Annotated in this window: 64 protein-coding genes and 2 pseudogenes (1 of these 66 cut by a window edge); 32 read left to right on the plus strand and 34 right to left on the minus strand. The window is 63.9% G+C overall.

What is annotated here, in order from left to right:
- Nucleotides 1-140: 140 nt before the first annotated feature.
- Together D2T30_RS13185 and D2T30_RS13190 are read right to left on the minus strand one after the other, a co-directional pair.
- Nucleotides 141-362, minus strand: coding sequence for a hypothetical protein (locus D2T30_RS13185; RefSeq protein ID WP_128187708.1), 222 nt, complete (start codon nt 360-362; stop codon nt 141-143).
- Between the two features lie 138 nt (nt 363-500).
- A pseudogene (locus tag D2T30_RS13190) lies at nt 501-658 on the minus strand (IS5/IS1182 family transposase); the annotation flags it as partial.
- Between the two features lie 295 nt (nt 659-953).
- Here D2T30_RS13190 and D2T30_RS13195 point away from each other — a divergent pair.
- The gene (locus D2T30_RS13195; protein ID WP_164884302.1) at nt 954-3,344 is read left to right on the plus strand and encodes a glucose/quinate/shikimate family membrane-bound PQQ-dependent dehydrogenase; all 2,391 of its coding nucleotides are present in this window, start codon (nt 954-956) and stop codon (nt 3,342-3,344) included.
- A gap of 287 nt (nt 3,345-3,631) precedes the next feature.
- On the opposite strand, the gene D2T30_RS13200 is transcribed toward D2T30_RS13195, so the two are convergent.
- The 8 genes from D2T30_RS13200 to D2T30_RS13235 form a co-directional block, all read right to left on the minus strand.
- Nucleotides 3,632-4,648: an ABC transporter ATP-binding protein gene (locus tag D2T30_RS13200; protein ID WP_128209237.1), complete on the minus strand. Its 1,017-nt coding sequence runs from the start codon at nt 4,646-4,648 to the stop codon at nt 3,632-3,634.
- A gap of 7 nt (nt 4,649-4,655) precedes the next feature.
- Nucleotides 4,656-6,245: an ABC transporter permease gene (locus D2T30_RS13205; protein WP_241651269.1), complete on the minus strand. Its 1,590-nt coding sequence runs from the start codon at nt 6,243-6,245 to the stop codon at nt 4,656-4,658.
- Between the two features lie 7 nt (nt 6,246-6,252).
- Nucleotides 6,253-7,236: an iron ABC transporter substrate-binding protein gene (locus D2T30_RS13210; RefSeq protein ID WP_128209238.1), complete on the minus strand. Its 984-nt coding sequence runs from the start codon at nt 7,234-7,236 to the stop codon at nt 6,253-6,255.
- A 284-nt stretch (nt 7,237-7,520) separates the two neighbouring features.
- The gene (locus D2T30_RS13215) at nt 7,521-8,189 is read right to left on the minus strand and encodes a response regulator (protein ID WP_128209239.1); all 669 of its coding nucleotides are present in this window, start codon (nt 8,187-8,189) and stop codon (nt 7,521-7,523) included.
- Nucleotides 8,186-9,559, minus strand: coding sequence for a sensor histidine kinase (locus D2T30_RS13220; RefSeq protein ID WP_128209240.1), 1,374 nt, complete (start codon nt 9,557-9,559; stop codon nt 8,186-8,188). The genes D2T30_RS13215 and D2T30_RS13220 overlap by 4 nt, the downstream gene beginning before the upstream one ends.
- A 75-nt stretch (nt 9,560-9,634) precedes the next feature.
- Nucleotides 9,635-9,847, minus strand: a complete 213-nt coding sequence (locus D2T30_RS13225; RefSeq protein ID WP_128209241.1) for a hypothetical protein — start codon at nt 9,845-9,847, stop codon at nt 9,635-9,637.
- Nucleotides 9,848-9,877: 30 nt separating this feature from the next.
- Nucleotides 9,878-10,399 (minus strand): hypothetical protein, encoded by a 522-nt coding sequence (locus D2T30_RS13230; protein ID WP_128209242.1) that lies wholly within the window; start codon nt 10,397-10,399, stop codon nt 9,878-9,880.
- Nucleotides 10,400-10,471: 72 nt separating this feature from the next.
- A complete protein-coding gene (locus tag D2T30_RS13235) occupies nt 10,472-11,395 on the minus strand; it encodes a carbon-nitrogen hydrolase family protein (RefSeq protein ID WP_128209243.1) in 924 nt (307 codons plus the stop codon).
- Nucleotides 11,396-11,599: 204 nt separating this feature from the next.
- Between D2T30_RS13235 and D2T30_RS13240 the strand changes: the two genes are divergently transcribed.
- A complete protein-coding gene (locus D2T30_RS13240; protein ID WP_128209244.1) occupies nt 11,600-11,920 on the plus strand; it encodes a type II toxin-antitoxin system RelE/ParE family toxin in 321 nt (106 codons plus the stop codon).
- Between the two features lie 17 nt (nt 11,921-11,937).
- Here D2T30_RS13240 and D2T30_RS13245 read toward each other — a convergent pair whose 3' ends face one another.
- Nucleotides 11,938-13,671: a recombinase family protein gene (locus D2T30_RS13245; protein WP_128209245.1), complete on the minus strand. Its 1,734-nt coding sequence runs from the start codon at nt 13,669-13,671 to the stop codon at nt 11,938-11,940.
- A 112-nt stretch (nt 13,672-13,783) separates the two neighbouring features.
- Entirely contained in the window at nt 13,784-13,987 is a 204-nt protein-coding gene (locus tag D2T30_RS13250; RefSeq protein ID WP_128209246.1) for a hypothetical protein, read from the minus strand.
- A 398-nt stretch (nt 13,988-14,385) separates the two neighbouring features.
- Between D2T30_RS13250 and D2T30_RS13255 the strand changes: the two genes are divergently transcribed.
- Together D2T30_RS13255 and D2T30_RS13260 are read left to right on the plus strand one after the other, a co-directional pair.
- Nucleotides 14,386-14,745: a helix-turn-helix domain-containing protein gene (locus D2T30_RS13255; protein ID WP_128209247.1), complete on the plus strand. Its 360-nt coding sequence runs from the start codon at nt 14,386-14,388 to the stop codon at nt 14,743-14,745.
- Nucleotides 14,742-15,281 (plus strand): ImmA/IrrE family metallo-endopeptidase, encoded by a 540-nt coding sequence (locus D2T30_RS13260; RefSeq protein ID WP_128209248.1) that lies wholly within the window; start codon nt 14,742-14,744, stop codon nt 15,279-15,281. Before D2T30_RS13255 ends, D2T30_RS13260 begins: the two co-directional genes overlap by 4 nt.
- A 587-nt stretch (nt 15,282-15,868) precedes the next feature.
- Here D2T30_RS13260 and D2T30_RS13265 read toward each other — a convergent pair.
- From D2T30_RS13265 to D2T30_RS13275, 3 genes are all read right to left on the minus strand, one after another.
- Entirely contained in the window at nt 15,869-16,933 is a 1,065-nt protein-coding gene (locus D2T30_RS13265; protein WP_128209249.1) for a 3-deoxy-7-phosphoheptulonate synthase, read from the minus strand.
- A gap of 254 nt (nt 16,934-17,187) precedes the next feature.
- A complete protein-coding gene (locus tag D2T30_RS13270) occupies nt 17,188-17,487 on the minus strand; it encodes a DNA -binding domain-containing protein (protein ID WP_128209250.1) in 300 nt (99 codons plus the stop codon).
- A gap of 88 nt (nt 17,488-17,575) precedes the next feature.
- Nucleotides 17,576-18,559: an IS110 family RNA-guided transposase gene (locus D2T30_RS13275; RefSeq protein WP_164884303.1), complete on the minus strand. Its 984-nt coding sequence runs from the start codon at nt 18,557-18,559 to the stop codon at nt 17,576-17,578.
- A gap of 1,449 nt (nt 18,560-20,008) precedes the next feature.
- On the opposite strand from D2T30_RS13275, the gene D2T30_RS13280 reads away from it, so the two are divergent.
- The 4 genes from D2T30_RS13280 to D2T30_RS13295 all read left to right on the plus strand — a co-directional run bounded on the left by D2T30_RS13280 (nt 20,009) and on the right by D2T30_RS13295 (nt 22,154).
- Nucleotides 20,009-20,752 (plus strand): DNA methyltransferase, encoded by a 744-nt coding sequence (locus D2T30_RS13280; protein WP_128209252.1) that lies wholly within the window; start codon nt 20,009-20,011, stop codon nt 20,750-20,752.
- 79 nt (nt 20,753-20,831) lie between these two features.
- Nucleotides 20,832-21,122: a hypothetical protein gene (locus D2T30_RS13285; protein WP_128209253.1), complete on the plus strand. Its 291-nt coding sequence runs from the start codon at nt 20,832-20,834 to the stop codon at nt 21,120-21,122.
- Nucleotides 21,123-21,364: 242 nt separating this feature from the next.
- Complete coding sequence (locus D2T30_RS24135) at nt 21,365-21,586, plus strand: transcriptional regulator domain-containing protein (protein WP_128209254.1); 222 nt, start codon at nt 21,365-21,367, stop codon at nt 21,584-21,586.
- Nucleotides 21,543-22,154, plus strand: coding sequence for a DUF2285 domain-containing protein (locus D2T30_RS13295; protein ID WP_241651270.1), 612 nt, complete (start codon nt 21,543-21,545; stop codon nt 22,152-22,154). Before D2T30_RS24135 ends, D2T30_RS13295 begins: the two co-directional genes overlap by 44 nt.
- A 417-nt stretch (nt 22,155-22,571) precedes the next feature.
- Here D2T30_RS13295 and D2T30_RS23640 read toward each other — a convergent pair whose 3' ends face one another.
- Genes D2T30_RS23640 through D2T30_RS13310 form a run of 3 tightly spaced genes read right to left on the minus strand, consistent with a single transcriptional unit; the run spans nt 22,572 to nt 24,808 of the window.
- Nucleotides 22,572-23,045, minus strand: coding sequence for a hypothetical protein (locus D2T30_RS23640; protein WP_241651271.1), 474 nt, complete (start codon nt 23,043-23,045; stop codon nt 22,572-22,574).
- Entirely contained in the window at nt 23,045-23,428 is a 384-nt protein-coding gene (locus D2T30_RS13305; protein WP_128209255.1) for a hypothetical protein, read from the minus strand. Before D2T30_RS13305 ends, D2T30_RS23640 begins: the two co-directional genes overlap by 1 nt.
- A 9-nt stretch (nt 23,429-23,437) precedes the next feature.
- A complete protein-coding gene (locus D2T30_RS13310; protein ID WP_241651272.1) occupies nt 23,438-24,808 on the minus strand; it encodes a hypothetical protein in 1,371 nt (456 codons plus the stop codon).
- Nucleotides 24,809-25,222: 414 nt separating this feature from the next.
- Here D2T30_RS13310 and D2T30_RS13315 point away from each other — a divergent pair, with 414 nt between their 5' ends.
- From D2T30_RS13315 to D2T30_RS23105, 10 genes are all read left to right on the plus strand, one after another.
- On the plus strand, nt 25,223-25,492 hold the full coding sequence (locus tag D2T30_RS13315; RefSeq protein ID WP_128209256.1) for a helix-turn-helix transcriptional regulator: 270 nt from the start codon (nt 25,223-25,225) through the stop codon (nt 25,490-25,492).
- Nucleotides 25,492-26,514, plus strand: coding sequence for a replication initiator protein A (locus tag D2T30_RS13320; RefSeq protein ID WP_128209257.1), 1,023 nt, complete (start codon nt 25,492-25,494; stop codon nt 26,512-26,514). Before D2T30_RS13315 ends, D2T30_RS13320 begins: the two co-directional genes overlap by 1 nt.
- Complete coding sequence (locus D2T30_RS13325; RefSeq protein WP_241651283.1) at nt 26,514-27,737, plus strand: DNA cytosine methyltransferase; 1,224 nt, start codon at nt 26,514-26,516, stop codon at nt 27,735-27,737. Before D2T30_RS13320 ends, D2T30_RS13325 begins: the two co-directional genes overlap by 1 nt.
- Nucleotides 27,738-27,793: 56 nt before the next feature.
- Nucleotides 27,794-28,303: a DUF2840 domain-containing protein gene (locus D2T30_RS13330; protein WP_241651273.1), complete on the plus strand. Its 510-nt coding sequence runs from the start codon at nt 27,794-27,796 to the stop codon at nt 28,301-28,303.
- On the plus strand, nt 28,300-28,845 hold the full coding sequence (locus tag D2T30_RS13335) for a S26 family signal peptidase (RefSeq protein WP_128209260.1): 546 nt from the start codon (nt 28,300-28,302) through the stop codon (nt 28,843-28,845). The genes D2T30_RS13330 and D2T30_RS13335 overlap by 4 nt, the downstream gene beginning before the upstream one ends.
- Nucleotides 28,824-29,261 carry a DUF736 domain-containing protein gene (locus tag D2T30_RS13340; RefSeq protein WP_449295454.1) on the plus strand — a complete coding sequence of 146 codons (438 nt, stop codon included), beginning with the start codon at nt 28,824-28,826 and terminating at the stop codon, nt 29,259-29,261. The genes D2T30_RS13335 and D2T30_RS13340 overlap by 22 nt, the downstream gene beginning before the upstream one ends.
- The gene (locus D2T30_RS13345) at nt 29,258-29,923 is read left to right on the plus strand and encodes a lytic transglycosylase domain-containing protein (RefSeq protein WP_206612954.1); all 666 of its coding nucleotides are present in this window, start codon (nt 29,258-29,260) and stop codon (nt 29,921-29,923) included. The genes D2T30_RS13340 and D2T30_RS13345 overlap by 4 nt, the downstream gene beginning before the upstream one ends.
- Complete coding sequence (locus D2T30_RS13350; RefSeq protein ID WP_241651274.1) at nt 29,920-30,501, plus strand: hypothetical protein; 582 nt, start codon at nt 29,920-29,922, stop codon at nt 30,499-30,501. The genes D2T30_RS13345 and D2T30_RS13350 overlap by 4 nt, the downstream gene beginning before the upstream one ends.
- Entirely contained in the window at nt 30,498-30,953 is a 456-nt protein-coding gene (locus D2T30_RS13355) for a hypothetical protein (protein WP_128209261.1), read from the plus strand. Before D2T30_RS13350 ends, D2T30_RS13355 begins: the two co-directional genes overlap by 4 nt.
- An 821-nt stretch (nt 30,954-31,774) precedes the next feature.
- Nucleotides 31,775-33,007: a DUF3363 domain-containing protein gene (locus D2T30_RS23105; RefSeq protein WP_164884308.1), complete on the plus strand. Its 1,233-nt coding sequence runs from the start codon at nt 31,775-31,777 to the stop codon at nt 33,005-33,007.
- A 160-nt stretch (nt 33,008-33,167) separates the two neighbouring features.
- Here the strand turns inward: D2T30_RS23105 and D2T30_RS13365 are convergent, their stop codons facing one another.
- From D2T30_RS13365 to D2T30_RS13375, 3 genes are all read right to left on the minus strand, one after another.
- On the minus strand, nt 33,168-33,599 hold the full coding sequence (locus D2T30_RS13365; protein ID WP_128209263.1) for a Fur family transcriptional regulator: 432 nt from the start codon (nt 33,597-33,599) through the stop codon (nt 33,168-33,170).
- Between the two features lie 179 nt (nt 33,600-33,778).
- Nucleotides 33,779-34,315, minus strand: a complete 537-nt coding sequence (locus D2T30_RS13370) for a M24 family metallopeptidase (protein ID WP_241651275.1) — start codon at nt 34,313-34,315, stop codon at nt 33,779-33,781.
- Between the two features lie 485 nt (nt 34,316-34,800).
- Nucleotides 34,801-35,265 (minus strand): hypothetical protein, encoded by a 465-nt coding sequence (locus D2T30_RS13375; protein WP_128209264.1) that lies wholly within the window; start codon nt 35,263-35,265, stop codon nt 34,801-34,803.
- 101 nt (nt 35,266-35,366) lie between these two features.
- Here D2T30_RS13375 and D2T30_RS13380 point away from each other — a divergent pair, with 101 nt between their 5' ends.
- From D2T30_RS13380 to D2T30_RS13390, 3 genes are read left to right on the plus strand one after another with little or no spacing between them, the layout of a single operon-like run.
- Nucleotides 35,367-35,957, plus strand: a complete 591-nt coding sequence (locus D2T30_RS13380; RefSeq protein ID WP_128209265.1) for an NADPH-dependent FMN reductase — start codon at nt 35,367-35,369, stop codon at nt 35,955-35,957.
- Nucleotides 35,954-36,595 carry a TetR/AcrR family transcriptional regulator gene (locus tag D2T30_RS13385; protein ID WP_128209266.1) on the plus strand — a complete coding sequence of 214 codons (642 nt, stop codon included), beginning with the start codon at nt 35,954-35,956 and terminating at the stop codon, nt 36,593-36,595. Before D2T30_RS13380 ends, D2T30_RS13385 begins: the two co-directional genes overlap by 4 nt.
- Complete coding sequence (locus D2T30_RS13390) at nt 36,588-36,941, plus strand: DoxX family protein (RefSeq protein WP_128209267.1); 354 nt, start codon at nt 36,588-36,590, stop codon at nt 36,939-36,941. The genes D2T30_RS13385 and D2T30_RS13390 overlap by 8 nt, the downstream gene beginning before the upstream one ends.
- 17 nt (nt 36,942-36,958) lie before the next feature.
- Here the strand turns inward: D2T30_RS13390 and D2T30_RS13395 are convergent, their stop codons facing one another.
- Nucleotides 36,959-37,357, minus strand: a complete 399-nt coding sequence (locus D2T30_RS13395; RefSeq protein ID WP_128209268.1) for a winged helix-turn-helix transcriptional regulator — start codon at nt 37,355-37,357, stop codon at nt 36,959-36,961.
- 110 nt (nt 37,358-37,467) lie between these two features.
- Between D2T30_RS13395 and D2T30_RS13400 the strand changes: the two genes are divergently transcribed.
- Genes D2T30_RS13400 through D2T30_RS13410 form a run of 3 tightly spaced genes read left to right on the plus strand, consistent with a single transcriptional unit; the run spans nt 37,468 to nt 40,258 of the window.
- Nucleotides 37,468-38,175 (plus strand): DsbA family oxidoreductase, encoded by a 708-nt coding sequence (locus D2T30_RS13400; protein WP_128209269.1) that lies wholly within the window; start codon nt 37,468-37,470, stop codon nt 38,173-38,175.
- 26 nt (nt 38,176-38,201) lie between these two features.
- The gene (locus D2T30_RS13405) at nt 38,202-39,125 is read left to right on the plus strand and encodes an NAD(P)H-binding protein (RefSeq protein ID WP_128209270.1); all 924 of its coding nucleotides are present in this window, start codon (nt 38,202-38,204) and stop codon (nt 39,123-39,125) included.
- Between the two features lie 35 nt (nt 39,126-39,160).
- Complete coding sequence (locus tag D2T30_RS13410) at nt 39,161-40,258, plus strand: alkene reductase (RefSeq protein ID WP_128209271.1); 1,098 nt, start codon at nt 39,161-39,163, stop codon at nt 40,256-40,258.
- A 200-nt stretch (nt 40,259-40,458) separates the two neighbouring features.
- Here the strand turns inward: D2T30_RS13410 and D2T30_RS13415 are convergent, their stop codons facing one another.
- From D2T30_RS13415 to D2T30_RS13430, 4 genes and pseudogenes are all read right to left on the minus strand, one after another.
- A complete protein-coding gene (locus tag D2T30_RS13415) occupies nt 40,459-40,674 on the minus strand; it encodes a hypothetical protein (RefSeq protein WP_380730390.1) in 216 nt (71 codons plus the stop codon).
- Nucleotides 40,662-40,945: pseudogene (locus D2T30_RS13420) on the minus strand (hypothetical protein); the annotation flags it as partial. The gene D2T30_RS13415 and the pseudogene D2T30_RS13420, both read right to left, overlap by 13 nt.
- Before the next feature lie 310 nt (nt 40,946-41,255).
- The gene (locus tag D2T30_RS13425) at nt 41,256-41,783 is read right to left on the minus strand and encodes a Fur family transcriptional regulator (protein ID WP_338325443.1); all 528 of its coding nucleotides are present in this window, start codon (nt 41,781-41,783) and stop codon (nt 41,256-41,258) included.
- A gap of 44 nt (nt 41,784-41,827) precedes the next feature.
- On the minus strand, nt 41,828-42,460 hold the full coding sequence (locus D2T30_RS13430; RefSeq protein WP_241651276.1) for a 2,3-bisphosphoglycerate-dependent phosphoglycerate mutase: 633 nt from the start codon (nt 42,458-42,460) through the stop codon (nt 41,828-41,830).
- A 155-nt stretch (nt 42,461-42,615) separates the two neighbouring features.
- Here D2T30_RS13430 and ahpF point away from each other — a divergent pair, with 155 nt between their 5' ends.
- From ahpF to D2T30_RS13470, 8 genes are read left to right on the plus strand one after another with little or no spacing between them, the layout of a single operon-like run.
- Nucleotides 42,616-44,181 (plus strand): alkyl hydroperoxide reductase subunit F, encoded by a 1,566-nt coding sequence (ahpF, locus tag D2T30_RS13435; RefSeq protein WP_128209273.1) that lies wholly within the window; start codon nt 42,616-42,618, stop codon nt 44,179-44,181.
- A gap of 21 nt (nt 44,182-44,202) precedes the next feature.
- A complete protein-coding gene (gene def / locus D2T30_RS13440) occupies nt 44,203-44,748 on the plus strand; it encodes a peptide deformylase (protein ID WP_128209274.1) in 546 nt (181 codons plus the stop codon).
- A complete protein-coding gene (gene map / locus D2T30_RS13445) occupies nt 44,745-45,521 on the plus strand; it encodes a type I methionyl aminopeptidase (protein WP_128209275.1) in 777 nt (258 codons plus the stop codon). The genes def and map overlap by 4 nt, the downstream gene beginning before the upstream one ends.
- Nucleotides 45,518-45,841 (plus strand): cation transporter, encoded by a 324-nt coding sequence (locus D2T30_RS13450; protein ID WP_128209276.1) that lies wholly within the window; start codon nt 45,518-45,520, stop codon nt 45,839-45,841. The genes map and D2T30_RS13450 overlap by 4 nt, the downstream gene beginning before the upstream one ends.
- Before the next feature lie 22 nt (nt 45,842-45,863).
- Nucleotides 45,864-46,199, plus strand: coding sequence for a hypothetical protein (locus tag D2T30_RS13455; RefSeq protein ID WP_128209277.1), 336 nt, complete (start codon nt 45,864-45,866; stop codon nt 46,197-46,199).
- Nucleotides 46,196-46,519, plus strand: coding sequence for a hypothetical protein (locus D2T30_RS13460; protein WP_206612955.1), 324 nt, complete (start codon nt 46,196-46,198; stop codon nt 46,517-46,519). The genes D2T30_RS13455 and D2T30_RS13460 overlap by 4 nt, the downstream gene beginning before the upstream one ends.
- Nucleotides 46,497-46,811, plus strand: coding sequence for a YtxH domain-containing protein (locus tag D2T30_RS13465; protein ID WP_128209279.1), 315 nt, complete (start codon nt 46,497-46,499; stop codon nt 46,809-46,811). The genes D2T30_RS13460 and D2T30_RS13465 overlap by 23 nt, the downstream gene beginning before the upstream one ends.
- On the plus strand, nt 46,808-48,928 hold the full coding sequence (locus D2T30_RS13470; RefSeq protein ID WP_128209280.1) for a heavy metal translocating P-type ATPase: 2,121 nt from the start codon (nt 46,808-46,810) through the stop codon (nt 48,926-48,928). The genes D2T30_RS13465 and D2T30_RS13470 overlap by 4 nt, the downstream gene beginning before the upstream one ends.
- Before the next feature lie 5 nt (nt 48,929-48,933).
- Here D2T30_RS13470 and D2T30_RS13475 read toward each other — a convergent pair whose 3' ends face one another.
- The 8 genes from D2T30_RS13475 to D2T30_RS13510 all read right to left on the minus strand — a co-directional run.
- Nucleotides 48,934-49,857 carry a manganese-dependent inorganic pyrophosphatase gene (locus D2T30_RS13475; protein ID WP_128209281.1) on the minus strand — a complete coding sequence of 308 codons (924 nt, stop codon included), beginning with the start codon at nt 49,855-49,857 and terminating at the stop codon, nt 48,934-48,936.
- Nucleotides 49,858-49,931: 74 nt separating this feature from the next.
- Nucleotides 49,932-51,068: a 3-dehydroquinate synthase gene (gene aroB / locus D2T30_RS13480; protein WP_128209282.1), complete on the minus strand. Its 1,137-nt coding sequence runs from the start codon at nt 51,066-51,068 to the stop codon at nt 49,932-49,934.
- Nucleotides 51,065-51,604, minus strand: coding sequence for an NAD(P)H-dependent oxidoreductase (locus D2T30_RS13485; protein ID WP_164884304.1), 540 nt, complete (start codon nt 51,602-51,604; stop codon nt 51,065-51,067). The genes aroB and D2T30_RS13485 overlap by 4 nt, the downstream gene beginning before the upstream one ends.
- Nucleotides 51,605-51,713: 109 nt before the next feature.
- Nucleotides 51,714-52,277, minus strand: coding sequence for an alkyl hydroperoxide reductase subunit C (gene ahpC / locus D2T30_RS13490; RefSeq protein ID WP_128209284.1), 564 nt, complete (start codon nt 52,275-52,277; stop codon nt 51,714-51,716).
- Between the two features lie 90 nt (nt 52,278-52,367).
- Nucleotides 52,368-52,601, minus strand: a complete 234-nt coding sequence (locus tag D2T30_RS13495) for a hypothetical protein (protein WP_128209285.1) — start codon at nt 52,599-52,601, stop codon at nt 52,368-52,370.
- A gap of 62 nt (nt 52,602-52,663) precedes the next feature.
- Nucleotides 52,664-53,074, minus strand: a complete 411-nt coding sequence (locus D2T30_RS13500; RefSeq protein WP_128209286.1) for a pyridoxamine 5'-phosphate oxidase family protein — start codon at nt 53,072-53,074, stop codon at nt 52,664-52,666.
- Nucleotides 53,075-53,146: 72 nt separating this feature from the next.
- A complete protein-coding gene (locus tag D2T30_RS13505) occupies nt 53,147-53,701 on the minus strand; it encodes a hypothetical protein (protein WP_128209287.1) in 555 nt (184 codons plus the stop codon).
- Nucleotides 53,702-53,844: 143 nt separating this feature from the next.
- Nucleotides 53,845-53,959, minus strand: the end of a protein-coding gene (locus tag D2T30_RS13510) for a hypothetical protein (protein WP_128209288.1). It continues 494 nt past the right edge of the window; 115 of the gene's 609 nt are visible here — the last part of the coding sequence; the start codon falls outside the window, past its right edge; it ends in the stop codon at nt 53,845-53,847.

Consider the following 53,959-nt stretch of genomic DNA (forward strand, 5'->3'; position numbering starts at 1 on the left):
GGTCGTCGTGATCTTGGCGGCAGTGATGGTCTCTGTCGTCGGCATGGCAATGATCTCCATAGAGAAAGTGGGCGTCTCGACTCTTCCAGAGCCAGAGGCGCAAGTCTCCTCCTCATGGGATCTTGACATGAATCGGTGGATCAGGCGGACGTCATGACCGAGCGCCTGCAACTCTCGCGCCCAGTGTGCGACGTGGCACAGGCCTCCATGGCAACAATGCATGGCGGAACCGCAGACATGAAGGCCAGAAGGCGCGTGCGCGGCAGCCGCTTCCTGGTGATCGCGCGACCTTTTGCATTGGCGGCATGGACCTGGAAAACGCTCTTGGCCAGATCAACCCCGACTATGGTAATATCTTCCATGGACACCCTTCCTCTGTGGCGATTTCGACATCACCACCTTGGCACATAGCGATGCCGTCGGCCGGTGGTGTCCACTCCATCAGAACTGGATGGCATTCGTCGGGAAAACAGTCCCTGAACTGTTTTCCGATTCTTCTCATCGCTGAATACCAGCGATCGCCCGTTGCCCCGGTTCTGGGGCTGTGCCGCGCCATGTCCCTGTCCAGCCAGATCAGCAGAGATCCGCGCCGCTTCAGCGCATCATTGTAGGACTTCCAGTTCGTCGTCCGGTAGCTGGCAGGCTCGGGCTTAGTCATGCCGGAAGACTAACCACATGGATTCGCCGTGAGAATCCTGCTTGATGGCGACTTCTGCGACAATGCCAACGCCATCCCAACGGACAAAAAGTCGCACCATGCGGTTGCGCTAACATCACAGGCAAGTTACTTATGCCCGCAAGAGCAGTCGGCGAAATGCCAACAACCCGGACCGATCCTCGCGCGAAAATGGGGATGCGTTTTCGATGCCGCGTTCTTTGTCACGGCAACCCATATCCGGCCCTGGCGCCACGCGGCCTGCGCCGCAAACACAACGACACAAGGAATATCCATTATGGTGATCTTTATTGCCGCTTTGTTTGTCCTGACCGGGGCGATCCTCGGAGCGGGTGGCATCTGGCTGATCGTTCTGGGTGGAAGCCCCTATTACGCGGCCGTGGCTGTCGGTTTTCTGGCAACGGGCTGGCTGTTGTACCGGCGGCGCGCCTGCGCACTGGTCGTCTACGCGATCACCCTGTCCGCGACGCTTGTCTGGGCGATATGGGAAGTCGGCTTCGACTGGTGGCAGCTTGCGCCGCGCGGCGGGCTTCCGGTGCTGCTGGGCCTTGCGCTTCTGCTTCCGGCCGTGCGCCGGCGGCTGACCGGCGACAGCCTTGTCGGCCCGGCGAACGGGGTTCCGTTCCTGGCGCTGGCCGGTGCCGTGGCGGCGACGATCGTCGTCGCGGGCTATTCTATGCTGCAGGTGCCCTCGACCATCCGGGGACAGCTTACGCGCGACGTGGCCTTCCAGATGCGCGACGGACAGGCCAATACCGGCAACGAGGCGGGGGCCGGGGAATGGCATCAATATGGCCGCACCGGATTCGGCCAGCGGTGGTCGCCGCTCGACCAGATCACGCCCGCGAATGTGAAGGATCTGCAAACGGCGTGGGAATACCGCACCGGCGACGTGAAGCGGCCCGACGATATCGGTGAAACGACCTATCAGGTCACCCCGATCAAGATCGGCGACAGCCTATATGTCTGCACGCCGCACAACATCGCGATCTCGATCGACGCGCGCACCGGCGGGGAAAACTGGCGTTTCGACGCGAATTCCGGCCTGAACCCGGACCGCCAGCACCAGACCTGCCGCGGCGTGACCTGGTGGGAGGCGCCCGCCGCCGCGCCAGCGGGTGCGACGCCCGAACAGGTGGCGCTGCATGCCCGCGCGCTGGCCGAATGTCCCCGCAGGGTCTACCTGCCCACGGCGGATGCGCGGCTCATCGCGCTCAATGCCGATACGGGCGCGGTCTGCGGCTTCTTCGCCGACAATGGCACGCTGCACCTTGAGCAGGGGATGGAGTTCAATCCGGCGGGTTACTACTATTCGACCTCGCCGCCCGTCGCGACGCAGGGCAAGCTGATCATCGGCGGCGCCGTCAACGACAACTTCTCGACCGAAGAGCAATCGGGCGTGATCCGCGCCTTCGACGTGGACAGCGGCGCGCTGATCTGGAACTGGGACAGCGCCAATCCCGACAGCACCACCCCGATCGACATCGCGGGCGGCGAGACCTATACGACCAATTCGCCCAACAGCTGGTCGGTCTTCAGCTATGACGAAACGCTTGGCCTGATCTACATCCCGATGGGCAACCGCGTTCCGGACCAGCTCGGCATGGGACGCACCCCGGCGGTGGAGGAACATTCGTCCTCGATCGTCGCGCTGGACATCGAAATCGGCCGCAAGCGTTGGGTGCGCCAGACGGTGCATCATGACCTGTGGGACATGGACGTGCCCGCGCAGCCGGTGCTGATCGACCTGACCCGCGACGGCGTGGTGGTGCCCGCGCTCGTCGGGCCGACGAAACAGGGTGACCTGTGGGTACTCGACCGACGCACCGGCCTGCCGCTTTCCCCGCGCGAGGAACTGCCCGCGCCGGGCGGCGCGATCCCCGAGGATTTCTCCTCCCCCACGCAACCGATCAGCAAGCTGACCTTCCGGCCCGACATGCTGCGGGATGAGAACATGTGGGGCATCACGGTTTTCGATCAACTCTGGTGCCGCATCCGGTTCGAGCAACTGAACTACGACGGGCAATATACGCCGCCTTCGCTGAGCGGCACGCTGGTCTATCCGGGCAATTTCGGGGTGTTCAACTGGGGTTCCGTCGCGGTCGACCCGGAACGGCAGATCATGTTCGGCATGCCGACCTACCTGCCGTTCATCTCGCAACTGGTGCCCCGCGCGCAGATCCCCGAACGCGCCCCCGGCGAAACGGCGAGTGAACTGGGCATCAACCGCAACGAAGGCGCGCCCTATGGTGTCAAGATGGGGCCGTTCCTCAGCCCGCTTGGCGTGCCCTGCCTCGCGCCGCCATGGGGCTTCGTCGCGGGGGCCGATCTGCGCAGCGAAAGCGTGGTGTATCGCCAGAAGAACGGCACCACCCGGGACATGACGCCGCTTCCGCTGAAGGTGAAGCTCGGGGTTCCGGGCATCGGCGGGCCGATCGTCACGCGCGGCGGGGTCGCCTTCCTTGCGGCTGCGGTCGATGATTATCTGCGTGCCTATGACGTGACGACCGGCGATCAACTGTGGGAAGCCCGCCTGCCCGCAGGCGGCCAGTCCACCCCGATGACATATGAGGTGGACGGCGCGCAGTATGTGGTGATCGTCGCGGGCGGGCATGGCTCCGTCGGGACGAGACCGGGCGATTACATCATCGCCTACAAGCTGCCCTGAATCCGCAAGTGGTGGCCCGCCGGGGTCGCCACTGCCTTCAAGGCGGGTGCGGCGGCCTGCCTCCTGCAATGTCCATTGGTGGCATGCCTGTCGATCACGGAGGCAACTCGGTTTCTCTGACAAGCGTAGCGAGGGAGGTGAGTGTCAGCACGCGGAGTGCTGGCCCCAGCCATCGGGGAGAGCCTGCCGAGTTACCGGCAGGGACTGGGTGGCTGCACGTCGGTATGGGATTTCGCGATCGCTCCTGACGATCTGGCGGCGCGCTTACAGCGGACGAATTTGCTGATTCAAGAGCGGGCGATACAATGAATATCTCCGGCAATTCCGATCACGACAGGGGTTCCCTCTTCCAGCCGGGGGCCACGCATGACGTCGACCTGCACATTGGTTCCGGCGCAATTGATCCAATAGGTGGAGTCATGCCCCTTGAACTCTACCGTCGAAACCCGCCCCGTTGCCGCTTCGCCCGCTTGTGGCAGCCATAGCTGCAGATGTTCCGGACGGATCGACAGGGTAGCTGGACCATCCGGTGCAGCGATCTGCAATGTGCCGAGCGGCGTGTCGCAGACCCCGCCCATGACCATCCCCGTGAGCAGGTTTGCACGCCCCAGAAAGGTTGCAACGAAAGTATCGGCCGGACAATCGTAAACCTGCTGCGGCGTCCCGGTCTGAAGCAGGCGCCCCTCGCGCATTACCGCGACACGATCGGCGAAGCTCAGAGCCTCTTCCTGATCATGGGTCACGAAGACGATACCCATTCCCGCCGCCTTCAGCAGGTGCCGGATCTCGCGCCGGGTTGCCCCGCGCAAGGCGGCATCAAGGTTGGAAAAAGGCTCGTCCAGCAGAATGAGCCGCGGGCCCGCCGCAAAGCTGCGCGCCAGCGCCACGCGCTGCTGCTGGCCCCCCGACAGTTCGTCAGGATAACGGCCTCCGAACCCCGTCATTCCCACCATGTCCAGATAGCGGTCCGTGGCATCGGGGCCGCCCTCGCGAACGCCGAACAGGATGTTCTGCGCCACGGTCATGTGGGGAAACAGCGCATAGTCCTGAAACACCATGCCGATGCCGCGCAGCTCGGGTGGCAGCCCGCTGATGTCGCGCCCTGCAAGAAGAACCTGCCCGGCATCCTGCGCCTCGAACCCGGCGATCATCCGCAGCGTCGTGGTCTTGCCACAGCCCGAAGGACCGATGAGGGCAAGGATCTCGCCCTGCGCAAGGTCGAAGGACACTCCGTCGACCGCTGCCGGGCCTTGCGCGGCGTAACGCCGGGTCAGATTGCGAACGGAAAGCAGGGAATGGGTCATGGAAACCTCATCTGGCCGTGGCCCCTTCATATTTCAGGATGAGACAGACGAAAAACGCCGCGAACAGGATGATGGCCAGGGCGAAGGGGGCTGCCTCGGCCATCATCCCTTCGCTGGTGCGGCCAAAGACATTCATCGCCAGCGTGCGCCAGCCGGTCGGGGCCAGAAGATGCGCGATCGGCAGTTCCTTGACGACCATGATGAAGACCAGCAGGCCCGAGGCCACCGCCGGCCGGCGCAGCCGTGGCCACACGACCTTGGCGAAGGCCCGCGCGGGGGAAATGCCCAGAGAACGGGCTGTCTCTTCCTGTCGGGATCCTATCTGCATCAGCGCCAGCCGAAGCGGCACAAGGGCCAGCGCCAGGAAATGGATCGCATAGGCAAGAATGAGCAGCGCAAGGCTCTGATACAGGAACGGGGCCGTTCGCAGGGCGAAGAACACCAGAGCCAGCGCGAAGGCCAGCCCGGGGGTCGCATAGCCCAGATACGCCAGCCGGTCGATCATGGTTGCCAGCGGCCCCGGATGACGCAAGGTCAGCAGCGCCACCGGCAGGGCGAGCGCAACGGCGAGAACCGCCGCCGGAACCGCCGTCGCCAGCGAACCGAGGGCGGTGCGGCCAAGATGGAGAAGGTTCATATCCGGCAGCCCAAGCCGCATCCAATGACCCAGCACCATGAGCGGCAGGCCCAGAGAGGCCAGCGCCACCAGCGCGACAAAGCCCCCCGCCGCGTGGCGCCAGCGCCCCAGCGGCACCGGCCGTGACCGCCGCGCCGTGCCGGTGCCGGTCCTGGCAAAACGGCGATTGCGTGACAGGACATGCTGCGCCAGCAGCGCGGCCCCGGTCAGTGCCATCAGCATCAGCGACAGCCAGGCGGCATAGACCCGGTCGAACGCCCCGGCATACTGGGTGAAGATCGCGGAACTGAACACATCGTAGCGCATCAGCGAGACCGCGCCGAAATCGCCGATCACATAGAGACCCACCACGATCCAGGCTCCCAGCAACGCCGGCCAGAGCTGGGGCAACAGGATCTGCCGGAAGATCGCGGCGCGTGTACGGCCGAGGCTCTGTGCCGTTTCCTCGAGCGCCGGATCCATGCCGAGAAAGGCCGTCCGAAGGTTCAGGAACAGGTAGGGAAAGGTGTAAAGCGCCAGCGCCAGTCCCGCGCCCCAGAGCCCGTGCAGAGACGGCAGCGAAAGGCCGAACCAGTGTCGCGCGAAGCCGTAGTAGCCCGACAGACCCAGCAGCGCATAGGCCATTACATAGCCCGGAACCGCCAGCGGCAGCGCCATCAGGAACGTGACGAGGCCCTTGTGACGCAGATCGCTGCGCGTCACCAGCCAGGCCATCGGGAGCGCAACCAGCGTGGCAAGGCCCAGCACCACGACCACCAGCTTCAGCGTATTGCCCAGCAATGTCAGGTTGCGCGGCCGGATCAGGATCGCGGCCAGTTGCGCGGGATCTGCCTCCAGCGCGTGCAGGATCAGATAGACGACAGGCAGACAGGCGGCCAGCCCCACCGCGAGGGCCGGCAGGATCAGCACCAGCGGGGCGCGGGATCGCCGCGCCCCCTGTCGGGAAATCGAAGCGCTCACCTGCGCCTCAAAGCAGCCCGACTTCGCGCAGCAGCGCAAGCGTGCCCTCCAGATCTCCGATCCGGTTCACATCGACCTTCGGGCTGATCGTGTTGATCGTGTCGAGGCTTTCCAGCGTCACGGCCGGAATGATGCCGCTGCGCACCGGATATTCGTTGCCTTGCAGCGAGATATATTGCTGGGCGGCGGGCGAGAGCAGGAAGTCGATGAACTTCTGCGCATCCGCCTTGCTGTCGCTGGCCCCGATGATGCCCGCACCCGCGACAAGCACCAGATTGCCGATGTCACCCGCATCGAAATGGGTCTGGTCGACCGGGTAATCGGCGTCCGCGGCCGTGTAGCGGCCAAGGTAGTAGTTGTTCACCAGACCGTAATCGACCTCGCCATTGGCGATCGCCTCGATCTGGGTGCCATTGTTGCGATAGACCTTGGCCTCGTTGGCGATCATGCCCTCCAGCCAGGCTTTCGCGGCCGCATCGCCCTCGGTCAACCGGAAGGCGGTGACAAACGCCTGGAACGAACCATTCGTCGGAGCCCAGGCCACGCGGCCCTTGTATTTCGGGTCGGTCAGGTCCTTGACGCTGGCGGGCAGATCACCTTCCTGCACACGTTCGGTCGAATAGACCAGCGTCCGTGTGCGCCCGGAGGTCGCCACCCACTTGTTCGCATCGCTGCGGAACGCCTCAAGAACCGAGGCGTTCACTTCCGCCGGCAGATCGGCAAAGACCGGAACCAGCGCGCCAAGAGCGCCCGCGTCCTGCGCCCAGAACACATCGGCGGGTGTGTTCGCCCCTTCCTCCAGCAGGAGCGTGGCCAGCTCCGCGGTGCCGCCATAACGGACCTCGGCCTTGAGCCCGGTTTCCGTTTCGAATTGCGCGATCAGCGGCGCGACCAGCGCCTCGCCACGACCGGAATAAATCGTGATGGTATCCGCCGCCGCCGATACCATGCCGACTGCAAGGCCGAACCCGGCCAGAACGAAGGTCTTCATATGCGTTTCCTTTCCGCATTGGCCCGGTCACCGGACGGACAGCGTCCGACCGGCGCGCCGCGCCGCGAGGCGACGGCGGAGCCATGGATTTCCAGTTGGGACACCGTGCGGCTCGACGGACACACCCCGTCTGGCTGAAACCGGCCAGGCCCCAGACCGGCCGGTCATGTCGTCCCGGTCCCGGCGTGGGAAGAAGTCCGGCACCGGATGCTTCCCTGATAGTTGACAAAATCGCTCGGCAGAATTGGCCTAAGACCATTGCCCGGTCGCATCGGACCAAAGTCCTACAGATCGCCCCGCTTCAGCTCTCCCCGCAGGATCATCGCCGCTTCCGTCCGGTTTCGCGCATGCAGCTTTTGCAGGATATGCGTCATGTGATGTTTGACGGTCTTTTCCTGCATGTCATGCCTGCGCGCGATTTCCTTGTTGGACAGGCCCGCCGCGACGAGTTCCAGCACCTGTTCCTCGCGCGGGGTGAGCTGCGCCAGAAGGCGCCCGCGTTCGCTATCCGCCGGATCGTGAGACGGCGCTTCGGCGTCCATCCGTATTTCCGACAGGATGCGGGCGGCAAGCTTCGGCGCGACATAGCTTTCGCCATGCGCGATGTCGCGCACCGCTTCGACCAGCGCCCGGCTGCCCAATCCCTTCAGGATATAGCCGCGCGCTCCGGCCCGGAGCGCGCGCATGACATCCTCATTGTCCTCGGATGCCGTCAGCACCGCCACCGGCAACTCGGGTTGGGCGCGCCGTATTCCGTCCAGCGCGGTCAGCCCGCCACCCGGCATCGACAGGTCCAGCAGGACCACGTCGGGCGTCAGTCTCGCGGCGAGGTCCATCGCCTCCTCCGCCGAGGCCGCCTCACCGCAGACTTCGAGATCGCCCGCCTCCGCCAGCGTCAGGGCAAGCCCCCGGCGAAAGATCGGGTGATCGTCGGCAATCAATATCCGGATCATGGCATGTCCTCCTCCGTTCGGCCCGGCAGGCGCATGGTGACGGTGGTTCCCATACCTTTCCGGCTGCGCAGGTCAAACTGTCCTTTCAGTCCCGCGACCCTCTCGCGCAGTCCGAGCAGGCCCAGACCATCCGTCTCCGCTTCCACGTCGAAGCCCGAGCCCTCGTCGCGGGCGACGACCTCAATACCGTCCCCCATGCGTCGCAACGCAAGGTCCACCCTTGTCCCCGGCGCGTGTTTCGCCGCGTTGTTCAGGATCTCCTGCACGAAACGATAAAGGCAGATCTTGGCGTCGAGCGACATCTCGGGCAGGTCCACGGCCAGCGTCAGATCGACCTTGGCGCCGGTTCGTGCCTCATGCGCGGAAACGAGACGCCTGGCCACTGTTGCCACCGACCAGCCTTCCAATTCCGGCATCGCCAGCCCGCCACAGATGTTTCGGATTTCCTGCATCGCCTCGGCCAGCGCCTGCCGGATCTGTTCCTGCGGGACCGGGCCGGGGCTGTCCAGCCGCAGCGCCGCGAAAGCAAGAAGCTGCACCGGCCCGTCATGCAGTTCGGCCGAGATGCGGCGCAGATAGCGTTCGTTCACATCGGCGATCCGTCGGTTGGCCTGCTCCAGACGCCGGGCCAGTGTCCGGTTCCGCTCCAGCAGCGCCGACAGCTGACCGATCTGGACATCCAGTGCCTGCCTCTGCCGACGGATGACCCGGCTGCCGCGCGCGAAGACCACATAGAGGACCGAGAACATCCCAAGGGATATCGCCCCCACCACCAGCCAGCTGCGCAACCGCGCGCGGAAGAAGTGATCCAGCAACGGGTCCGCGCTGGTGTAGAATTCCGCCACGGCGATCACCTCGCCCGTCACGGCCGACCGGACGGGGCTGTAGACTTCCATCAGGGGATGCTCCCCGAAATCATCTTCTGCATGCGACGAACGTGAAACCGAGGCATGCACACGGCCCGCCAACGCCTCGGACAGGGCGAAATGGACGGGGAATACCCGCCCCACCAGCGCCGGATTGTCGCTGTAGACGATGCGCCCACCCCTGTCCCAGAGCTTGAAGGCCGATATCTCGTCTTGCAGCGCCCCTTGCCGCAGGATGTGCTCCAACCTCTCCCGCGCGCCATCCTCCAGTTCGCCATTCTCGGCCAGGTCCTGAGTGATCGGCGCAATGACCGCATCGACATAGAGCGCCGTCACGCCCCCGGCGTTTTCGGTCACGCCCTCCTCGATCTCCGCGGTGACCCATAGGCCCATCAGAAGCATTCCGACCACCAGAACGACACCCGCAGTCAACACGAACTGGGCAATCAGGTTGGTCGGCCGGTCCAGTATCTGGAGGGATATGGTTTGCTCGTTCAGGGGCATCGCCGATCCGGCATTTCAGAGGGATTGAGCCGATATTTGCACGAACCGACAGCACAAGGGAAATAAAGGAGCGCTTCAACTACATTCCGGGCTCCAGAGGGGATATTCGGCTTGCGCGATACTTTCGCACCGATCGGCCGGGGCGCGCAGCGGGGAGACAGAGGGCGATGTGACGCGGGCGCACCCCATGAGCATCCCGGCCAGAACGATGCACAGATGATCGCCGTCGACCTCGAACGCCAGTTCATCTCCGACGACGAGCCCGGCCGATCCCCTGCCTCTTGCCATTGCGCCGATCCTTCACGAGGTGCTGCAGGTTCAGGATGGCGGCGAAACCGCTGGCCTCGGAGGCCACGTGTTTTCCGAGGCGGTCATCAGCCGGTCGATCGCGGCGGAATCCCCGCCCGCGACACGGGCGATGCTGCGTCCGAGCATGGTCGACAGATCGGCAATGACCCCGGATGCCCGGTCGATGTCCTGATCCTTCAAGGCTTGAGTGACCTCGCCGGTGCAGAGCGAGGCGAGTTCGTCAAAGAACGCCATCACGCTTCCCCCCTCTGCATTCGTATCCGGGGCAATCCGAAGTCCATCCTGTCCTGGATTGCGAGCATGTCGTTGGGGTTTCGCGCCGACGCTCCCGCTGGCATGTTGCCCGTGATTGTTGATGGCTGCGCCATCCTTGGCGTGATCGTCTTTGGTGGCTATGCTCACCTTGAACGCCGGGTTATGATTGCGGCGTGGCCGTCTCGCATGGAAGGTCCAGTTGTCCGGGCCGTTCAGATTTTCGCAGTCAACGTTGATCTGGCGCTTTTCAAGGGAGCTCCATCCAGATTGGAGCATGTCATGCCTGCCGAGTTGGAGGCGGGCATGAATGTTCCCATTGCGGTTGGCTGTGACAGTGCGCCGCCCTTGTCAGCTTTGAAACTTCACCGTCTGCTTGGTGCGCTCATCGACGTTCAGCGAGAATACATCCGGCCGCGCGTAATGCCCGACAACATCGAAATCATAGCGCGCACGCACAATGTCGGTCAGGTCGATCCCGGCGGTCAGCAGGCCGGTTTCGTTCCTCAGCGGGCCTGCAAGAATATCCCCGAGCGGCCCGACGATCACGCTGTTGCCCTGGATAAGCGGGCGCGCGGGGTCCCAATGCGGAACGTCGACACCCAAGGCCGCGGGGGAAGGCTGGACCTGACAGGCGCTGATGACGAACATCCGGCCTTCATGCGCGATATGGCGCATCGAGGCCTGCCAGATATCGCGTTCATCCACCGTCGGCGCGCACCAGATCTGGACCCCCTTTGCGTACATCGCGGTGCGGAGCAGCGGCATGTGGTTTTCCCAGCAGATCGCGGCACCGATCCGGCCGGCAGGGGTCTCCACCACGGGCAGGGTCGAACCATCGCCTTGCCCCCAGATCAGCCGCTCGGTGCCGGTCGGCATCAGCTTGCGATGTTTGCCGACAAGCCCTTCTGCGGGAGAAAAGAAGAGCGCCGTGCAAAACAGACTGCTACCGGCGCGCTCGATCACGCCCACGACCAGATGGGCGCCCGTCCGCTGGGAAAGCTGGGCCAGTTCCCCGGTTTCGGCGCCCGGAACGTCTACGGCATTGTCGTAATAGCGCTCGAATGCCATACGCCCCTCCGGCTGGCGGTATCCCAGATAGGTGCCGAATATCTCGCCCTTCGGATAGCCGCCAAGCAGGGCCTCGGGCATGACCACAAGGCTCGCCCCGGCCTCGCGGATCTGCGTCTCGAACGAAAGGATGTGTTCGAGTGTCGCGGCTTTCCCCTCGGGGGAGGAGCCGATCTGCAGGGCGGCAACGATGGATTTCGACATGGGGGCTCCGAGATGTTGGGAAGGCAGTATCGCCCGATCCTTTCACCTCTGAAACCAGCAATCAATCGTGCTTCGGCGCGATGATGCATTGTTCATCCGTGCGGGATTCCTGTATTTGGTTCAGTGGGTTAGGATTGTGAAATGAGAAAGGCGGTTCCTCCGGCGCATATGGCGGTCCTGTGACGCGGCGATGGCATCAGGTGGGTGACCTACCGCATTCGTTTCCATCCGTGGGTTGCCGACGACCTTGACTGGATTGCCGGGTGGATCTCTGACCACGCCGGTTCGTCCGGCGCGGCAGCGAAGCTCGACGAAATCGAGCAGGTGATTGGCAGCCTTGCGGTGACCCCACACAAGAGGAACAGGCGCGACGAGATTGCACAGGGGCTTCGGGCGATCCCGGCAGGACGGCAGGGTATCATTGTATTCGCGATTGATGATGATGATATTCGGGACGCTCTCATCTATGCTGTAGGTTACGGTGGGTGGATTGAATTCGGCAGAGCAAGGCGCGTAGTTGAGTGACCGTTGCGTGCGAGGCCTCAGTCGGCTATTTCTGGACAGGGTAGGATGATCGCCTTTGATATTGCGAAACAGTTTGTAGATCTTGCCCCCGCAACCATTGAGACCGACAATCCCGCCAACCTATTGGCAGGTTTTGTCTTTTTTGCGGTCTGCCCGCTGTCCCGCCGCTCGATCCAGTTCAGGATCGCGCCGAGTTCCCCATAAAGCACCGCGTCGATCTCGCCCCGGTTCGGGCCTGGTGTGAGCACGATCTTCTCGATCAGCACCCGCATCGTGGCCGCGGCCTCCTGCCGCTCCTCGGGCTGATTCAGCGCCTCGATCAGCCGGGCGATCTTCCTAGCATAGACGGTCGCCGCGCTCGGCAGCATGTCGGGCATGTCCCTCGGGGCATCGGCGAGCAAGGCGGTCAGTTCGTGTTTGCGGGCTTCCAGCCCGGTCATCTTCTCCTTCATCGACGGATGATACATGCCGTCGGCGATGGCCTCGACGATCTGGGCGATCTGCCTGTCGATCTTGGCCAGCTCGTTCTGCCAACCGGCAGTGCTAGCGCGATGCTCCCGGTTCAGCCGGTTGAGCTCCTCGGCATAGCTGCGGACCGCCGCCTCGGCCGCTTCCGGCGTCATCAACCGGTCTTTCAACCCGGCCAGAACCCGGTTCTCCAACTCCTCCCGAGGAATGGTCCGGCTGTTGTCGCATGTGCCTTTGGTCGCGTGGGTCGAGCAGGCGAAGCGGTCGGAGCCGCGAATGGCGTAGGGACCGCCGCAGCAGCCGCAGAACACGAGGCCCGACAGCAGGGTCTTCGGCCGGTGGGTGCCGTTGAGGCGGTTCTGCCGGTGATGGCGGCGCACGCCTTCTCCGACATTGGCATACTTCTCCGAAGTCGCGGCCTGCCGCGTCTTCACCGCCTGCCAGAGGTCGTCGTCGAGGATGCGCAGATGCGGCACCTCGGTGATGATCCATTCGGCTTCCGGGTTGATCCGCGAGACGCGCTTGCCGGTGGACGGGTCTTTCAGATAGCGGAGCCGGTTCCAGACCAGCCGACCGATATAGAGCTCGTTGTTCAGGATGCCGGTGCCGCGCTTCGCATGACCGTGGATCGTGGTGTCGTTCCACGCCCGCCCCTCGGGACCGGGCACCTTCTCGTCGTTCAGCGCCTTCGCGATGGCGCGCGGACTGATCCCGGCGGCGTAGTCGCGGCAGATACGGCGCACCACCTCCGCCTCGGTTGCGTCGATCTCGCGGTCGCCGCGGACGAGTTCGCCCCGATCGCCGATCCGGTTCACCACCTTGTAGCCGAAGCACAGCCCCCCGCCGGATTTGCCCTCCTCGACACGCCCGCGCAGCCCGCGATGGGTCTTGGCCGCGAGGTCCTTCAGGAACAGGGCGTTCATCGTTCCCTTGAGGCCGACATGAAGCTCGGAAATCTCTCCCTCGGCCAGCGTGACGATGGGCACGCCCGCGAACTTCAGGTGTTTGAACAGTGTGGCGACGTCCGCCTGGTCGCGACTGATGCGATCCAGAGCCTCGGCCAGCACGATGTCGAACCGGCCTGCCTGCGCATCCTGCAGCAGCGTCTGGATGCCCGGTCGCAGGATCACGCTCGATCCCGAGATCGCTGCGTCCTTATAGGTGCCGACCACCTGCCAGTCCTCGCGCTTCGCCTGCTCGCGGCAGATGCGGAACTGGTCTTCGATCGAGGCGGAACGCTGCTTCTCGTCGGAGTAGCGGGCATAGAGCGCGACACGCGTCATGGTCGGGTTCCCTGATGAGAATGAGCGGCGGATAGGCTGCGGGGCCGGATATGGCCGGCGGTGCGTAACGCGCTCCGGTCCCGGTCAGACAACCATCCTCGCCGCCGGATCGTCAAGTCCGGTGGGCGGGAGACCGCCGGCGCGCCTCGGCCCGCAACTGGCGTTCGAACTGCTCGCGGGCCATCTGCCGGCCGATCAGCCGGGCCAGCGCAAGGACCGCGTCATCGGCATGCGCCAGGCGAAGCTCGCAAGAGGCTTCGTCATCCCCTGCGGGATGGATATCGATCCTGAGCCTGTTCCGATGTGGCTGCGCCATTGCCGCGCTCCCGTCCGATCCGTGACCGGATCAGAAAGCAGCGCAACCAACCTCGTGGGAAGTCTCAGACTGCCAGCGTGCGGTGAATGGGATACCATGGCGTAGAAAAGGGATGGTTTGCCGCGAGCCCCTTTCTATTCGCTCTTACGAAATATCGCCTCCAGAAGGCCACCTTGTCGAATCGGTTCCGAGCTTGCGAAGGTCTATTAAGAGGCTGTTGCAGTGGCGTTGCGACACCCCCCGGCTGCAGGGCTTCCATATGCGGCTATGGGTTGTGCTGCGGCAGGTCGTGGCGAGCGAGTCCGGATTAACCTGATGGGTTAATTTTTTCATCCTGACAGGTTGCAGTGTCCGGAGTCGAATGCTATATGTAGATGCATCCTGATGGAGGACCACAAATGGCAACCACTGAACTCGGAAAGGAACTGCGTCGCATCAGAATCACCGAAGAAGAACGGCTCATGGATATGGCCGATCGTCTTGGGAAATCCTCGGCTTTCATTTCCGCCCTGGAGCGCGGTTCCAAGAACCCACCTGCTGGCTTCGAGGATACCGTCATCAAGGCATACAACCTGCTTGGTGTCGCTGCGGAAGCGATAAGGAAAGCTGCGGACCGCTCCCGGAAGGCGTTCGTAATTGAAGCAAACAGCCCTCTCGCACGCGACACCGCGAGCCTGATGGCCAGAAGGATGGACACCCTTTCGGATGATGAACTCAAGAGCATCTTCGCAATTCTCACCAAGAAGGACGCCAAATGACGGGGATAGATTTTGTTGTCCCGGCAAGAAGCTGGGACAGCGTTGAGGGGGTCGCAAACGGCCTCCGACGACGGATGGGACTGGAGCATGAGCCTCACCTGCCGGTGATCGAGATCATCGAACTGGTTCTGGATCAACGCCTCGGACTCCTGAATCTGGAGGTCGGTGATCACGACGAAATGGGTGGTGCTGAGGGCCTGACCTGCCCGCACGGGAAGTTCATCATGCTGCGGCAGGATGTCTATGACGGGGCTTGGCGCGGCGAGAACCGGCACAGGTTCACCACAGCGCATGAGCTTGGTCATTGGGCGATGCACACGAACATCTCGATGCAGCGCACGCGCAAGGGCGACGGAACTCCGGCCTACCGACTCGCCGAACCTCAGGCAAACCAGTTTGCCGGCGCGATCCTGATGCCGAAGGTATTCATCGACCCGCACTACGACGATGAAGACGACTTGATGGAGCGTTTCGGGGTATCCCGTGATGCAGCCGCAAACCGGCTTCGTTACCTTCGAAAGAAGGTGGCGGCTTAACGAAAGAAGGCTCAGGTTGGCGCCCGAGCCCTCTCCGAAAATCTGCATCGTGCATGAGGGGCTCGACGATGCCGGGCCGATCAGGCGACGAAGATCAGTCTCCTTGAACAGGGCTGAGTATATAATTCGTCTCACCTGATTTGGCAAGATACGCCCCGCCGAAGGAAACGGAACCGTGGAAAAGCATTCTTTGCCCCCGGCTCCCCCCGGTTATCGGTACATCTTCCGCCCCTGGCGGAAGTGCCCGACGACTGGCCGCCCCCTGTTCGCTCGCGCGTTCGGGAAGCGTGCCTGGCCTCTCCTCGTCCCCGAGTGAGGTCATTTCCTGAGAAGGGGATGGGCGGCCGCGTGCCGCCCATAACCAGAATCATCATGCCATAACAAGGAGTTTCCAAATGGCTAAGGGCACTTTCAAAATCGGTCGTAACGCCGGTACTGGCCGATTCACCACCGTGAAGACCGCGACCCAGAAGAAGACCACTCATGTGGTCGAAACCATCAAGAAGTAACGTCATGAAGCTGGCCCTGTCCTGGGCCAGCTTCTCCCTTGTGCTATCGGGCAATGTGCTCGAGCCACACCCGACGCCTTATGCCGCCTGCCGTTGACCTGCCCTGACCGTCTTGGCGAGACTGTGGAGCATGGCGCGCGTCTCCTCCCAGCCGATGCAGCCATCGGTGATGCTCTGCCCATAGATCAGCGATCTGCCGGGCACCGCGTCCTGACGCCCGGCGACGAGGTTGCTCTCGATCATCACTCCGCGGATGCGCGTCTCGCCCGCGCCGATCTGCGCCGCGATATCCGCGATCACCGCAGGCTGGCGGGCCGGGTCCTTGCCGCTGTTGGCATGGCTGGCGTCGATCACGATGCCGGGGTCCACGCCCGCCTTCGCCGCCGCGGCCGAGACCGCCGCGATATCCGCCGCCGCGTAGTTCGGCCCGGCGCTGCCGCCGCGCAGCACCAGATGGCAATCGCGGTTGCCGGTGGTGGTGGCGATGCCCGCCCGCCCGTCCGGGCCGATCGCCGGGAAGGCATGCGGCACGGCGGCTGCGCGGATCGCGTCGAGCGCGATCTGCACCCCGCCGTCGGTGCCGTTCTTGAACCCGACCGGGCAGGGCAGGCCCGAGGCGATCTGGCGGTGGATCTGGCTCTCGGTGGTGCGGGCTCCGATCGCGCCCCAGGCGATCAGGTCGGCGAAATACTGCGGCATGATCGGGTCGAGGAACTCGGTCGCCGCCGGCAGGCCCAGCCGGTTGATGTCGCGCAGCAGGCGGCGGGCGAGCGGCAGCCCGTCCTCGATCCGGTCGCTGCCGTCGAGATGCGGGTCGGTGGCGAGTCCCTTCCAGCCCACCGTGGTACGCGGCTTCTCGACATAGACGCGCATGACGATCTCCAGCCGGTCGGCCAGCGCCCGGCGCTCGGCCGCAAGGCGCGTGGCATAGTCGAGCGCCGCTTCGGGATCGTGGATCGAACAGGGGCCGACCACGACCAGCAGGCGGCGGTCGCGCCCGGTCAGGATGTCGCGGATCGCGGCGCGCGATCCGGTGACGAGATCCCGAACCGCATCGTCGATCGGGATATCCCGTGCAAGGTCGGCGGGTGAGGGCATGGGGCGCAGATCGGCGATGCGCGGAGTGTCGATCTCGGATGGCATGGGTCTTTCTCTTTGCAAGAGGCCGACCGGGGGACTTGAAACAGAAAAGCCGCCGGTCGAACCAGCGGCTTCGGGGATCAGGTGTGGCGCATGCCTGGCTACACAGCAATCCGCGTCCGCTGGAGACAGCGGAACCAATAAAACGATGCGGTGTAGGTGATGCGATGCGACATGCGCCCCTGCATAAGGGCGACAGACGCGGCTGTCACCTGATTTCTGCGGCGATGCGGACGCCCGCCGCTCCCTCGCTCGCTTCAAGGCTGCCTGAGGCCCGCTTCCTCGACCGCCTGTTCGAGGATCCGCCGATATCCGACCTTCGTCATCCATCTGGCCCGTTCGAGATGGCTTTCCCAGCAGCGCCGGGTCCGTTCGGGCTCGGCGGCCGGATCGCGATGCAGCACGATCTGCGCCACCTCGGTCCAGTCGGCATTCTCGGCGGCAGCGTCGAGCAGGCGCAGGTAGGTTACGAAATGCGCCTCGTCGTAGAGGGTGATGTCGGGGCCGGTCGGGGCCTCGTCGTCGACATCGGGATCGAGTTCGGGCCGGATACGCATCGGTTCGTTTCCCTTCGGAGGAATGGTATCCGCGGTGCGCCCCCGCAAACCATCCTTGCCACCCTGGCGATCGGGAAGCGACTGTATCTCAAGTCAAGCCCGTCACCACGTGATCTGCGCGCCAGGTCTGGTTGGCTTTGATCATCGCGTTGAGGATGACGATGATCTTCCGCATGATTGCAACGATCGCCACCTTGGGCTTTTTGCCGGCGGCCAGCAATCGCTTGTAGATGGATTTGAGGCGGGGATTGTTGCGTGTCGCAGCCCCCATGGTGGCCATGTAGAGAACACGGCGAACGCCGGATCTGCCACCGCCGATCGCTCGATAGCCCTGCTGCTTTCCGCTGTCGCGATTGATCGGGGCCACCCCGACCAGTGCTGCGGCCTGCTTGTCGGTCATGGTTCCGAGCTCGGGCAGATCGGCGATCAGTGTGCGAGCTGTCGTTGCCGCGAAGCCCGGAATGCTTTCGATGATCTCGCGGCGCCGGCGCCAGTCCTCATCCTGCTGGATCATGGCGTCGATCTCGACCTCGACCGCCGCGAGTTGTTTGTCCAGAAACGCCAGCGTTTGCCGGATCATCTGGCTGATCTGGTGCTCGCGCGACTGTTGCTGGCGGTTCAGCTCCTGATTTCGCATGTGGATGATTTGCCGACGTCGAGCACACAAGGCTCTGAAAACATCAGATTTCTGGTTCCCGATCCGGCTCGGCTCCGGCTTCATCATAGCGCCGTAAAGGGCAATGAGACGGGCATCCTGCTGATCTGTCTTGGCGCTGTGACCCGTCGCTTTGGCGAAGTCCCTGATCCACCGCGGATTGATCCGGGCAACAGAATATTCCGCGCTCTGAAGGGCGTTGAACAGCGGTGCTTCCAAGCCGCCGGTTGCCTCCATGACGGTGACTTCGACGTTGGCCGACTTCAGCCAGCGGACCAGTTTGCGGAAACCCGCAGCGTTGTTGTCGAAGCGTTCCTTTACGGCCGCTGGATGCAGAAAGACGTCGAACCAGGCCTTGGACACATCGATGCCAAGGATCTGGCTCTCTGAGAGGATCGGGGTTGCTGCGATGTTCAATATGCCGCTCCTGTAATAGCTGCCCCGACTTGTCAGATGCGATCTCGAAGATCCGGCGACTGTTCGGGCTGAAGGTAAAACAGGTGGGGAGCCACGCTCCCCGACGGCGTCATAGCACCAAGTTAGAAACGGTCTCCCACCTGAGCACCGACATCATTTCGCGGATCGATGTCGAATGCCACGGAGAACATACAAGTTCGAAACCGTGACTAGACGGCCCCATGGCCTTTAGCTCAGAAAGCCTGTTGTATACGCCACAGGCTCCCCGACCATAGGTCAAGGAGTATGGTGCCATCACGGCCGGCACCAACCGCTAGTCAGGGGTTTCGACGCCCCGGAGCAGTGCGTCTGCCCCGCAGGCAATCTAGCCACCGGCAATCGGAATGTCCCGCCGAATCTGCGACATGGAAACTGCCGGGATTCCCCGCCCCGATGCGAGGGCGGCCGGCAAGAGGGGGCCAGGGGCGATCCGTCTGCCCCGCTGCCGCTTCGGGAATGCGGCATTTCTGGCTGTGGGGATGAGGCTCTCAGCCCGCAAGCCATGTGCAACAGGAATTGCGCGTCCTGATCGAAACCCGCCTCTTCATGGTCGAGAGGATCGCATAGCTGCGCGATGGACCGGATCGGTCGCCAGCGCCTATGACCGCTGCTCTCTGCCGGATGCGGCCGCCGGATCGGGAAGGGCTCAAATCCGTGACGCGGATCGGAACTGCCGCCATTGCCCGGCACCAGCAGGTAGCAGGTTCATGCGCGACGCGGGAAATGCCGGGGGCATCACGCTGGCGGAGACCGACAGCTGCCATGACGGAAACCCGCACTTTCTGCGGTCTTATCCAGGTCCAGGTTCCAGTCCGGCCAAAGGAGACCTCGGCTCAGGGCTGGCCGGAATGCACCTCGGCAGAGGCGGGACAGCCCGCGGGGGCAAGGTGTCGTCTCCTGCCTCTGGTTCTGCCAGCTGCCGTGCTCCGGGTGATGCCGGGCTGGTCAGGATGATCGTCTCGTTCCTTCCATGCCAATCATCTGTCCGGCGGGTGCATCGCCGGTCCGGGTTGCCGAGGGCTGATCGCAGGGACCGGGTTCTACGTCTGGCGCAACCGGAGGGGGCCGGAAACCGTCAGCCGTCGGGCTGGCCGGTTCCGATCGCCAGCGCCGCGATCCTTCCTCATTGCCTGACACGGAACCACACCCGTCGCAGCCCCGAACAACTGGCTGGTCTGACCGAAGACCGCCTGCGGCTCGATCCGCCGAACGCAACGTCCCGCCGGTCCTTTTTCCCCGCCCGGGCAAAGCCGGGCTCCTCGCGACCGCTTTGCTGCAAAAAGAACCGGCCTCGGGCCGTCGGGCGCTGCGCTGCGCCCGTTCCGGGTGCGAGGCAGATCGTCTCCGGTCCTTCGACCGCCATCGGGGCCGCGACGGGCGCGGTCCGGTCGAGCAAAAAGGATCACGACGATGGCAACCTTCACCAACACCAGCACCGCTTCCTCCGGTTCCGCCCATCCCCGCCAGCTGCGCGGCGATGCCCCGGCCACCCCGCTCTCCACGCCCCGCAACACCGTCCTGAACGGCGACTGCACCCGCCTGCTGACCGGCATGGAGCCGAACTCGGTCGATTTCATCCTGACCGATCCGCCCTACATCACCCGCTATCGCGGCCGCGACGGCCGCACCGTCGCCAACGACGACAACGCCCGCTGGCTGAAGCCCGCCTTCGCCGAGGCGCGCCGTGTCCTCAAGCCCGGCGGCTTCGCGGTCTCCTTCTACGGCTGGAACAAGGTGGACCTGTTCTTCGAGGCCTGGAAGGCGGCCGGGTTCCGCATCGTCGGCCATCTGGTCTTCCGCAAGCGCTACGCCTCCTCGGCGACCTTCCTGCGCTACGAGCACGAACAGGCCTACCTGCTGGCCAAGGGCAATGTCGCCCGCCCCGAGGATCCGATCCCGGACGTGATCGACTTCCCCTATACCGGCAACCGGCTGCATCCGACGCAAAAGCCGGTCGAGGCGCTGATGCCGCTGATCCGGGCCTTCTCGCAGCCGGGCGATCTGGTCCTCGACCCGTTCTGCGGCTCGGGCTCGACCTTGGCGGCGGCGCAATCCCTCGGTCGCGACTGGCTGGGCTGTGAGCTGAGCGCCGAACATCACGCCACGGCCAGCAAGCGCCTCGCTTCCCGTCGGCAACGCGGGGCGGCGGCATAAGCCGCCCCCTTCCCCACACCGGCAGCCCGCCGACAAGGCGGGCGCCTTCCCCTCCAGCTTCACCGGAAAGGACATCAAGATGCGCTGGATCATCACCACCGATCATTGGGGCAACTGCCTCGGCCTTGGCGAAGCCGCCGACGGCGCTCCCGCCCGCGGCACTCCAGACCAGGGCGACGCCCTGCCGATGGAGTTCCGCCTCTACGACGCCAGCGGCGCGCTGCTCTTCGAAGGCCGCTGCGGCGACATCGACGCCGACTGGTGGCACGGCTACGAGCCGCTGCACTACCTCTGGAACCCGTTCCGCTGCCGCAGGCTGTCTTACCGTCGCGCAGGAACCCAAGCACCGTGGCGCTGGCTCAGGCCCTGATCACCTGAGCATCGACTTGCCGCCGGTCCTTGCGGATCGGCGGTTGCGGTATGGATTCTGCGGCGAAATCCGCACCGCGCGCTGGCAGAATCGCCGAAACAACTATAGGAAGATTAAGTTCCAAAATGATTGCCTTAAGCGATCACGGTATCACCTTCCCGAGTATTCAGAAGCCGCCCCAGGGCGTCCACGCTTTCCATCGGACCATGGCATCGCATGGCCCGTAAGATGGAGACAACGCCATGCTCAGCATAGACTGGCGTGCGTCGGCGGCTTACGATCACACGAAGATCATCCCCGCCGCCGGCTTCGCCTGGGATTATCTGCGTCGCAACGACGACTATCATCGGGATTTCCGCGCCATCGTCCGGAAAAAGGAGCCGAGCATGGATCGGCTGGACGCTTTCACCCGCCGATGGGGTGTACGATTTCCCGCGCGATCCGAACATCCCGCCGGGTCGTGATCCGCCGTTCTGGTCCCCCGATCTCTTCCCCGAAGCCCTGCTGCTCGCCCTGTCGCAATGGGGTGGGGGTGAGGCCGCAGCGCCCGTCACCCTGACGCAGCTTATCGGGCTCGAACTGCGCCGCGTTGGCACCGAATGGCATGGGCTCTGGTCACCTGGCGGTCCCCGCCACCAGTTCTGGCTGACCGAGGCCCCGCCCGGCGCGGCGGCCGACTTCGTCGTCATCCTGCCGCTGGACGCATTGTTCGAGCTGCGCGCCCATGCGGCCCGGCGCATCTGGCGCGCGCTCAACGGCCGCAACCCCGACCCTGTCTTCCACGACATGCCGCCCCGGCTGCGGGAGTTCCACACCCTGTCGGTGCGGGCGCTCGATGCCCGCCAGCACGGCGAGAGCTATCGCACCATCGCCGAGGTGCTGTTGGGATTCCGCGGCGACAAGACCGACTGGGAGAACGATCCGTGCCGCAATCGCGTGCGCCGGCTGGTTGCCCATGCCGATCAAATGATGCGCGGCGGCTATCGCGCGCTCCTGCATTACCCGATCAGGCTTCATGCTCAGCGGCGATAGTCCGCCGTGGTGGAAGGCGCTCATCGTCCGCAGCGCTGGATGCTGCAGGGCGAAGCGAGACTTATAGCCGCCTGATGCGGCTGCGCAGATGTAACGGAATTGATGCCTTGGGCTGAGATTCGGCCTTCGCGGTGTATGCGAGAGATTTGCGGTAGCTCTTGATAAGCGGACATTAGCCTCCTGTTTTGCAAGCGGGAAAGCGCACACCTCGCTAGAGGCCGAGACCAAACGGTAAGACAATCGACACGACCGCTATGCTGCTCACCTCTGGTGACATCAAGTTTTCCAAAGGTTTTTCGCTTCGGATAAAGCGAAAAAGATCTTGGATCGTTCACGACAACGACAACGACAACGACAACGACAACGACAACGACAACGACAACGCCCGCGGGGAACCAGATCATAACTCGTTTGAATTCAGGAGCGGGTCACGGCGACCTCAGTATCGCTCTGCTCGTCATCTCCCTCGTCGTCATTGTCATTACCGTATATGGCCTCATAGTTTCCTCTAAGCTGTGCAACAAGGTCCTCTGTGATCCATTGATGTCCATAACGAGAAACATTCCGATAATGACGGCTCTTAAATGAATCTAACGCAGACTCGAATTGGACCATGACGAGAACTGCATCGCTAACCTGCGGCAACTCATCGTCATCCAGAATTTCAAGGTATTTTGCATCTGGTTGTCTCTCCAATACCGTCAGCAGGTTTTGAAGGACGCGGTTCACGATCTTCACTTTTCCCGCGCTCATTGATGCGTCTGGCTTTTTCTTGGACAGCTCTTTCACTTCACGAAGCAATGAGGCAAAGACGTCGTGGCTCGCCTTGTATTCATCCACCTTTTCGTGCGTCGTAATGTGCGGGAAATCATATTCGTCTTCGAAAGCCATTATTTGCGTCCAATCTTTGTTGGTGGTCCGGAAATTACCTCACTGGCGCGACCGTTCAGTACATACTTCCAGCGACCGCCGTCCATTTTCACGTTGTCAGACCGATACCTTTCTGCTTCCTCCATGTATTGAGCGATAACCATCGTGACATCGCTAGTTGACGGGGCATCGTCAGCATCGAAGATGTCAAACTCGTCGAAGGGTTTGTATTTTGCGCCAAGCACCTCATTTCCCATTGCGAGAACTTTATTAACTAATTTCAGCTTGAATGGGTTTACCGCATCATTGGGGCTTTTCTTTGCCAATGTTCCAATTTCGGAATGCAGCCCTTGTAGCTGCCCAACCAGCTTTTCCAGCCGCTCAATATCTTCATTCGATTCCATGATTTTCTCCTAAGGACACGCGCGGCGAAACTCGATGTACTTCTTGTTCACAATATCTATCGGATCACGCTGCTTGCTTTCGAAAACCTCAACCATTTGCTCCAGGTCTGCGTCCGTCAAAGTAATAACAGCTTTCCTTTGGCCTGCCCAAAGGTTCACGGTTCGCGTCATTTCCGCCTTTTTGAGGGGGTTCCGCGTGACAATAACTCCAAATTTTCCAAGTTCATCTGTCAGGTATCGGTTTATCTGGTCAACATGTATGCGCTCGACGGCCTTGACATTTTTCATCTCGAAAGTGATCTGGCGAGAGCAGTAGTCGTTCATGAGCTCCTGCAATAGAGGTGTTGAGCGGGTATTGTAGAATATCAAATCTCGGATGGAAACGCCGTCGTCTGTTCGCGCTTGCTCCTGAGCGAAGTCAAGTTTTGGATACAGAAGTGATGGTAGCAGTCGCCCCACTAGATTTTCATACTTGACATCTGCGCCGTCGGTTTTTCCCGTTGGTAGCTTCTTGATCTGAGAGAAAACTCGCTTTGCGGATGTAATCGGAATTTGCGAAAATAGAGGGTCATTTTCACAATCTTCGAAACTACGTTCCTTCGCTGCAATGTAGCGTTCGACAGCCCCATAGTTCTGTCTATTGTAGCTCAGTACCTTGACGCGTGTCAGGTCTTCGGGGTTGTGGGAAATTTCATCCTGCGGGCAGTGCTTTTCAAAGTAGTCGTCGTAGTTGATCCACGGCACGAAACGCATCCACCTTTTGGGAGCTAGAATAATTGGTTCGCCGCTTTCCGGGTTTATGGGCAAGTTGACGCCATTTTCCTTTACAAACCTATTCCGGCGATAGTCGTAGACATGTTGCAGAGTGCAGGGCTGAGTTGGGATACCGATTTTTTCGCACTGATCAATTGTGAAATCGATGAGGAAGGACTTTAGGAAGTTGCAACTGATGTCCGAGATTCTATCTTTCGATATTCCCTCGACAAAAAATTGAATCTCCTCAAAGTGACGAAATCCGTTATGCTGATAGTGAGGAATGGTTCTAAATAGACCTATAATATCTTTTGCTTTGTCCGGCCCAATTCTCTTGCCTTTCCTAGTTAGTGAAGTGCCGAGGCCGATCTCGTCGCATTCAGAAGCGATGATCAGTGTTTCAACCGCCTCGGTCTCCCTTCCTTGTGATGCCAAGAATCCTAAGTGATTGAAGGCATTAATTAGGCTCGTGTGTAGTGATTGGTCCTGCTGAGACGGTGATCGCCATAGCATGAACGGATCAAGATAAAGCGGAATGTCCTCATCCAAGAACGGAATGGCAAAGTCGAGATCGACCTGCGCGGCGTGTATTCCATGATAATCGGTAAGCCGAGGACGTATGAGCAACTAAACCGCCGAATGCTGTGGGTTGACGCTAAATTGATACCAAATGTTGCGCTGGTTTGGCAATCGAGAGATTGGAGACGATCTGTCGTCTTTCGAGCTGCGGTTCTGGAACGCCGCATCGCCGCTACTGCGACCATCGATTGCCGAACCCTTCCGTTTAGCCGAAGTGTGATGGTTTGCCTCTCGCGTTGACCGCGGGGGGCCGCCCTGCGCGAGTTCATAGAACAAAGGTTTGGCCTTTTCAGTTCACCCCGTGATCAGGCTGACCACGTTTCCGTTCTGCTTCAGGGGGGCCGCCAGTGACCCCCCTCAACTGCGGCCCTCTACGGGCCGCCGAATGCCCTCCATGGTTCGCCATAGCCCGCTATCGCACCCCGATAGCCGCCTCTCCGACGAACCAGAGGGAATACCCCCATGTCCGATCCGCTGGCGGGTTTGCCGCCCAGATTCCTGCGTACCCAAGAGGCCGCGCGCTTTCTCGGGATCTCGCTCCGCACCCTCGAGAAACACCGCACCTATGGCACGGGGCCGTTCTACCGCAAGATCGGCGGTCGCGTGGTCTATGCCGTCGAGGATCTGAAGGACTGGACCGCCATCGGCGTCCGCAAATCGCCGAGCGAGCAGGGGGCAGGGACGGTGTTTCCCGCGCGCCGCCTGACCGCCGTCGAGCGGAGGAACTTCTGATGCCGCGCGACGAGGGCCTTCCGGGTGCAGGCAGCGAGCGCGGTCACCTTCTGCCTTTCGTGGTGACGACGAGCGCAGCCTCCCCGCTCGACCAGCGCGATTTGATGGAGCGGCCGTTCTTCTCGCTGGCGAAGACGCCACGGGTGCGGCCGATCCTATACCGCACCGCCGATGTCGAGGTGCGGGTCTTCGCCATGCCTGAACACGGGATGGCAACGATCTGGGACGCCGATGTGCTGATCTGGGCCGCGAGCCAGATTGTCGAGGCGGCCAATCTGGACCTGCCGACCTCGCGGTTCTTCCGCTTCACGCCCTATCAGCTGTTGCGCGGTATCGGACGCGCCACCGGCGCGCGGGAATACAGGTTGCTGAAGGCGGCGCTCGCCCGTCTGCAATCGACCGTCGTCGCCACCACGATCCGCAACGGCCCGCATTGGCGGCGCAGGCAGTTCTCCTGGATCAACGAATGGGAGGAAATGACCACGCGCGCGGGCCGCGTCGAGGGCATGGAGTTCGTCCTGCCCGAATGGTTCTACAACAGCGTCATCGACCGCTCGCTCGTGCTCACCATCGACCCGGCCTATTTCCGGCTGACCGGCGGCATCGAGCGCTGGCTCTATCGCGTTGCGCGCAAGCACGCCGGACACCAGCCCGAGGGCTGGGCCTTCGAGGTCGCCCACCTCCACCGAAAATCCGGCAGCCTGGCGCGGCCGTCCGACTTCGCACTCGATCTGCGCCGCATCGCGGAGCGTCAATCGCTGCCTGGCTATCGGCTTCGGACGCTGTGGGCGGAAGGGCGGGAATTACTGCATTTCCGGTCTGAGAACTTATCCACAGTGCCTGTGGATAACCATGTGAAACCCCTCGTGACATCAGGCGCAAATGGTATCGGGATATCAGGCGCAAATGGCCCGTCACACTATATAGAAGAATCTAAAAGAGAATCTAAAGACAGAAGTAGGGCGCGCGCGAGCGCGAGCCATGGTGCCGGTGCCGGTGCCGCGCGGCGCGTTGCGCCATGATGCGGGTCTTGGATCTCTTCAGCGCTGCGGCCGGCGGCTGGTCCCTCGGTCTGCACCGCTCGGGCTTCGTCACCGTCGCCGCCTGCGAGATCGTCGAATGGCGGCGCATCCTTTATGCAGAGAACAATCCCCATGTCAGACTCTACGAGGACGTCCGGTCCCTCACGGCAGCTCGACTTGTTTCCGACCTTGGCGTCCTTCCCGACATCATCGTCGGCAGCCCGCCCTGCCAGGACATCAGCAGCGCCAACGCGAAGGGCAGGGGTATCGAAGGCGAGCGGTCGGGCCTCTACTTTGAGGCCATCCGCCTGGTCGGAGATTGCCGCCCTCGCTGGTTCGCTTTTGAAAATAGCTCTAACCTCCGAACTCGCGGGGCTGACCGGCTGCTCGGCGAGTTGGACGCGCTCAGCTACGCCTGCTGGCCGTGCGTGGTGGGTGCTGCGGATGTCGGGGCCAACCATGTCCGCAAGCGGTCGTGGCTCATCGGCTACGATCCCGAACAGCTTGCCCACACCCGTCTCGCAATCCCAGCAGGGCGGTATTCGTCTGGAGGGCGGTTCGGGTGCACGCCGGGCGATGAAGGAATCGGGTCTTTACGATCTGTTCCGCAATCGCCCGCTACCGACGCCCATGGCTTCGGACGGGACGAAGGACGGCGCGGGCGGTGGAGCGGGATCGACATATCCGCTGCGGATGATCCTCGCCACGCCGAGGAAATCGGACGCGGATCGGGGCGGACGCGGCGATGTGCTCAGCCAGTTGCAGGGCCACAACAGCCGTCATGCAGGGTTGCCCCCCGAAATTCTGCCGACGCCGACGAAGCGCGACAGCCGGATGGACGGCTGGAGTCCGGCCTACGACCGGCGGAAATCGCCGACGATGGACGCGGTGATGGACGGTGCGATGACGGACCGGGCGCCGGACAAATGGGCGGGCGCGCGGGCGCTGGCGACGATGTTGCGGAACCATGGGCTGACTGGAACGGCGGCCTTGCCCATCACTTATGGCTGGATGATGGGATTTCCGCCTGGGTGGCTGGCACACGCATTGCGCTCGGCAGTCGCAAAGGGACTGCTGCGGCCAGTCTGATCGTCGAAGCCTTCGGCGACGCCGTTCTCCCGCAGATTCCCGAAGCCATCGGTCGCGCCATCCTGCGCACCGAGGCCGCGCTCGACGCGGTGCTCGGGCGCGATCCCCATCACATCACCGGAGACAAACCATGACCCGGGAGGGCGCTTCCGCCGCACAAGGGGGCGATCCTCCGGACGCGGCACCGTTCATGACTCTGGTCGAGCCGACCTTCCACCGCAGGAAGATCGAGCACTGGATCCGGTTCGGTCGCAAGAGCTACGAGCGGATCATCGACCGCCGCCGCAGCGTGGTCGGTTTCGCGCCGGACAGCACCTTCGCCATCGTCCGATGGGCGGCGAGCGATTACGGCACCGTGGTCTCGCGCATCGACATCCTGCTGGCGGTCCGGCGCGGCGAGCCGTTCCAGACGCTGCCTTTCGTGCGGCCCGGCGGCGACATCCTGCTGCGCCTCGACGGCTGGCCGAAGGTGCAGCGGGCGCTGGTCGCCATCGACGCGGTTGAAACGCTCGGCATCGACCCGGCCGACGCTTCGCCGGATTACTGGCGGCACGCCCACAACCGCCTGACCGTCGGTCTGGAGCCGAACCCCTACACATCCGAACGCCACGCCGCCTGGATGAACCGCCGGAGGGTGAGCCCCGGCCCGCGGAGCGGGGAGGACGCCCCGGTGAGGCGTCCCGAGGGGCTCGCACCATGACGCCCGCCGGATATTTCTGGACGACCTACCTCAGCGCTTTGACAATCAGTGGCCTTTCGCTGCTCGACATCGCGCCGCGGCTGATCTGGAACGCCAGCGCCAGTGTGCCGGTCGGACTCTATACCCTGCGCCCGGAGCCGCAGCTGATCACTGGCGATCTGGTCGCCGTCGATCCGCCGGAACCGCTCGCCGCCTTCATGGTCGAACGCGGTTATGTCGCGTCCGGTGTGCCGCTGCTGAAGCATATCGCCGCCATGTCCGGGCAGCGGGTTTGCCGTACCGGCGGCATCATCACGGTCGATGGCAGGGAGACCGGCGAGGCGCTGGACCGCGACCGCATGGGCCGCGATCTTCCGGTCTGGCAGGGCTGCCGCATCGTTGCCGAGGGCGAGATTTTCCTCATGAATATGCAGGTTCGGGACAGCCTCGATGGCCGGTATTTCGGCCCCATCCCAGCGAGTTCCATCATCGGCCGGGCATTGCCGCTTTGGACCGATCCCGACAGCGACGGTCGCTACGAATGGCGCGCGCCGATGCAATGACCGCTTCCCCATCGGCGGGAGCGGTGCCCGCCGATGGCCGTTTCAACACCACCGCCACGGAGACTGTCATGCCCCAGATCGGTCAATTCTCGCGCGAGGAAACCGGCTTCATCGGAAACCTCGGGACGCTCTTTTTGCAGCAGGACATCATCATCGTCGCGGAGCCGTCCGGCGCGGAGAACGCACCGGATTATCGCGTTCACATCTTCGACGGCATGAGCAACGAAACAGGCCCGGAGATCGGCGCGGCTTGGAAACGCACCGGCGAAAAGGCTGGTGAATACCTTTCCGTGCTGATCGACGATCCGGCGCTGCCGCAGCCGATCCGCGCCAATCTGTTCCAGAACGGTGCCGATGCGACCTCCTGGTCGCTGCACTGGAACCGCCCGCCCCGCCGCAACGGAAAGTCCGAATGATGCAGTCCGGGCGCGTGTTCATTGCTGCGATCATGACCACAGAGCTCCTGATTGCGAGCGTACTTTCCGCGCAGGTTTTGGCCGTCGATAGCCAGGCTGTCCACGGTCTGTATGCGGTTCCCATTGCCGAGGCGTCGCAGCGCTTCGGCATCCCCGAGCACTGGATTCGCGCCGTGCTGCGCGTCGAGAGCGCGGGCGACGTGCGTGCGGTCTCGGTGGCCGGCGCGATGGGGCTGATGCAGGTCATGCCCGAGACCTGGGCGTCGCTGCGCATCCGCCATGGTCTGGGCACCGATCCCTACGACCCGCGCGACAACATTCTCGCGGGCGCGGCCTATCTGCGCGAGATGATCGACCGTTACGGCAATGTCGCGGGGATGCTCGCCGCCTACAATGCCGGTCCCGGCCGCTATGACGAATATCTTGCGACCGGCCGCATGTTGCCTGCGGAAACGCGGTCCTATGTGGCCACGCTGGCGCCGATCCTCAGTGGCGCGGGCGCATCCGGTATGGCGCTATCTGCGTCGGCATCACCGTTTGACTGGCGCGAAGCGCCGCTCTTCGTCATGCACACGGATGGCGCAGCAACCACCGCCGAACCACCGGCAGACGCGCAGACCGGCGGGCTGTTCGTGGCGATGTCGCAGCAGGCTCGGCCATGAGGATCGCCTATGCCGATCCGCCCTATATCGGCTGCGCGCACCTTTACCGCGACCATCCCGACTACGCCGGGGAGGTCGATCATGCACGCCTGATCGAACGGCTGGAACGCGACTACGACGGCTGGGTTTTGCACGCCGCCGCCACACCCGCCTCGTTCGCGGTGCTCGCCCCGCTGGTCGAACGGACTGGCGCGCGGTGGATGGCCTGGGTGAAGGGCTTTGCGGCCTTCAAGCGCAACGTCCCGGTCGCTTACGCCTGGGAGCCTGTCATCGTGAAGCCTGCCCGAAAGCCCGTCGTCAGCAAGCGGCTGGTGATGCGTGACTGGATCCAGGAAAGCATCACGCTGCGCCGCGGCCTCACCGGCGCGAAGCCCGAAGCCGTCTGCCACTGGGCGTTCGAGATGGTCGCCGCGCGTCCGGACGACACGCTCGACGACCTGTTTCCCGGCACCGGCGCGGTGACGCAGGCGTGGCGCACATGGCGGCTGAAGTTCGCATTGCCGGAAGATGAACCACGCTCGGCGGTGCGATACGCAGCGCGATCTTCGCGGACCGGTAGCACGAGGGATGCGCGATGACCGCGGCGATTAATCAGCCCGGCGGCAGGTTTTGCGATCCGCGACCGGCAGCCTTCGGGCGCCCCGTTAGCACTAGTGCTAACGGCCTGGTGGATGGGGTGCAGTTGCGTTTTCACCGCGGAACAGGCGCGGAGATGACGCGCTTCCTGATCCCCGAAATGCCTGATGAGACAGCTTTTCGGGCAGAGAGGAAGTGGGTTCCAGGACAGGCAAGGAAAGCGAAAAAGGCGGGAAAAGTGGAGGGCAAGATTGAAGAAACCGGCACCATGTCGGGCCGGTTTCCGAAATTGTCGTTGTCTGCACACTGGTTGGGCGGCCGTTTCCGGCACCACGGTTTTGGGAGGCGGAGTGCCGCGATTCCGCGAAACACCCTGGATTTACAGGATTTCGGCCGGCACCATGGCCGCCGGTTGCCCGATTTTCCGCGATTTCTGCCGGAGGCGCGTCCATGAGCACCGACGACGAAAACCGCTTCCGGCCGAAGCCGGGCCGCATCCGTTCGGACGCGCCGCGCGGGGGCAAGACCAGGAGCTTTCTCAGCCAGGCAAAGAAGATCGCCCGGCAGCAGCGCAGTGGCGCGTCCGGTGTCGCCTTCGGGGCGGCGGCGTTCATGCCAGCTGTTCCGGCCGGTTCCCGTGCCGTTCTGTCCAGCGGCAAGGGTGTGAAGCGGGGACGCGGCGCGGTCTTCGTGCGCTCCCGCAATCTCGGCGCCGGAGGCTGGCAGCACCGGCAGCCGGGCGCGCGCCGCGTCATCGTCAAACAGCGCTATGTCGTGAATGCCGGGAAAAGCCGCAAGGCGCATACCCATCTCAACTATATCCAGCGCGACGGCACCTCGCGCGACGGCGAGCGCGGCCAGCTTTACTCCGCCACCGAGGATCGCGCCGACGGCAACGCCTTCCTCGAGCGCGGCGAGGACGACCGCCACCAGTTCCGGTTCATCGTCTCGCCCGAGGACGGCGCGGAACTGTCCGACCTCACGGCCTATACCCGTGATCTGATGAGCCGGGTGGAAGGCGACCTCGGCACCCGCCTCGATTGGGTCGCGGTCAACCACTACAATACCGGCCATCCTCATGTGCATGTCATCGTGCGGGGCAGGGACGATCAGGGGCAGGATCTGGTCATCAACGGCGACTACATCGTCCATGGCATCCGCGAGCGCGCCAGCGAACTGGCGACGCTCGAGCTCGGTCCGGTGACCGAGATCGAGCAGACCCGCAAGCTCACCGCGGAAATCGATCAGGACCGTTTCACCCGTATCGACCGGGCCATGGCCGAGGAAGCCGATGCGCGTATCCTCGATCTTCGCCACGAGCCGGGGAATCTGAGGCGGCAGTTCGAGCGCAGCCTTCGCCTTCGCCGGCTTTCCAGGCTGGGGCGGATGGGCCTCGCCACCGAACACGCAGCCGGCGTCTGGGAATTGAACGAGCGCCTGGAACCGACCCTGCGCGAGCTGGGCGAGCGCGGCGACATCATCCGCACCATGCAAAGATCGCTCGCCGCCGATGGGCTGGAGCGCGATCCCATGACCTTCCGCATCCATGAGGGCGCACCCGCGGCACCCGTTACCGGCCGCGTCCTCGACAAATATCTCGCCAACGAGCTGGGCGACAACCTCACCGTCGTCGTGGACGGGATCGACGGCCGGACGCACCACATCGCCAACATCGACCCCATGCAGCTGGAGGATGTCCGGATCGGCGGCATTGTGGAAGTTGGCCGCGCCGAGGTGACGGCCCGGCCGTCCGACCGCACCATCGCAGCCATCGCCGAGGGCGGCGTCTATCGCCCGAGCCGCCATCTGGAGCAGGCGAAGTTCGAGGGCCGTGTACCCGGCGGCGACTACGAGGGCTATGTCGATGCGCATGTTCGGCGGCTTGAGTCGCTGCGTCGTGCCGGGATCGCGGAGCGGATCGACGCCGACCAGTGGCGCATCCCCGAGGATTTCGAGAGCCGGGCCGCCAGCTATGATGCTGGCCGCACCCGGCAGGCCAGCGTTCGCGTGCTGTCGGCCTTCGATCTGGAAAAGCAGATCGGTGCAGACGGAGTGACCTGGCTCGACCGTCGGATGATACAGGGCGAAGCCGCCGATCTCGCTTCTTCCGGCTTCGGCCAGCAGGTGCGCGACGCGATGGATCGGCGCCGCGAACATCACATCGAACAGGGTGATGCTACCCGCCAGCGCGATGGCCGCATCTTCTACCGGCGCAACCTTCTCGCGTCGCTGCGCGAGCGCGAGGTCGCCCGCGTCGGCGCGGAGATGGCCGAGAGCAAGGGGCTGCCTTTCCGGGCTGCTGCGGATGGCGAAACCGTCAAGGGCAAGTTCACCGGCACCGTCCAGCTCTCCAGCGGCAAGTTCGCCGTCGTCGAACAGAGCCACGAGTTCACGTTGGTCCCGTGGAGGCCGGTCATCGACCGCCAGCTTGGCCGCCAGGTCTCGGGCATCGTGCAGGGCGGATCGGTGTCGTGGCAGTGGGAGCGGCAACGGGGGCTGGGGTTGTAGGGTGGTTCGATTGCCCGGTCCGACCTGCCGCCCCCACAGATCGAAGTGTCGCACGAAACGGATTGTATGCTGGATTTTCAGCATTTTCCCGGGCCACATTTCGTCCACTGAAGGAAACGGCTGCCTATTCGCAAAGCAGAACATACCAAGTGCTTGCTGATCACTGTTTTTTCGCTGGGCGCGGTCTGACATAGATTTCCAGCTTGTGTCCGACGATCTCGAAGCCGTGCTCTTCGGCGATCCTTTGCTGGAGCAGCTCGATCTCGTCACAACGGAACTCGATCACCTCGTCCGTCTCGACATTGACGAGATGATCATGGTGCTCTGATCCGCCAGCCTCGTAGCGCGCTCGGCCATCGGCGAAGCTGTGGCGCTCGATCAAACCATGTTCTGTCAGCATGTTCATAGTCCGGTAGACCGTCGCGATATTGATGCCGGGCTCGACCTCGGTGACCCGACGGTGGAGTTCCTCGGCATCGGGATGGTCAGGTGACTCGGAGAGAACCCTCAGGATGGTGCGCCTCGGGCCGGTGAGGCGCATGCCCTTTTCCTTGCAGAGGTCCGCGAGTTTGTCTTCCAGATCTTTGGTCATACGTTCGGGGTCTTGCATTGATGCCGCAGGCCAGGGCCGTGCGGAAATTTCCTGTTCCGGCACAGGATAGCAGGGGGGGGCGCGGAGGGGTCATCACCAGATCGAGCCGCCCGGCATACCGGGTCGAGCCAAGGCAGGGAAGGATCAGCGCATCCCTGCCGGAAGCAATCTGGCTTCCGTCAGGCGATACCGCCTCCCGCGAACGCACCATCCCGCAGTGCCAGCACCACCGGACCCTGCCGCGTCGCGACGAGCGTATGCTCGAACTGGACGACTGGCTTCGGCGGCATGGCGTAAAGCGTCCAGCCATCGCCGCCCTGAACCGTCTGCCAGGCGCCAAGCGACAGGAAGGGCTCGATGGTGAAGACCATGCCCTCGCGCATGACACGTTTGTCGGCCGGATTGTTCCATGTCGCCAGGGCTTCGGGGTATTCGTGGAGCGACCGGCGGACGCCGTGGCTGGCGAGATCGCGGATCAGGCTGTAGCCGTTCTTGCGGGCGAAAGTGCCGATGGCGCGACCGATATCGGAAAACCGCTGCCCGGTGCGGACCTGGCGGATTCCTTCCCATGCCGCCCGCTCGCCGTCTTCGCAAAGCCGATGAACATCCGGCATCACCGGCGGCACGATGAAGGAAGCCCCGGTATCCGAATAATAGCCATCGCGTTCGGCGGACACGTCGATGTTGACCAGATCGCCACGCTGGATGCGGCGCAATCCGGGGATGCCAGCTGCGCGTCCGGATCCGTTGTCGAGGCATGGGTCGCATTCGAGCGTTTCTCGCCCCTGAAGTCGACTTCGGCATTGCGGGGATTGAGCTGACCTACCGTTAGGCTCCTGCCTGTTCGTCGTGCAGGTCGCGCTCCTTTCGGGATGCAGCATGCATCCCGGCGTGGAACCGCTGCTTCCCGTAAGGGCAAAACAGTCGATATTTTCGTGGCGGAGACGAATGTCCTGCGCGTCTATGGCGATTAGAGTGGCTTTCGCTCCATTGGCCAAACATTCGGCGACGCATTTCGTATGCCCATATCCCGAGACGAAAACGCCTCAGGTATTTTGCCATATGTGTCTCCGTTCCAGCTTCTGTGTGAAGACACATTCTGATGTCTGGAACATTAGACTGCCCGCGCCGGGACGGTCACAGGTTGATAAGTTTTCCAGATGATGGCAGCTCTCCCGCGTTTCGTAACCCGTGCCTATGATCAGTGCAGGTTCAGCACTGGCGTATCCTTTCTGCCGACGGAATAGCTCACGTCCCACGCTCCGTCGGGGCCTGCGATTGCTACCTCTATGTTGTCCTGCGACAGATGGACGGCAACGATGCCCCGGTCCCAGTGCAGATGCATCTTCAACAGTGCCGCAAGATCAGCCCTCCCCGACAGCAGGCCGAGCGTAAAGATCGCTATGGTGTTCTTGATGCCGGCCTCGTTGTCCGGAAGACGCGGAAACAATCCGGCTTCGGCAGCTCCGATTTCTTCCGCCAGCCCCCTGATCTGATCTCGTATCAGCGTAACCTGTGCAGTCTCGGGTGCGTTGTAACGGGCAGTTATCCTCGCTGCGGACCGGAACATTCCCCGCACAATTTCCGTCGGAATCAGGACGGAAAATGCGCCGTGCTCGCAGGAAGTTCGGACGAGCGTGCCCTGTTCTGGCAACCCTTCCATCATTCTTTCGCGCCTGACATCCGAGTGGCCTCTTGCTCATATCAATACGGTATCATACCATACCAATCAATAGATAGTGACGCTGATGAGGAAGGAGATGCCCCTTGCTGCGGTTTGGACTGATCGTCGGCTCGACCCGGCCAAGGCGCTTTGCGCAGATCCCTGCGGAATGGCTGCTGACAGGTGCTGTTGACCGGGCCGATTTCCGGCTCGATGTGCTGGACCTGCGGGAGATTGACCTGCCGTTTCTGGACGAATCGTTCCCGCCCGCAATGCTCGACGGCGCCTATGCGAACCCGAAGGCAAATGCGTGGCGGCAGCGTCTCGCACAGTGTGATGGGTTCATCGCGACGGTCGCGGAATATAATCACGGTCCCACCGCTGTGCTGAAGAACGCCTTCGACAGCGCTTTCACCGAATGGCAGCGCAAGCCGATCGCCTTTGCGGGCTACGGGACCACCGGCGCGGCCCGCGCGATCGGGCAGCTTCGCGGCATCACCGTCGAGCTCCAGATGGTGCCCTTGCGCCATGAAGTGACCATCGGGCTGGAGCCTTTCATCGCCGTTCAGAACAAAGAGAAGGCGCTCAGCGACTACGATCACCTGAACAGGGCGCGGACCGCCTTGTTCGACAATCTCGTCTGGTGGGCATCGGCGTTGAAAACAGCCCGGAACAAGCTGCGGGTTGTGGCATGACGCGGGAATATCCTTTGACGACGCGCGGCGTGGCCCGGTTGCAGACGCTGACCGACACCGCCGCCAACCTGTTTCTCGATCAGGGATACGAGGCGGTGTCGCTGGACACGCTGATCGCGAGGGCGGGCGGATCGCGTCGCAACATCTACCAGCATTTCGGCGGGAAGGAGGGACTGTTTGTCGGGGTCGTCACCCGGCTCTGCGAGGAACAGGGCTGGCCGCTGCGCAACCTCGACATCGGCGACGGGGACATTGGCCCGGCGATGACCGCGTTCGGCGAGAAGCTGCTGGACATCATCCTGCAACCGCGCACGTTGGCGCTGCACCGGCTGATGGTTGCCGAGGGACAGCGGTTCCCTGCGCTGTCGCAGGCGATCCTGCGCTCGGGGCACGAGGCAGGGGTGGAAATCCTTGCCGAATGGCTGCGCCTGCGGCGCGACAAATTGCGGGCCGACCTTTCACCAGAGGTTCTGGCCGAGCAATTCGTGACCCTCCTCGTCACCGGTCCGCAGCTTCGCGCGCTGGTCGGGCACGAGAGTCTGCCACTTTCACCCTCCGAGATCGCCCGTCTGGTGCGGGAAACGGTTTCGACATTTCTCCATGGAGCCCTGCGGGGCGGAAAGACTCCTGATGCGTAACCTTCCCTGGACATCCATCCTTGCCTGGCTGCTTGCGGCCTTCTTCGTCGTGGGCGGGATCGGCAATATCTTCGTTTCGACGGAGATCGCCGCCGATTACCGGCGTTGGGGCTATCCCGACTGGTTCCACTATCTCACTGGCGCGCTGGAGCTGGCGGCCGCGGCACTGATCGCATACCGGCCGACGCGCCTTTGGGGGGCGGGTCTTGCCACTGCGGTCATGGTTGCGGCGGCGCTGACCGTGCTCTGGCATGGCGAGTTCGCCCATGCCATCCCGCCGCTCGTCGTGCTGGCCGTGGCGCTGACGGTCGGGTTCCTGACACGCAGGGACAGGCAGGCCGCATGATGCGCGGGGTTGCGGGATCAGTCCTGTGTGCCGGTCCGGGCGAACCGCGCCCGCGCGTGTTCGACCTCGCCACTGTGCCGGTTGGCCCAGAGCACCAGCCCCATCACCGGCTCCAGCAGCGTCCGGCCCAGCGGGGTCAGCTCGTAATCAACGCGGGGCGGGATGGTCGGGAACTGGGTACGGGTGATCAGCCCGTCCTTTTCCAGACTGCGCAGCGTGAGCGTCAGCATCCGCTGCGAGATTTCGATCTTGCGCCGCAATTCGCTGAACCGCAGCGGACCGTTCGACAGATGCCCGATGATCAGCAGGCTCCACTTGTCGCCCACGCGGCTGAGAAGCTCGCGCGCGAAACCGTCGCAATCCGGCGGGCAGGGGGCCGGAGGCCGGACGGGCGTTTCGATGTGACCCGGTGACATTGATGTGCCTTCTTGCAACCACGTTTCAAGTTCCGAATATAGCTCAGGTTACAAACGGGAACCATAGCTTCGGTCGCACACCGAGGCCCTTCGGGAAAGCGAGCCGCGACATGGCAACGAATACGCAAGGACTTGCCGTCGAGATCTGGTCGGATGTGGTCTGCCCCTGGTGCTGGATCGGTGCGACACGTTTCGCCCGGGCGCTGTCGGGTTTTGAACACCGCGACCGGGTGGCGGTGACGCATCACGCCTACCGGCTGATGCCCGGCATGGCGCCGCGACCGGTAGAAGAGATCGTGGCGGCGAAGATGGGGCTCCCCGCGTCGCAGGCTGGCGCTGTCTTCCGCCAGGTCGAGGAGGCGGCTGCCGGGGAGGGGCTGGAGTATCACCTTGCCGGCACGCTGACGGGCGATACGCTCGATGCCCACCGCCTGATCAAGCTGGCGGCGCAGGAGGGACGCGCGAACGCCATGCTGCTGCGCCTCTATCGGGCCTATCTCTCCGAAAAGGTCTCGGTCTTCGATCACGCCAGCCTGCTGGCGCTCGCGGCGGAGACCGGAATCGACCGCGACCGGGCGCAGGCGGTGCTGAAGGGAGATGCCTTCGGCGCGGAGGTGGAGCGCGACCAGCTGACGTTGCAGCGGCTCGGCGGCAATGGCGTGCCGTTCTTCCTGATCGGCGGCAAATACGCGGTCTCCGGGGCGCAGTCGCCCGAGGTCTTCGCGCAGGCGCTGGAGAAAGCCTGGGCCGACATGCCGGCCCGTCCCGAGGTTCTGGCCGATGGCGCGGTCTGCGGGCCGGACGGCTGCGCGATCTGACCCATGCCTTCTGCACAGGAAACACCATGACCACCACACCCCGCCTTTTCGTGACCGGCGCCGGCGGTAATCTCGGCCGCGGCGTCGTCGAATCACTGCTCGAAGCCAAGGCCGAGGGCGCAGAAGCCGATGTCGTCGCCGGCAGCCGCGATCCCGGCAAGCTCTCCGATCTCGCCGCGCGCGGCGTGGAGCTGCGCCGCGCCGATTTCGACGACCCAGAGGAACTGGCCGAGGTCCTTGGCGGCATCGACCGGGTGCTGATCATCTCGGCCCCCGATACCCCGCAGGATCCGCCGCTGCGCCTGCGCCAGCATCTGGCGGCGGTCGAGGCGGCGGCGAAGGCGGGCGTCGGGCATATCAGCTATACCTCGATGCAGAAGCCCGAACCCGGCTCGGCCGTGCCCTTCGCGCCCGACCACCACGGCACCGAGCAGGCCATCGCGCAGACCGGCATTCCCTTCACCATCCTGCGGCCGAACTGGTATGCCGACAGTGTCTTCATGTGGCTGCCGCAGGTGCTGGCCACCGCCCGGTGGGTCAGCGCGGCGGGTGACGGGCGGGTCGCCCATGTCTGGCGCGACGATCTGGCCCGCGCCGCTGCCGCCGCGCTGCTGGCAGGCGGAACGGAAAGCCGCAGGCTCGACATCTCCGGCCCCGAGGCGCTGACGGCGGCGGAGATCGTCGCCATCGTGAACGAGGTCTTCGGCGCCTCGGTCACTCTGGTGGCGGTCAGCGATGCGGATCTGGCGGCGGGTCTTGCCGGCGCCGGTTTGCCCGCGCCGCTGGTCGAACTGCTGGTGGCGATCGACGTGAACACGCGCAACGGCGGGGTCGCGACCGTCACCGACGCTTTCGAGTGGCTTACCGGCCGAAGGCCGCGCAGCCTGCGCGACTACCTGCTTGTCCATCGTGACGCCCTGCGTGCCGCCGCCCGTGCTATCGCGCAATAGCGCCCTTCACCCCTCAAGGAAACGGAGCCTTCCCCATGACATTGCCTGCAGATGCAGAGCTTTTCTCGCCCTATGACCTCGGTTCACTCCGGTTGAAGAACCGCCTCGTCATGGCCCCGATGACCCGCTCGCGCGCGGTTGAGGATAATCTGGCCAACCCGCTGGCTGCGACCTATTACGCGCAGCGTGCCGGCGCGGGCCTGATCATCTCCGAGGCCACGCAGGTCAGCCCGCAGGGCGTGGGCTATATCCGCACCCCCGGCATCCATTTGCCCGAACAGGTTGCTGCCTGGCGCGAGGTGACCAAGGCAGTCCATAAGGCCGGCGGCGCGATCTTCGCCCAGCTCTGGCATGTCGGCCGCGTCTCGCATCCCGAATTCCACGGTGGTGCGCTGCCGGTCGCGCCCTCAGCCATCGCGGGCGAGGGGGAGGTCTATATCTCGACCGGCCGGGTGCCACTGGGTGTGCCACGCGCGCTGGAGACCGATGAGATCCCCGGCATCATCGAGGATTTTCGCAAGGCCGCTCTCAACGCCTGCGAGGCCGGGTTCGACGGAGTCGAGATCCACGGCAGTTCCGGCTATCTGCTGGACCAGTTCCTGCGCGACGGCTCGAATATCCGCACGGATCAATATGGCGGCAGCATCGAGAACCGCGCCCGTTTCCCTCTGGAAATCGCCGCCGCCGTGGCCGGGGCCATCGGCGCGGACCGTGTGGGCTATCGCGTCGGGCCGAACCTGAACATTCACGGTATGAAGGATTCCGATCCGAAAGCGACCTTCACCTACCTGGCCGGCGAACTGGACAAATTGGGACTCGTCTATCTTCACGTCGCCGAACCCATCGCCGGCCCCACGGCTTTGCCGCCCGAGGTGGAACGCATCGCCCCGCACCTGCGCAAGGTGTTCACCCGGGGCCTGATCTTGAACGGCGGTTATGACGTCGATCTGGGCGAGGCTGCGGTTTCATCCGGCACGGCTGATCTGGTCGCCTATGGCGTGCCTTTCCTCGCAAACCCCGACCTGCCGGAGCGATTCCGGCAGGGTGCGGCGCTGAACGCGCCCGATTTCACAAGCTTCTATGCGACCGAAAACGGCGATGCGGTCGGATATATCGACTATCCCACGCTTTGAGACAGCGAAGCGCGTTCCGGCAAAGCCGGAGCGTGCCCGACCCGCCGCCCGCTTGTCTGCACTCTGCCGATACTCCCATGGTTCCCGGCTGGCGGGGGAATGCGCGATCTGCGCCAGCCCCTGTCGCCCGCATCTGCACCTGAAGCAGAATGCTGCATACGAGGCCTCCGATCCGCCGAAGTCGCGCCGGGATCCCGTGGTCAGGTCCGGCCGCTCAGAAGGCTGGCGATCAAGCCCGCGATGTCGCCCTCGATCTCGCCGCCTTCCTCTTCCGCCATAACCTTGACGCCGACCACATCCCTCAGCACCCCGACGCCCAGCAGGACTGCCGCGACAAGCGCAGCGTTCCTTTCAGATATTCCTGCCCTTTTGCGAACAAGCAACGGTATGAAATCTTCGGCGATCAAATCGTGCAGAACCCGAGAGGCATCGGCACCGCCCTGTTACACAAATCGGGTGAGGGCCGGCGTTCCCCCTTCCCCGGACAGACTCGTCCCTTGGCTTGCGTGACGGGTGTGCCGAGCGCGTCGAAACTGTTGAGCACCGCGAAACGGACCTGGAACTCCACAGCCTGACGGTGAAGTCGCACGCAGACAGGCTTTGGCCCAGCAGTTTGACACAGTGCATCTTGATCTCGGCACGGCTTCGGCGGTGATACCCGCTCCAACGTCGCCAGATGGTTCGCCCAAACCCTGTAGTCTAGCTCAATGCGATGCCGACAGCACCTTGATCGTCGGGCTGGCTGAATAGCGGCATCGCTGTAGTCAGGCTATCGGCCGCGCTTGCCGGCAGGCACAGACTCCCAGGTCATTGTGGGGTCAAACCACATGATCAGCGACCCCTCGGCGCTTGAGCGCAGCATAGTAGGCAGGCCGTTCCGGATCCTGTAGGCGGGGAGTGTGGACCTACTCACGTCGCGCAGCTACCAAGCTGGATTCACAAGCTGAATCCTGGACGGGATCTGCGCAACAAAGCCGCTTTCTGACGCAACACCAGGTCAGATACCAGCCTTGCCAGAAAGGGGCCGGACGTAAATCTCCAGCCGATGCCCCACGATCTCGAAACCATGCTCCCTGGCGATCTTCTGCTGCAGGATTTCAATCTCGTCGCAGCGGAACTCCACCACCTCGTCCGTCTCGACATTCACGAAATGATCGTGATGCTCCGACCCGCCGGCCTCGTAGCGTGCCCGGCCATCGGCGAAGCTGTGGCGCTCGATCAGGCCATGTTCGGCGAGGGTGTTCATCGTCCGATACACCGTCGCGATGTTGATGCCGGGCTCGACCGCCATGACCCGCCGGTGAAGCTCCTCGGCATCGGGGTGGTCGGGGGACGCGGAGAGAACCCGCAGGATGGTGCGCCTGGGGCCCGTCAGGCGCATGCCCTTTTCCTTGCAGAGTTCGGCGAGTTTCTCTTCCAGATCTTTGGTCATGTGGCCGGATTTCTTGTGTTGGGTTAGCCGGTCAACGCCTTGCGCGGACTTTCTTTTCAGTTTCAGAATAGCAGCGGCGTGCGCAAGGGTCATCACAGGATCGTCGGGAAAGTCTGCACCAGGCCGCCAATGGCGCGCTATCGTAAATCCGGACGGAGCTCCTCCATCGAAAGCATGTCTCCGCTGGCACCGATCCGATAGATCATCGGAACCCCGGTCGCGATCTCCCTGCCGACGATCGCGTCACGGTCCAGCGTCTCGAGTTTCATGATCAGCCCGCGCAAGGAGTTGCCATGCGCGGCGATCAGGACGGTCTTTCCTTGCTGGAGGAGCGGCGCAGCATGGCTGTCGTACCAGGGCAGGACGCGATTGGCGGTGTCCTCCAGGCTCTCCCCCCCCGGCGGAACGACGTCGAAAGAGCGGCGCCAGATGTGGACCTGCGCGTCACCCCACCGTTTGCGGGCATCGTCCTTGTCGAGTCCGGAAAGCTCACCATAGTCACGCTCGTTGAGCCTTGAGCTGCGGGTGATCGTAAGATCGGCGATGCCCATTTCCAGGAGCACGTGATCAAGCGTGTGATAGGCACGCTGCAGCGCCGAGGTGAACCAGAAATCGGGGATTATATCGCGCTGGCGCAGGGCCTTCCCGGCCTGTCGCGCCTCCTCGATCCCACGCGCCGTCAGGTCGGGATCGCGTATGCCGGTGAAGAGGTTTTGCGCATTCCAGGTGCTTTGGCCATGGCGCAACAGGATCAGGGCTCCGGTCATCATGATGCCTTTGGTGAAGAACGATTCTCAGCCTCAGCCTGGCAAGCCTCTCTGATGATACTGCAAATCACTCGCAATATGCTTGACCAAGACAACCTTTTCGCCGAGAAGTCAATTGCGATCCAGTCGCAACAAGATTCGCGCTCCGGGAGATTTCGATGCTCGACGCCAACATGAAAACCCAGCTTCGGGCCTATCTGGAGCGGCTGAAGCGCCCGGTCGAAATCACGACCTTCGCCGACGACAGCTCCGGATCGCGCGAGATGCTGGCCCTTGTGGAGGATATCCGCAGCCTTTCGGACAAGATAACCGTCACGGCGGGTCAGGGGGGCGAGCGTGTGCCTTCCTTCGCCCTGACCACGCCGGGGCAGGATATCCACCTCACCTTCGCGGGCGTGCCGATGGGTCACGAATTCACCTCACTGGTGCTGGCATTGTTGCAGGTGGGCGGCCACCCGCCCAAAGCCGAGCAGGCGCTGCTCGACCAGATCAGGGCGCTGAAGGGCACCTTCCGGTTCGAGACCTGGTTCTCGCTGTCGTGCCAGAACTGCCCCGATGTGGTGCAGGCGCTGAACCTCATGGCGGTGCTGAATCCCGGCATCGAACATGTCGCCATCGACGGCGCGCTGTTCCGGTCCGAGGTCGAGGCGCGGCAGGTGATGTCGGTGCCGACGATCTTCCTCAACGGCGCGCCGTTCGGCGCGGGCCGGATGGGCGCGGAGGAAATCCTGGCAAAGATCGACAGCGGCGCGGCCAGTCGCACGGCGGATGCGATCAATGCGCAGGCGCCGTTCGACGTTCTGGTCGTGGGTGGCGGGCCGGCGGGTGCCGCGGCGGCTGTCTATGCCGCGCGCAAGGGCATCCGCACCGGCGTCGTGGCCGAGCGGTTCGGCGGCCAGGTTCTGGACACCATGGCGATCGAGAACCTGATCTCGGTGCCGCATACCGAAGGCCCGAAGCTCGCCCGCGCGCTGGAAACCCATGTGCGCGACTATGACGTGCAGATCATGAACGGCCAGACGGCGGCGAAGCTCGAAGAAACCGCCGGGGGCTTTTGCGTCACGCTGACCTCCGGCGCGAGCCTGACCTCGACCAGCCTGATCCTGGCGACCGGCGCGCGCTGGCGGCGCATGGGCGTGCCGGGGGAGGAGGACTATCTGAACAAGGGCGTGGCCTTCTGCCCGCATTGCGACGGCCCCCTGTTCAAGGGCAAGCGTATCGCGGTCATAGGCGGCGGCAATTCCGGCGTCGAGGCGGCGATCGACCTCGCCGGCATCGTCACCCATGTGACTCTGATCGAATACGACAAAAGTCTGCGCGCAGACGAGGTGCTGCAACGGAAGCTGCGCTCGCTGTCCAACGTGACCATCCTCACGCAGGCCCGCACCACAGAAGTCAAAGGGGACGGCACCCGCGTCACCGGTCTGTCCTGGGAGGACCGGGCCGGCGGCGAGCTGCGCGAATTGCCGCTGGAAGGGATTTTCGTCCAGATTGGCCTTGTCCCCAATACCGAATGGCTGAAGGGCACGCTTACGCTGTCGCCGCGCGGCGAGATCGTGGTGGATACCCATGGCGCGACCTCTTTGCCCGGGGTCTTTGCCGCTGGAGATTGCACCACTGCGCCCTACAAGCAGATCGTCATCGCCATGGGTGAGGGCGCGAAGGCCTCGCTCGCCGCCTTCGACCACCTGATCCGCCTGCCGGTGGGCGAGAAAGCGGCCTGAGGCCGGGAAAAGGAGTGGTCGATGTTTCCGGATCGAATCCTGCCGATCGACGATCCCCGCTTGCGGCGGCCATCCGAACCGGTCGCGGAGATCGATACCGATACGCGGGCGCTGGCCGCACATATGTTTCGCGTCATGGATGCCGCGCACGGGGCAGGGCTGGCGGCCGTCCAGCTCGGCATTCTCCTCCGGCTGATCGTCGTGGATGTGGAGGACGGACGTGGCGCCCGCCACCGGCTGGCTCTCGCCAACCCCGAGATCGCAGAGGCGGGTTCCGGACAGATCGCCGGGCTGGAAGGCTGTCTTTCGATGCCGGGCATCAGCCAGCAGGTCGCGCGGTCCAAAACGGTCACGGTGCGTTACACCGGGCTTGACGGGCATCGGGTCAGTCTCGTCGCGGACGGGATGCTTGCGGTCTGTCTCCAGCACGAGATCGACCACACGAACGGCATCGTCTTCATCGACCGGATGTCGCGCCTGAGACGGGATCAGGCCCGACGGCAATACGCGCGGAACCTGCGGCTTGCCTCCCGCCGGGACCGCTCATCCGAAAGCGCAATGCAATGACCATCGGCAACGAGGACGATCTGGCGAAACTGCGCGTGATCGGGCGTATCGTCGCCATGACCCTGCAGAAGATGGGCGCGGTGCTGGAACCCGGCATGACCACGGCTGAACTCGACGCCATCGGGCGCGATTGCCTGGAGCGCGAAGGGGCGCGTTCCGCGCCGCAACTGGACTACAAGTTCCCGGGCGCGACCTGCATCAGCGTGAACGAGGAGGCCGCGCATGGCATCCCCGGCCCGCGCCGGATCCAGCGCGGCGATCTGGTAAATATCGACGTCTCGGCGGAACGCGACGGTTTCTACTCGGATACCGGGGCATCCTTCATCGTGCCGCCGGTGATGCCGAACATCCGCCAGCTCTGCGAGGATGGCGAACGCGCGACCTGGGAGGGGATCCGACAGGTCCGGACCGGCCAGCGGTTTTCGGAGATAGGCCGTGCCATCGGCAGTTTCGCCCGCAAGAAGGGCTACAGCCTGATCCGCGATCTGGCCAGCCATGGTGTCGGCAGATCGCTCCACGAATATCCCGATGCGCTGGCGACCTGGAACAATCCCGCTGACAAGCGGATCATGCGCGAGGGCATGGTTTTCACCATCGAGCCGTTCCTGTCTCTGGGCGCGTGGCAGACCGTGCAGGGCGGCGATGGCTGGACGCTCTACGCCATGCCGCCTGCGCCGGTCGTCCAGTTCGAGCACACACTCGTCGCGACGCGGCAGGGGCCTGTCATCCTCACCCTGCGTGATAATGCATTCCAGGGCGGCCTCCTGCAATGAATGAGGATGAACTCCTGGCCGCGCTGAAATCCTGCCGAATCGCCCACCATATTCCGGGCCGTTTGCGTGTGAAGCTCGGGACACATGCCTCGACGGCACTTCCGGGCAAGGCGGAGGCGATTTGGCTTCTGAACCGGCTCCGCAGGCTCGATGGGGTGAAAGCGGTATCGCTGAATGCCCTGGCCCGATCCTGTACCGTCGAATATTTGCCCTCGCTCATTTCGCCCGCAGCCTGGGAAGATTTACTGGCGGGAATTGAATCGCAATCCGCGTCCGCACTTCTTGAGCGGTTTGCCCTGGGCGAAGGAGAACAAGGGTAAAGATGAAAAGGAACAAAGGAAAATGAACCCGATCGTGACATTGGCCGCCGGTATCGTCCTGGGGGCGCTCGGCGTCCGCTATGGATGGAAAGCGGGGCCCCTGCCTGCCCTGCGCAATCGCAAGGATGCGGGGACCGCCCTGATCCGGGACGGGCTGGACCGCGCGGGAAGCCAGCTGCGCGGCGCGGCGATCACCGGACTTTCGGCGGTGGAAAAGCAATCAGGCCAGTTGCGCCAGAAACTGGAGGGAGAGGCCGCGGCACCCGAACCCGAGGCTCCGAAAAAGGTCAGCCGCACGAAGCGCAGCCCCCGCAAACCGACGACCGGCGCGCCCGCGGGCGGGAAGACGGAAGCGTGAAAAAGCGGCGCAAACGGGACAGGCGAATGCGCGCGGCGCGGACGGCCTTCATCCGGGGAATGGTCGCGACCGGCGTGCTGGCCGTGACTGATGCCGGGGGCAGATCGCTGTCGCGCGCGGAAGTGCGGCGGGCGCTGAAGGCCGGGATCGCGGTGGCCGGCGGCACGATGGTCGCCGAGGCACTGGAGCGGGACGAGCCGGTCAGGGCGATGCTGGCGCTCGCCGGCGGAATCGCGGCCGCCATGGCGGTGGACGGGTTGCTGCAGGCGACGGATCGGGAACAGGAGCAAGAGAGCGATGGCAAAGAAGAAATCGGTTAAGAACAAGAAGAAGAACGGCAAGATCCGCTATGTCGAAGTGGCGCCGCAGAAAGGCGGGGTGCTGGGCGGGCTGAAGTCGATCCTGCCGGAGACCGCTTCGGGGCAGTTGCTCGCGGGCGTGCTGATCGGCGGCGCGATCACCTGGGCGCTGAGCGACGAGAAGCTGCGAGAGAAGATCATCCGGCAGGGGGTGCAGACCTTCGGCAACCTGGCCGGTGCGCTGGCCGAGTTGAAGGAGCAGATCGCCGACATCCAGGCGGAAGTCACGGCCGGACAGTCCGGGGACGCATGACGCAGGCCAGTTTGCTGATGCAGGCGGAGCTGGTGCACAGCCTGCCTGCCCGTGCGCGGTTCCGCTGCCGGTTTCACGGGGTGCCCGACTGGTCCGGTCTGGTCGCCGCCGCGGAGAGGATTCCGGGCGTTGAAAGCGCGCGGGCCAGTGCCCGGGCGCGCTCGCTCGTCCTTGCTTTCGAGCCCTCGCTGACGGACCCGGTCCGGCTCAAGGGCGCGCTTCTGACGCTCGCACCGCAATCGGGGCCGGATGTGCGGTTAGCAGACACCGATACCGGCGGTGCCCGCGATGCGCTGATCGCCAGTGCGATGGTGCTGTTCGGGATCGGCTGGCTGCCGCGCGCGGCGCAGCTTGCGATCTCGGTCGCGGCCGCCCGCACGCTGTTTCGGGAAGCGGGCGAGGATCTGGCCCGGGAAGGGATCACGTCCCGGGTGCTGGAAGGGCTGGCGGTTGCGATTTCGCTGGCGAGGGGGGACTTCGCGGTCGCGAACACCACCGGCTTCCTGCTGTCTCTCGGCGAATATCTGAGCGAGACGACGGCCCGGCGTTCTGACCTGCTGTTGCGCGATCTGTTGCGGCCCGTGCACCCCGTGGTCTGGGTGATGCGCGACGGGCAGGAGATCGAGATACCCGCCGATGAGGTCGTGATCGGCGACATTGTGGTCGTGGCCGCGGGATCGGTCCTGCCGGTCGACGGGCGAGTTCTGTCCGGCCTAGCCAGTGTGAACGAGGCCGCGCTGACCGGCGAGGCGACGCTGGTCGAAAAGACCCGGGGGTCGCGCGTTCTCTCGGGCTCTCTGGTTCAGGACGGGCGGATCGCGATCTATGCCGAAACCGTCGGAGCCGGGACGGTGACCGCGCGGATCGCGGATTATGTCGAACGCTCGCTGGCCGCGAAGGGGCAGATGCAACTGGATTCCGCCCGGCTCGCCGATCAGTTGGTGCCCACGATCCTGCGGGTGGCGACCGGATCCTTCCTGATCTCGGGCGACTGGCGGCGTCCGGCCTCGGTGCTGCAGGCGGATTACTCCTGCGCGCTGAAGCTCGCGACCCCGATTGCCTTCCGGTATGCGATGTATGGGGCGGGGCAATCCGGGATCCTGATCAAGGGCGCGGATGCGCTGGAACGTCTGGCCGAGGCCGATACCTTCGTGTTCGACAAGACCGGGACGCTGACCACCGGCGTTCTGGAGGTGACCGATGCCATCGCCTTCGACGATGATTTCAGCCCCGAGGACCTGATCTGCCTCGCAGCCTCGGTCGAGGAGCACTACGCCTTTCACCCGCTGGCCATGGCCGTCGTCGAGGCCGCGCGTGCCACCGGGCGAAACAAGCATTTCGACCATCAGGAAGTCGAGTTCATCGTGGCACATGGCGTGGCGAGCATGATGGAGGGCAAGCGCATCGTCGTCGGGTCGCGCCACTTCGTGGAGGATGACGAGGGGATCGATTGCAGCGCGCAGCGCGGCATGATCGACCGGCTGTTCGACGACGGCAAAACCGTTCTCTTCGTGGGCTTTGGCGGGCGTCTTCTTGGTATCATCGGGCTCGAGGACACGCTGCGGGCATCGGCCGGTGCGACCATCGCCCGGCTGCGGGAGCTGGGGGCAAGACGGATCCTGATGCTGACCGGGGATCGCGACGACCGCGCGGCGGAGATCGCGGCGATGCTCGGGCTTGATGGCTATCACGCCGATCTCCTGCCCGAGGAGAAGGCCCGCATCATCGGACAACTCGCGGAGTCCGGCGCGCGGATCGCCTTTGTGGGCGACGGCATCAACGACGCGCCGGCGCTGGCCCGCGCCCATGTCGGGATCGCGATGAACCGGGGCGCCGATATCGCCCGGCTGACCGCCGACATCGTGCTGCTGGAGGATGATGTGACCGGGCTGGCCGACGCGCTGATGATCGCGCATGAGGTGATGGAAATCATCCGCCTCAGCTTCCGGCTGACCATCGGGCTGAACACCAGCATTCTGGCCGGGGCGGCGACGGGGCTCTTGTCGCCGCTGGCAACCTCTGTCCTGCACAATGGCAGTACCATCGCCATCCTGCTCAATGTCCTGCGGCGCAGGATCGGGCCGCGTCATCCTGCCGCCCCGGCGCTCACGGGCTGACGGGGTCAGAGCGTCAGGGCCGGTATGATCTGCTTCTTGCGGCTGACGATACCGGGGAGGGTGAGGGTGTCGCCTGTCGGGCGCGTACCGAAACTGGCCTCGGCGATCCGGGCCACCAGATCGTTGGGGACCAGCAGGGTCGCCTCCTGTTTCAGGATGTCGATGATGAAGAGCAGAAGCTGGTCCGCCCCGCCTTGCGCGGCCGCCCCGGGCATGGCGGCCATCAGCGCGGCCTTGCGCCGCAACAGAAGTTCCGGCGTGGTCGTTTCCAGCACCGAGACCCGCAGCATCCTGCCGCCGACAGGGTAGGCCTTGGAATCCATGCCCAGCAGGGTCGGCTCGTCGAAAGCCGCGATATCGGATTTGGCCGCGAACATCTCGGCCGCATAGCCGGGAATCGCGATGTCGAGTTCCGCGGCCAGCGCCTCCGCCACCGCCACCGCCTGGTCATGAGGCGTGGTTGTCGGGGACCGGAACGCCAGCGTATCCGACAGGATGCAGGACAGCATCACCCCCTTCAGATCGCGGGGCATCCGTCCTATGTCACTGCCGATCAGGTCATGCAGGATGGTGGCGCTGCACGCCACCGGCCGGATGGCGATCTCGATGGGCGCCCTGGTCGTCAGCCCGCCTGCGAGAAGATGGTGATCGACGATTCCAATGATCTCCGCTTCCCGGATGGACGGCGGCAACTCGGTGGGATTGTTCGTGTCCACGATGAAGCAGCGGTCCCCGGACGCAACATCGGTCAGGACTTCCGGCGGTTCGAGATGCCAGCGGCGCAGAACGAATGCCGTCTCGGTGTTGGGCGGGCCGAGCGCGAACGCCTGTGCCGGCGCTCGCCGGACCTCGCTCAGATACCATTCCGCGATCAGCGCCGATCCGATGGCGTCGGTGTCCGGTGCCTTGTGGCCGAAGACCCTGATCATGGCGGTTTCCTTGTGCTGGCAGGTCATGACTGGCGAAAGAGGTATATTCTGGGGGGGGGGCAGGTCGGGAGTTTTCAATGAAGAGTCCGGGACGTCGCGGACCGCACAAGAGTGTGGAGCAAGGCGCCATGCGGGACCGAGCCCGCAATACGGCACTGACCGATGCGGTTCGGAAGGATGAAGCGAATCTCTCCCCCTTCGGCCTTCTTGTCCTGCTGCATGAACTCGACCAGCACCTGCGGAGAGGGCAGGTCCGCCCCGATATCCGAAAGTGTGGATTTCATCCCCATGCGCGCGAGATGAGAGCGCAGCCGCTGCATGTCCTCCTGCGGGCACATGTCGAGATGGCGGGCAAGCTCGAAGGCCAGCATGCAGCCGATGGCGACACTTTCGCCATGGAGAAGCCGGTCGGAATAACCTGTCGCCCTTTCCAGTGCGTGCGCGAAGGTGTGACCGAGATTGAGAAGCGCCCGGTCCCCGCTCTCCGTTTCGTCCCGTGCAACGACTTCGGCCTTCATCTCCACCGACCTTCGGATCGCGTGGTGCCTGGCAGAAGCGTCGCCAGTCACAAGGTCCGGGCCGTTCTTCTCAAGCCACGCGAAGAACCCCGCATCGCCGAGGAGGGCGCATTTCAGGATCTCGCCATAACCGGCGCGCAGATCCCGGCGGGGCAGGTGGTCAAGGACGCCGGTATCGGCCAGCACGAGCTCCGGCTGATGGAAGCTGCCGATCAGATTCTTGCCCTGCACGGTATTGATCCCCGTCTTGCCGCCGACCGAACTGTCGACTTGGGCGAGCAGGGTTGTCGGGATCTGCACAAAGCGGGTGCCGCGGCGCAGGATCGCGGCCGCGAACCCGGTCAGATCGCCGATGACGCCGCCGCCGAGCGCGATGATCAGATCGCCGCGTTCCACTTGCTGCCCGAGCAGCCACTCCGTGGTTCTGATAAGGGGCTGCCAGGATTTGGTTGCCTCGCCCGGAGGCAGGATCATTGCGCAGTGGGAAATCCCTTCGGTGACCAGGGAATGCGTGAGACGGCGCAGACAGAGCTTTGCCACGGTCTCGTCGGTGACGATGGCCACGCGGGGGCGGGACAGCAGCGGCATGATTTCGCGACCCGCCTGATCTATCAGCCCGGTGCCAATGAGGACCGGGTAGCCGTGGGTGCCGAGCTGAACCTGAACACGCTCGCGAAGACTATTCCCGATCATGGCGTAAGGCCTCCGATCAGGGCGGCAATCTCGTCCGAGGCGCGGGCGATGCGGTCGCCGAGTTCGGGACCGGGAGTGCCGGGACCGGCCCAGTCGGCCGGTGTGGCGAGTACGACCGTGGGCGCGACCAGTGCCCGCAAGCAGCCAAAGAGGCTGCGCACCGGCCCGTCGAGGGCGAGCGAAGCACGCGTGGTACCTCCACTGGCTGCGAGGAGGACCGGCTTGCTGCGAATCGCATCGGGTTCGATCGGATCCACGAACATTTTGAAGAGGCCGGAATAGCTGCCGTTGTGCAGCGGGGTGACCATGATCATCGCGTCGGCCTGCTGAAGGCATTGCAGCGCATTCCTCAGGCCGGTGTCACTCTCGCCGGTCAGAGTGGCGAGCAGGATGGATGTCGCAAGCGTGCGCAACTCGATCAGATGGGGCTGGGGCGACGAAGCGGATCCCTGCAACCTGTCCGCAAAGCAACCGGCGAGGGCGCTGCTTTGCGACGGGGTTCTGGTCCCTGCGGATATGATTGCGATGGTTGTCATGATGCTCTTCCGGCAGAGCCGGAAGCGCGGAGACACACCGCCAGTCGGGCTCATCGTCTTTCATGGAGAATGATGCGGACCGGCAGCAGGCCGCCGGTCCACGCTGTCGTCAGATCTTGCCCACGAGATCGAGTGACGGGGCGAGGGTCTGTTCTCCCTCCTGCCATTTCGCCGGGCAGACCTCGCCGGGGTGGTTGCGGACATATTGCGCGGCCTTGATCTTGCGCAGCAGGTCGGAGGCGTCGCGCCCGACGCCCTCGGCGGTGATCTCCACCGCCTGGATCACCCCGTCCGGGTCGATGATGAAGGTCGCGCGGTCGGCCAGGCCCTGTTCCTCGCGCATGGCGTCGAAGTTGCGGGTGATGATCCCCACCGGATCGCCGATCATCGTGTAGCGGATCTTGCCGATGGTATCGGAGGCGTCGTGCCAGGCCTTGTGGGTAAAATGCGTGTCGGTCGAGACCGAGAAGACCTCGACGCCGAGCTTTTGCAGTTCGTCGTAATGGTCGGCCACGTCGCCCAGTTCGGTCGGGCAGACGAAGGTGAAATCCGCCGGATAGAAGAAGAACACCGCCCATTTGCCGAGAACATCGGCTTCGGTGATCTCGATGAACTTGCCCTCTTTGAAGGCCGATGCCCTGAAGGCGCGAATTTTCGTGTTGATGAGTGCCATGTCATTTCCATTGGGCATGAGGGAGTTGCGCGGGAGCGGCGCCCCCGCAGTATGCAGTTCTGTTTGACCTTCTGATCGGGAGGCGCAGCGTCAGGCGCCGCCGCGCTCCCAGACCCGGGTGACGCCGATCTTCTCGGCGGGGTGGATCAGCCCGTCGCGCTGCATCCGGCGCAGGAGATGCAGGAGGCCGGTGCGGCTCATGCCGAGCCGGGTCTGCAATTCCATCTGGGTGCGCGGGCGGGCGAGCTGGTCGAGAACGAGCTGGCGTCGGGCGGTGGCTCCGGCATTGCGTCGGCCAAGAATTTCCGGGGTCTTCTTATACATTTTGTTCCGCCCGACGCTCACTCGCCGCCTCGACTGGGGGTAGAGGCGGGTCTCTCGCGCCCTCAGGCGCTCAGTTGATCCATCTTCTTGCCGGCATCCGGGCCGGAGCGCAGCGACCAGATATCGTCGATATGGACAAGAACCGCGAACTTCGGGGTCTTCATGCCGTTCTCGCCCGCGAAGGCCACGGCATTGTCGAAGGGGGCGCCTTCGGTGAACAGTTCGGGCGTGCCGAGGAAACGGTAGCCGTCGAGCTTCTCGCGATCAATGACCGCCACGGCGATTTTCGAGCCCTTCTGCATGTTGGCGAGTGTCTGGCCGCCGGTGTTTTCATTGAAGATCAGCGTGCTGTCGTCATAGACCCGCAGGCTGCGCTTCGGGCCGAGATTGGGGATACCGCCATCGGTGACGGTGGCCTGGATCGGCGTCTGCGTGGCGAGCATGTCTTTCATCGCGGGTGTCAGGGTCTTCATGGTCTGTCTTTCCTGTCGGGTGGAGGAGCCGCCGCATGTTCCGCCGGGCAGCAAGGCGGTTTGGGGATGGGATCAGTTCGTGAGGCCGCAATGCCCGCAACTGCGCGGATCGCCTGCGCGATCCATATGAGCGGCGGCATGGCTGACGGCGGCGACCGCCTCGCGCAGGCAAATGACATAGTGGCCTATTGCGGGTTCCGGAGCGGTCTGACCTGCCAGGTGTTCAGCCAATTCGGAGAGCGTGTATTTCAGATGCTGGATGCAGGCGATCCGTAATTCTATAGGGGTTGCCGGCTGCCGCGCGGCACCGATGAGCCGGTCGAAGGCGAGGATCAGCAGGCGGCGGCATTCCGGCTCGTTGCCATCCTGGCGGGCGAGCTGCGCCAGGTTATGGCAGGCGATGTTCATGATGGCCGGCAGGGGAACAGCCGTGTCCTCGGGGTTCAGTGTGGCAAAGAGCCGTTCGGCCTCCTCAAGGCCCCGCGTATAGAGCTTGCGGGCCGGTTCCACGGCACCATCCCTGAACGCCTGATTGGCCGCCGAGGTCAGTTCCAGCCAGCGATGGTCGCGCAGGATCGGGGTCGCGGATGCGATGGAAAGGTTTTCGGGCATGGTGCGGGCGTTCATATGGGGACTCCGGTGGCTCTGGGTGCGGGCATGACGAGACGGTTGCGTGGCCTGCACGCATTCTCGTCGGACGGAAAGGAACAGGTTCCGATCAGGGTCCCATAGGGGAGCAGGCCTGATCCGGCGGTCGTGGGTTCGTTATCTCAACTGGCACGCAGACTCTCCTGACCCTGGGCGGCATTCCGTGACGGGCCGCCGTTCAGGAGGGTGGCGATGACGGCAAGCGCATGGGAGATTGCGAGGATGGAGGAGATCGCC

Source organism: Paenirhodobacter populi (assembly GCF_004022215.1).
Classification (GTDB): domain Bacteria; phylum Pseudomonadota; class Alphaproteobacteria; order Rhodobacterales; family Rhodobacteraceae; genus Rhodobacter; species Rhodobacter populi.

Coding starts and splice junctions, on each gene's coding strand:
- D2T30_RS13185 (WP_128187708.1), bottom strand. CDS start 362: ATGGAAGATATTACCATAGTCGGGGTTGATCTGGCCAAGAGCGTTTTC.
- D2T30_RS13195 (WP_164884302.1), top strand. CDS start 954: ATGGTGATCTTTATTGCCGCTTTGTTTGTCCTGACCGGGGCGATCCTC.
- D2T30_RS13200 (WP_128209237.1), bottom strand. CDS start 4,648: ATGACCCATTCCCTGCTTTCCGTTCGCAATCTGACCCGGCGTTACGCC.
- D2T30_RS13210 (WP_128209238.1), bottom strand. CDS start 7,236: ATGAAGACCTTCGTTCTGGCCGGGTTCGGCCTTGCAGTCGGCATGGTA.
- D2T30_RS13215 (WP_128209239.1), bottom strand. CDS start 8,189: ATGATCCGGATATTGATTGCCGACGATCACCCGATCTTTCGCCGGGGG.
- D2T30_RS13220 (WP_128209240.1), bottom strand. CDS start 9,559: ATGCCCCTGAACGAGCAAACCATATCCCTCCAGATACTGGACCGGCCG.
- D2T30_RS13225 (WP_128209241.1), bottom strand. CDS start 9,847: ATGGCAAGAGGCAGGGGATCGGCCGGGCTCGTCGTCGGAGATGAACTG.
- D2T30_RS13230 (WP_128209242.1), bottom strand. CDS start 10,399: ATGCTCCAATCTGGATGGAGCTCCCTTGAAAAGCGCCAGATCAACGTT.
- D2T30_RS13235 (WP_128209243.1), bottom strand. CDS start 11,395: ATGTCGAAATCCATCGTTGCCGCCCTGCAGATCGGCTCCTCCCCCGAG.
- D2T30_RS13245 (WP_128209245.1), bottom strand. CDS start 13,671: ATGACGCGTGTCGCGCTCTATGCCCGCTACTCCGACGAGAAGCAGCGT.
- D2T30_RS13250 (WP_128209246.1), bottom strand. CDS start 13,987: ATGGCGCAGCCACATCGGAACAGGCTCAGGATCGATATCCATCCCGCA.
- D2T30_RS13255 (WP_128209247.1), top strand. CDS start 14,386: ATGGCAACCACTGAACTCGGAAAGGAACTGCGTCGCATCAGAATCACC.
- D2T30_RS13260 (WP_128209248.1), top strand. CDS start 14,742: ATGACGGGGATAGATTTTGTTGTCCCGGCAAGAAGCTGGGACAGCGTT.
- D2T30_RS13265 (WP_128209249.1), bottom strand. CDS start 16,933: ATGCCATCCGAGATCGACACTCCGCGCATCGCCGATCTGCGCCCCATG.
- D2T30_RS13270 (WP_128209250.1), bottom strand. CDS start 17,487: ATGCGTATCCGGCCCGAACTCGATCCCGATGTCGACGACGAGGCCCCG.
- D2T30_RS13280 (WP_128209252.1), top strand. CDS start 20,009: ATGGCAACCTTCACCAACACCAGCACCGCTTCCTCCGGTTCCGCCCAT.
- D2T30_RS13285 (WP_128209253.1), top strand. CDS start 20,832: ATGCGCTGGATCATCACCACCGATCATTGGGGCAACTGCCTCGGCCTT.
- D2T30_RS24135 (WP_128209254.1), top strand. CDS start 21,365: ATGCTCAGCATAGACTGGCGTGCGTCGGCGGCTTACGATCACACGAAG.
- D2T30_RS23640 (WP_241651271.1), bottom strand. CDS start 23,045: ATGGCTTTCGAAGACGAATATGATTTCCCGCACATTACGACGCACGAA.
- D2T30_RS13305 (WP_128209255.1), bottom strand. CDS start 23,428: ATGGAATCGAATGAAGATATTGAGCGGCTGGAAAAGCTGGTTGGGCAG.
- D2T30_RS13315 (WP_128209256.1), top strand. CDS start 25,223: ATGTCCGATCCGCTGGCGGGTTTGCCGCCCAGATTCCTGCGTACCCAA.
- D2T30_RS13320 (WP_128209257.1), top strand. CDS start 25,492: ATGCCGCGCGACGAGGGCCTTCCGGGTGCAGGCAGCGAGCGCGGTCAC.
- D2T30_RS13325 (WP_241651283.1), top strand. CDS start 26,514: ATGCGGGTCTTGGATCTCTTCAGCGCTGCGGCCGGCGGCTGGTCCCTC.
- D2T30_RS13330 (WP_241651273.1), top strand. CDS start 27,794: ATGACTCTGGTCGAGCCGACCTTCCACCGCAGGAAGATCGAGCACTGG.
- D2T30_RS13335 (WP_128209260.1), top strand. CDS start 28,300: ATGACGCCCGCCGGATATTTCTGGACGACCTACCTCAGCGCTTTGACA.
- D2T30_RS13340 (WP_449295454.1), top strand. CDS start 28,824: ATGGCGCGCGCCGATGCAATGACCGCTTCCCCATCGGCGGGAGCGGTG.
- D2T30_RS13345 (WP_206612954.1), top strand. CDS start 29,258: ATGATGCAGTCCGGGCGCGTGTTCATTGCTGCGATCATGACCACAGAG.
- D2T30_RS13350 (WP_241651274.1), top strand. CDS start 29,920: ATGAGGATCGCCTATGCCGATCCGCCCTATATCGGCTGCGCGCACCTT.
- D2T30_RS13355 (WP_128209261.1), top strand. CDS start 30,498: ATGACCGCGGCGATTAATCAGCCCGGCGGCAGGTTTTGCGATCCGCGA.
- D2T30_RS23105 (WP_164884308.1), top strand. CDS start 31,775: ATGGCCGAGGAAGCCGATGCGCGTATCCTCGATCTTCGCCACGAGCCG.
- D2T30_RS13365 (WP_128209263.1), bottom strand. CDS start 33,599: ATGACCAAAGATCTGGAAGACAAACTCGCGGACCTCTGCAAGGAAAAG.
- D2T30_RS13375 (WP_128209264.1), bottom strand. CDS start 35,265: ATGATGGAAGGGTTGCCAGAACAGGGCACGCTCGTCCGAACTTCCTGC.
- D2T30_RS13385 (WP_128209266.1), top strand. CDS start 35,954: ATGACGCGGGAATATCCTTTGACGACGCGCGGCGTGGCCCGGTTGCAG.
- D2T30_RS13390 (WP_128209267.1), top strand. CDS start 36,588: ATGCGTAACCTTCCCTGGACATCCATCCTTGCCTGGCTGCTTGCGGCC.
- D2T30_RS13395 (WP_128209268.1), bottom strand. CDS start 37,357: ATGTCACCGGGTCACATCGAAACGCCCGTCCGGCCTCCGGCCCCCTGC.
- D2T30_RS13400 (WP_128209269.1), top strand. CDS start 37,468: ATGGCAACGAATACGCAAGGACTTGCCGTCGAGATCTGGTCGGATGTG.
- D2T30_RS13405 (WP_128209270.1), top strand. CDS start 38,202: ATGACCACCACACCCCGCCTTTTCGTGACCGGCGCCGGCGGTAATCTC.
- D2T30_RS13410 (WP_128209271.1), top strand. CDS start 39,161: ATGACATTGCCTGCAGATGCAGAGCTTTTCTCGCCCTATGACCTCGGT.
- D2T30_RS13425 (WP_338325443.1), bottom strand. CDS start 41,783: ATGACCCTTGCGCACGCCGCTGCTATTCTGAAACTGAAAAGAAAGTCC.
- D2T30_RS13430 (WP_241651276.1), bottom strand. CDS start 42,460: ATGATGACCGGAGCCCTGATCCTGTTGCGCCATGGCCAAAGCACCTGG.
- ahpF (WP_128209273.1), top strand. CDS start 42,616: ATGCTCGACGCCAACATGAAAACCCAGCTTCGGGCCTATCTGGAGCGG.
- def (WP_128209274.1), top strand. CDS start 44,203: ATGTTTCCGGATCGAATCCTGCCGATCGACGATCCCCGCTTGCGGCGG.
- map (WP_128209275.1), top strand. CDS start 44,745: ATGACCATCGGCAACGAGGACGATCTGGCGAAACTGCGCGTGATCGGG.
- D2T30_RS13450 (WP_128209276.1), top strand. CDS start 45,518: ATGAATGAGGATGAACTCCTGGCCGCGCTGAAATCCTGCCGAATCGCC.
- D2T30_RS13455 (WP_128209277.1), top strand. CDS start 45,864: ATGAACCCGATCGTGACATTGGCCGCCGGTATCGTCCTGGGGGCGCTC.
- D2T30_RS13465 (WP_128209279.1), top strand. CDS start 46,497: ATGGCAAAGAAGAAATCGGTTAAGAACAAGAAGAAGAACGGCAAGATC.
- D2T30_RS13470 (WP_128209280.1), top strand. CDS start 46,808: ATGACGCAGGCCAGTTTGCTGATGCAGGCGGAGCTGGTGCACAGCCTG.
- D2T30_RS13475 (WP_128209281.1), bottom strand. CDS start 49,857: ATGATCAGGGTCTTCGGCCACAAGGCACCGGACACCGACGCCATCGGA.
- aroB (WP_128209282.1), bottom strand. CDS start 51,068: ATGATCGGGAATAGTCTTCGCGAGCGTGTTCAGGTTCAGCTCGGCACC.
- D2T30_RS13485 (WP_164884304.1), bottom strand. CDS start 51,604: ATGACAACCATCGCAATCATATCCGCAGGGACCAGAACCCCGTCGCAA.
- ahpC (WP_128209284.1), bottom strand. CDS start 52,277: ATGGCACTCATCAACACGAAAATTCGCGCCTTCAGGGCATCGGCCTTC.
- D2T30_RS13495 (WP_128209285.1), bottom strand. CDS start 52,601: ATGTATAAGAAGACCCCGGAAATTCTTGGCCGACGCAATGCCGGAGCC.
- D2T30_RS13500 (WP_128209286.1), bottom strand. CDS start 53,074: ATGAAGACCCTGACACCCGCGATGAAAGACATGCTCGCCACGCAGACG.
- D2T30_RS13505 (WP_128209287.1), bottom strand. CDS start 53,701: ATGAACGCCCGCACCATGCCCGAAAACCTTTCCATCGCATCCGCGACC.